The organism is Synechococcus sp. Minos11, assembly GCF_014279855.1.
Lineage (GTDB): Bacteria > Cyanobacteriota > Cyanobacteriia > PCC-6307 > Cyanobiaceae > RCC307.
The window spans coordinates 981,555-1,031,168 of record NZ_CP047953.1 but is presented as its reverse complement, the minus strand read 5'-3'; the positions used below and the strand labels follow the sequence as shown (position 1 = coordinate 1,031,168).

Sequence of the window (49,614 nt, the reverse complement as noted above, 5' to 3'; positions counted from 1 at the left end):
GACCACAATGAGAATGATTCCCGCCGAGAGCTGAGTGCTCCATGGCCCAAACCTGGCTGATCTCCGGGCCTCCGGGTTGCGGCAAAACAACTTGGATGCTCAACACCCTGAAAAACCATCAGGGGCAGCGGGGCTATCTGCGCCTACCGGGCATCTCAACCGCTGGCCTTGAGCAAGCAGATGATGGCGGCATTGATCAGACCTATTTGCAGGATCAGATCACCGATCTGATTGACCTCTCCAACACCGATCCAGCGCCAAACGATCAGGAGCAGCAGCTCAATCTCGTCGAGCTGACCCAATTTGAGCCGCCATCGTCAAGCGCTCTGGAGGGCGTGGACTCGAGCGTGATCCAGCAGCTTGAAGCCCTGGGCCTGCGCCTGGATCGGGCCCTGCATTTCGGGCGAGACGAGGACCTCCCCAAAGACGACGCCTTGGAGTTCAGCCGGCTGGAGGCCTGGAGCATGCCCCTGGAGAGATGCGTTTGGGATCCCAACAGCCTCAGCAGCTTTTGGTTTGAGCTGGTCAATGGCGCCTACGGCGATGTCTACCGCGCCAAAGCCTTAATGAATCTGCCTGATGGCCGCGCGTTTTTCTGCAACTGGATGGTGAGCCAAGGAGGCTCTCAATTCCTGCCGTTGGAATCGGTGGCACCACCCGATGGCAGGCCCAAGCGCTGCTCGAAGCTGAGCGTGCAAGGCAAAGCCCTCGATGGCGGAGGGATTCAAGCCACCATCGCCGACTGCCTACTCAGCGATGAGGTGCTCGAGCTGCATCAAGAGCCCCAGCGCCAACAAGCCGAACTCACCCAAGCCCTCTGATCCGATGAGCCACGCCGTCATCTCCTGCCTGCACGCCAACCTTGCCGCCACCGAAGCGGTGCTGGCCGATATCGATCGCCAGGGGATTGAACACATCACCTGCCTGGGTGATCTGGTGGGGTATGGCCCGCAGCCCAATGAGGTGGTGGAGCTGATCCGCCAACGCCAGATCCCCACCTGCCAAGGCTGCTGGGATGAAGACATCATCGATGGGCTCAATTCCTGCGAGTGCAGCTATCCCTCCCAACTCGCTGAGCGCCGTGGCCACCGTGCCCACCAATGGACTGACGCGCAGCTGAGTGAGGAGAACAAAGCCTTTTTGGCTTCCTTGCCCATGACCGTGCAGCGCGAGCGGCTGCTGTTTGTCCATGGCAGCCCCAACAGCCAGCACGAGTATCTGCTGCCTGACATGGATGCGTTTGCCGCCTTGGAGCGCGTTGAGAGCTCCGGCGCCGACACCTTGTTTTGCGGCCATACCCACATGCCCTATGTGCGTGAACTCAGCGGCGGCTCGATTCGGGTGAAGGTGAAACAGGCTGGCGAGGAAGCGGCCAGCGAACGCAAGCTCGAGCTGCCCATGCGCCGCATCGTGAATGCCGGCTCCGTGGGAGAACCACGCCATGGGAGCACCGAAGCCACCTACGTGATCCACCACGAGGACAGCGATGAGATTGAGATTCGCGAGGTGGCCTACGACATTGAACGCACCTGCCGGGCGATTGTTGACGGTGGACTCCCTGAGGTGTTCGCCTGGCGCTTGAGCCATGGCTTTGAGTACGCCGAACGGGCCGACGATGCCTCCCACGTGTGTGAGCGCTGATGGAACGCTGGGCCCTGATTAGCGGACTCAAGGGAGACCTTGAGCTCTATGAGCAGATTCAACGGGATCTACAAGCCACCCGTGGGGTGAACACCCTGTTTGTGCTCGGTGATGTGATCAGCCCAGATCGCAACTGTGATGCGCTCTTGGACCGGCTGCAAAATCCGAAGCGGGGAGACCTGCGCCCCAACTGCATCTATGGCTGGTGGGAAGAACAGCTGCTGGCGGAGACCGGCTTTCGGGGTGATCGCAAAGCCGATGCCTTGCGCCTCAATCATGGCGAGGAGGTTATTGATGCCCTGCTGCGCGCTGTGGATCCGGCGCACCTGCGCTGGTTGGTGTCGCTGCAGTTTGGATTTGTTGAATTGGACTGCGGCTTGATCCATGGCAGCTCCGCCGACATTGGCGATGAGCTCACACCCGAGACATCCCCGCTGATCTTGATTGATCGGCTCACGCGGCTCGACGTGAACCGCTTGTTCACCGCCCGCAGCGCCCAACAATTCCGCCTGGAGCTCACCGGTGGTGGGATCGACTCCCATGTCAAAGCCCTTGGGGGTGAGCACAAGCAACAGCAGCCGGTGCCCAAACGCAGCGTGATTGGCATCGGTGCCGGTGCCCACTACACCATTTACGACGCGGGCAGTGACCGCGTTGATTTCCTCAAGGCAGGGGCCAAGGCGGTTGCCAACGGCCGCGGTTTTGGCTGAGTCCCCGCAGAGCTGAGTATTGGCTGAGCCGTTCGGTTTCTTCGCCATCACAACCGGTCCCAGAACACGCCAGCGGGGTTAGTTGTTGATGGAACCGATTCAGGACCAGGGAATGGCTGATACAACCTCAACCGGCGCCAACCTCGAAGCCGCCTTTGGCGGCGAGAGCATGGCCAATCGCAAATACCTGTTCTTTGCCGATGTGGCCCATGCACTCGGCCACAACGAGCTCTCCAAGCTGTTCCGCGAAACGGCAGCCCAAGAAACCGAGCACGCCTTCGCCCACTTCCGGCTGCTGCATCCAGAGCTGACGATCGCTGATCCAGCCAGCCTCAGCGAAGAGCAAAAGCAGGCCATCTTGGCCCGTTGCCTGGAGTTGGCGATTGAAGGCGAAACCTACGAATACACAACGATGTATCCCGGTTTTGCGGCCCAAGCCCGCCAAGACCGCGACAGCGGAGCAGAAGCAGAATTTGATGAGCAAACCGCTGAATCGAAAGAGCACGCCGGCATCTTTCGCCGCGCAGCCCGCAACTTCGGGCTGCTAACACCGATTGAGCATCACCACGCCGATCGCTACACCGCCGCCCTGCAGGGTTTGCAGGGCGGCGGCGAGGCTGGCCTGGCTGCAGAGCCAGTGGCTGGGCTGTGGATCTGCAAGGTGTGCTCGATGATCTACGACCCCAAAGACGGTGATCCGGATTCCGGCATCGCGCCTGGTACGCCGTTCGAAGACATCCCCGAGGACTGGGTCTGCACCATCTGCGGAGCTCGCAAATCCAGCTTTGTGCCCTACCGGCCGGTGGATCTCAAGGCAGCCTGACGGCTGGCTACGCGCCCAATGCCAGGGTCGCCGTGAAGGCCGTATCGACGCTAAGGGTGCGCTCACCGAGATGAACACGCTGGGCCACCACAGCGCAGGCCAGCTCAATTTCAAAGGGCACAAACCCGCCCTCCGGTCCCACCATCACCACGGCATGGCCGGCTGGCGCTGAAGCCAGCGCCAAGGGCGCCCCTTGATCGGTGATCCAGCAAGGCCGGCCAGCGCAGAGTGCAGAGAGCTCGTCTTCCACAAAAGGACGAAAGCGCTGGTGGAGATGAACCTGCGGAGCGATCGTGTCGCGCGCGCGCTCCATGCCGGCCTGCAACGCCTCCGCCACCTTGGCCGGCTTCAACAGTGGCGTTTGCCAAAAGCTCTTCTCAACACGCGCACTGTTGATCAAGTGCAACTGGCCAACGCCAAATTCAGCGGCAGTGCGAAAAATGCGGCGCAGCATTTTGGGGCGAGGCAAGGCCAGCACCACGTCGAAACGATGGCGTGGTGCTGGCGGCTGATCCAACGCCACCGACAGCACAACAGCATCGGCATCGAGTGCGGTGATCTCTGCTGTGCCTTGAGGGCCGCCCATCAGGCCAACGCGAACGGTTTGCCCCAGAACGGCTTTGAGCTGCTGGCGAATGTGATCGGCGCGGCGACCAACCAATCGCACCTGATCAGCGCTGATCCAGGCATCGTCAGGCTGCAGCAGGATCAAATTCATGGCGCCAGCCGCAGCGTAAGGATGGAAACGGCTTGATCAGATCTGCCGATGCAGGAGTTCCATTGGGCCTTGCTGATCTTCATCACTGGAGGCCTAGTCACAGCGGCCACGGTGGTGATGATCATCCAAGGTCATCGCCGCTACGCCGCTGAGTTGGGCGAGCGCCATGGCTGAACCGTTCTTGGCCCCCGGCATCGCCTGGATGTTGGTGGTGGTGTTCTCTGTTTTATGGATTGCCTTGGGCATCTGGTGGGGTCGCCAAGGCAAAGGCGACGCCGATGACTTCATGCTCGCCGGCCGCAATATCGGCCTGGCCCTGAGCACAGCAACCTTGATGGCGTCGTGGGTCACCGGCAACACAACCCTGTTGGCGCCGGAATTCGGCTACCGCAACGGCCTTTGGGGCATGTTCAGCTACGCCCTGGCGGGTCTAGGGCTGATCCTGTTTGCCCCTTTGGCCCTGCGCATCAAGGACTTGATGCCATCGGCGCGCACCAGCGGCGACTTCATTCGCCTGCGCTATGGCCGCGCCGCCTGGTGGGTGTTCATGGTGATCACAGCGATTTACACCCTGGGCTTTTTGATCACCCAGGCCATGGGGGCCGGGATCTTGCTGGAGGCCCTCTCCGGTTTTGACTACCGCCTCGGGATGGTGGTGGTGATTGGGGTGTCGACGATCTACACCCTGTTTGGCGGCATGCGCGCGGTGGTGGGCACCGACTTCATCCAGTCGCTGCTGATCATGGTGTTGCTGCTGGTGGTGGCAGCACTGGCCTACATGCGCTTCCCCAGCAGTGAGGTGCACCAGGCCTTGATCGCTAGCCACCCTCAGCGGCTCAACCTGCTGCTGCCAGCGGGCTTGCTCATCGCTTGGAACTCCGCCCTGTTTTCGATGGGAGAGGTGTTTCACAGCAACATCTGGTGGTCGCGTGTGTTTGCCTCGCGCCGCAACGTGGTGTTCCGCTCATTTGTGTTGGGCGGTTTGGGCTGGATGACGATCCCGATCGTCACCGGATCGATTGGCTTATTGGCCCTGGCCAGCAAGCTCGAGGTGCCCCAAGTGAACATGGTGTTCCCCGTGATGACGGCGCAATTGCTAGGGGCCGGCGGCGCTGCCTTGGTATTCATCGTGGTCTTCGCCTCGCTCACTTCAACGCTGGATTCCTTGCTGGCCTCCACCGCTGATCTGTTGGCGGAAGATGTGTTCTTGAAGCTGTTCAAACCAGAAGCCAGCGACCGGGAACTCAAGCTCGCCACCCAGTGGATGGTGGTGCTGCTGGGCGGGCTGACGCTGCTGCTCTCCTGGCCGCGTTTGGATTCGCTCGCCAGCGTGCTGTTCTTCACCGGTGCCTTGGTGGCTTCCACGGTGTGGCCAGTGGCCTGCGGGCTGTATTGGCCAACAGCGAGCCGCAGTGGTGCCATCGCTGCCATGCTCGCCGGAACGGCCTTCGGACTAGCGGCCTACTGGCTGATAGCGCCCTACTGCGCTGCGGTGCTTTCGGCCGCTGTATCAGCTGTGGTGATGATCGTGGCGAGTCGCTTCTGGCCCGCTGAATTCCGCTGGTCCCAATTGCAGGAGGAAGCATGAAGCGCCGTTCCTGGTTGTCGCTGAGTGGGGTTAGCAGCTGTCTCGCCATCGCAGCCCATGCCGCCGAGCAAGACGCGCCCTCAACACCGAGCTTGGAAGTAGGAGCCGAAGGATTCCGCTGGATTGTCTACGGCGGATTGTTTGGGCTTTTACTCGCCACGGTGGTTTTGTTGGCGATCTGGTTTCGGGAATGGCAGAAGGGAAAGCTCTGGTGACATCAGCGAAACCAACCGTCATCAATTAATTCGTATTTTCTGCTGCTCAGGCTGTTGCTGAACGAGCCAAAACACCTCGCGCCAGTAGCTCTTGATACTGAAATCTCAACGCTCTCAATCACGAAGGAAAGCTGAATATCGCAGCCCTGATTCACACCTGGATCACTTTGCTATGACGGGTTGATGGAGTCGATCGATACTTTTCGGCCCATCAAGCACTGCTCAGTTGGATCCACGCTATGGGCCAAGCCGTTAGCCATTTGCAACCTGACCAGTTGGAATTCAAGCAACAGCTGCGGCTCAACCGAGAGAAGGCCGACACCGCAGGGATTGCCTCTCCAACGGATTTGCTGTCGTGGATCCATGAAGACGGCGAAGCGCTGCATGAGCTGATCAATCAGCACGTCATCTCGATCAACGCTTACAGCCCGCGCACCTTGCGTCAGCTGTTTCGTTTGTCGGCGAAATTTGAAAGCAATCCAGCGCGCTACATCCGCTTCAACTCGCCGCTCAAGGGCAAGATCCTCATCAATGCCTTCTATGAGCCCAGCACCCGCACCCGGCTGTCCTTTGACAGCGCCTGGCACCGCTTAGGCGGTGACTCCATCAACATCACCGACCCCTCCACCACAGGGCTTGCCAAAGGGGAATCCCTCAGCGACATCGCTGAGATGTTCAACCACTACGGCGATTGCGTGGTGCTGCGCGACACCAGCGAGACCGCCATCTATGAGATGGCCACCTCGCTGAAGATTCCGATCATCAATGCCGGCAACGGGATCGGTGAGCATCCGACCCAGGCGATGACGGATCTCTACACGATCCTCAAGTGGAGGCCATCGCTGTGCCGCCAAGAAGTGGAGCGCTCCGATCGCATCCGCATCGGAATCATTGGGGTGCCATCACGCATGCGCACCGTTCGCTCGCTGCTGCAGATCCTCGGCAAATTCCCGCAGATCGTTGAGGAGATCGTGATCCTGCACGACCCCAAAACCGATCCCGCCGAGACGATGTTCGATGCGGGCCAACGGGAAGCGCTCGAGCAAAGCGGCTTGAAGCTGCGCTTAGCCACCCGCCTCAACGATGAAGTGGGCCGCTTCGATGTCACCTACATCAACGCGATCGCCTGGGTTGGCGATGGCTTTGAAGTGCATGGCAGCAACTTCCAGCTCAGCTCCGACACCGATTTCAAGGAGGGCTCAATCGTGTTGCACCCCCTGGCACGGGGCCGCGAGCTCTGCTCTTCGCTGGATGAAACCCCCCAAAACTGGTATTTCGCGCAGGCCAGGGGAGCGGTGTTCCTGCGCATGGCGCTGCTCACCTGCATGGTTGAGCGCACCGACCAAGTCATGGATGTGATCTGACATGTGCGGCATCGGAGGCGTTTTCACACACCACGCGGGTGATTCAATCGATCCCCAGCTGCTGGTGAACATGGCCGCGATCCAGGCCCATCGCGGTCCGGATGGCTTTGGCTACCAAATCCACGACAGTGGCGTCGGCATGACCCATGCGCGCCTCTCGATCATTGATCTCGAGGGCAACCGCGCCCGCCAGCCATTCCGATCCAGCTGTGATCGGGTGCTGATGGCCCACAACGGCGAGTTCTACGACTTCCAGAGGATTCGCGCTGAACTGGTGGCGCAAGGCGTGCGCTTCAACAGCAAGAGCGACTCAGAAATCCTGCTGCATCTGTATCTGCGCGAGGGGCTCGAGGCGACCCTGCCGCAACTGCGCGGCGAATTTGGTTTTGCCCTGTTTGATCGCGACGAGGACTGCCTCTATCTGGTGCGCGATCGCTTCGGTATCAAGCCCCTGTACTGGACGATGACCAGCCAGGGACTGGTGTTTGGCTCTGAGCTGAAGGTGTTGTTTGCCCACCCCGCAGTGAAGCGGGATTTCAGCTCCGAAGGCCTGTTCCACCAACTGATGCAAACGATGGTGCCGGGCAGCACCGCCTTTGCCGGCATTTTCCAAGTGCAACCAGGCCATGTAGTGAAAGTGCAGCGCGATGGCGGGCTGTTGCGCACATCCGGCCATAAATATTGGGACCTTGATTTCCCCAAGGACCACGAGCGCGACCAAAGCATCAGCGAAGAGCAGCACATCAACGCCATCCGCCGCTCGCTGTTGGAGGCGATCGAAATGCGGCTGGTGGCTGATGTGCCGGTGGGTTGTTATCTCTCCGGCGGCATCGACAGCTGCTCGATCTTGGGGTTGGCCGCCGCGGTGAATCAAACCCCGGTGAAGGCCTTCACGATCGGCTTTGACGACAGCCGCTACGACGAAACCGATATCGCCAAGGAGATGGCTGAGGCCACAGGTGCCGAACAGGACGTGATGCGCCTCTCAGGCGATGACCTCTACGACCATTTCGAAACGACCCTCTGGCACACCGAGCGCACGATCTACAACACTCTCGGCGTGGCGAAATATCTGATGAGCCGCCATGTGCGGCACGTCAACTACAAGGTGGTGCTGACCGGCGAAGGCTCCGATGAACTGTTTGCCGGCTACCCCGCCTTCCGGCGCGACATGTTCCTGCACGGCAGCGATGGGGGCGACCAAGACCAGAGCCAAAAACGGCTGGATCAAGCCAATGCCCTGGTGACAGGAGCCATGCTCGCCGCCAAGCCCGTGGACGATCCCCACCTCACAGCAACGGTGGGCTTCACCCCTAGCTGCCTGCAGCCGTGGCTGGCCTGCGCCCCGCTGGTGCCAGGACTGCTAGCCAGCGAACGCCGCGAAGCGATGGCTGGCTATGAGCCAGGCAAAGCCATTGCCGCCACCTTGGATCGCTCACAACTCGACGAGCGCCATGTGCTGGACCGGGCCCAGTACGTGTGGATCAAAACGATGCTGGAGGGCCAAATCCTCACCTGGGGCGGAGACCGGGTGGACATGGCCAATTCGATGGAGGCCAGGCCACCGTTCCTGGATCACCATCTCGCCGCCGTGGCGGTGCAGGTTCCCCCCGACCTAAGGATCAAAGACCAGCGCGAAAAGCATGTGCTACGCGAAGCCGTCGCTGGACTGCTGCCTGAGCGGCTCTATCACCGCGAGAAATTTGCGTTCATGGCCCCACCGGCCCATGCCGATGAGGAGAAGCTGCAAAAGCTTGATCAGCTCGTAGCGGCCCATCTCAGCCGCGAGGCGATCGAAACCTGCGGTTTGTTGGATCCAGAGGGTGTTGCGCAGCTGCTCGAGCGCCACCGCAACCCAGAGACACCAGCAGCAGAAAAGGTTCAGCTCGATGCGATGGTGAATCACTTATTGGGAGTGCAAATCCTGCACAAGCTTTTTGTGCAGACCGATGTGCCCGCCCAGGCCCGCCAGGCCGCCGATGCACGGGGCTGGCATGTGAGCGAACCGGCACAAGTTTTTTAACTGGCTCCGCGAAATAGTCGCCTGCGCTACCTCAGTGATTGGCCACAGTGGCCATTGTTACGGGGCGTCTGCTGTGCTGCATGCCTCCATCGGTTGCTCTTTCACTCCAAACACCCAGTTGGACAGCAACAGTTGATGAGGCTCGCCTCAGCGCGAGTTTGGATGCCATGGCCGCCATCGGCCTGCAAGACGATGGCTCAGTCAAGCGTTTGGCCTTCACAGAGGACGACTGCCGCGCCCGCACCCTGTTCAGCGAGTGGTTAATCGCCGCTGGAGCCAGCATTCGCATTGATGCCGCTGGCAATTTGATTGGCCGCATTGAAGGCACAGAACCAGGCCTGCCCGCCCTGGTGACGGGATCCCATCTCGACACCGTGCCCACCGGCGGCCGCTTTGACGGTGCCCTCGGAGTGTTGGCTGGGCTGGAAGTGATCCGCAGCTTTAAGGATCAAGCCATCAGCCTGCGCCACCCCTTGGAAGTGGTGGCCTTTGCCGATGAAGAGTCCACGATGGTGGGTTGCAAGGGAATGACTGGAGTCGCCAGCGACAACCCGGCTGACTACACCTGCAGCAACGGCCAATCGATCAGCGACAACCTGCCCCGCACAGGCGGCAATTGGCAGCAGCTGGCGCAAGCACGGCGTTCTGACGACGCCATCGCCGCTTTTGTTGAGCTCCATGTGGAGCAGGGCGGCATTCTCGAGAGCCGCGGTGATGCCATCGGTTTGGTGGAGGGCGTTGTGGGCCAGCGCCGTTTTTTGGTGCGCATTGAAGGCCAGGCCAACCATGCCGGCACCACACCCATGGATGCCCGTCAGGACGCCTTGGCCACTGCGGCCCAAGTGATCCTGGCGGTGCAAGAGCTGGCCAACAACCACCCCGGTGATCCCGTGGGCACCGTTGGCAAACTCCAGCTCTGGCCAAATGCCGCCAACGTGGTGCCAGGCCAGGTGGAGCTGAGCGTTGATCTGCGCGACCTCAGCCTCGAGGTTCTGAGCGAATTGGTGGAGGACTTGGAAAGCCGGCTCCACAGCATCAGCAGGGCGAGCGGTTGCCCCATCTCTTTGCTGCCTCAATTCAGCGTTGATCCCACCCCCGCCCATCTGAGCGTTACTGAGGCCATTGCTGCCTCCGCCCAAACCCTGGGTTTGAGTTGCAGCGCCCTGCCGAGCCGAGCCAGCCACGACTCGCAGGAAATGGGCCGACGCTGGCCCATGGGAATGATCTTTGTGCCCAGCCGCGGCGGATTGAGCCACTCAGCAGCTGAATTCACCAGCAGCCGTCAGTGCGCCGACGGCACCGCTGTCTTGATGCAAAGCCTGGTGCGCCTGGATCAGCGCTTGAACAAGGTGCCGGGCTGATGACCTTTTCGATCGTTGCCCGAGACCCTGGGAATGGTCGATTTGCTGTCGCTGTGGCGACGTTCCACCTCGCTGTGGGCGCCACCGTTCCTCATCTGCGCAGGAACATTGGAGCTGCTGCCAGCCAAGGCGCCACCAACCCTTATCTGGCCCACCGCGGACTGGAAGCCCTCGGCAATGGACTGAGCGCCAATGAAGCCCTCGAATGGCTGCTCAAAGGCGATGAGCAACGCAACGCCCGGCAGATTCAACTGGTGGACGCCGAGGGGCGCTCATCGGCCTGGACCGGTGGAGAGTGCAATGGCTTTGCCGGCCATCTCTGCGGCGAGAACTTCAGCGTGGCTGGCAATTGGCTCGAGAACCCAGCGGTGCTGGAGGCCATGGCCGAAACCTTCCGCGACAGCAACCCCAGCTGGAAGATTGGCCGGCGGGTGTTGAGCGCGCTGGCGGCCGGTGAAGCCGCTGGTGGTGATCGGCGCTCACCGATGGCCAGCTCAGCAGCGCTGCAGGTCAGCGGCGAGCTGGATTTCCCGCTGCTGGATCTGCGCGTGGATTTCAACGCCACCGCCGTCGGCGAGCTGCAACACCTCTATGAGTACAGCCAGCAGAACTGGGTGCAGCACTGGCGTGATCAATTCGCAGCCCTTCCCGACGGCAGGCCCAGGCCCGCTGATGACGGCGGCTTGAACGCCGGGGTGGCCTAGCCGCCTTCGCTCAACGAGGGCTCAGCAAAGAAATAGGCAATCACGCTGCTGCAGGCGATCGCCAAAAAGATGTGATCCAGCCAGCCAAATTGCACGCCCATCCCCATAAAGGTGATCCAACCGTTCACCACCACCATCACCAGCAAAAACACCGCCAACACCAGGCTGAAAACGAGCAGATCTTGCTTGCGGCGCACCCAGAGCTGCCAGAGCAACGGCAGCAGTGCCAGCGTGGAGAGCCCATGCAGGATCCGCATCGACACTTCGCTATGCAGGTGCGGGGTGATCGCAGCCCAGAGGTTGGCCGGGATCAGCAGTGATGTGGCAACGAGGTAGGCGAGCATCAGGTGTGATCGGCGCGTTCAACGGGTCGCAGGTGCAGGCTGAACACACTGCCTCTGCCGAGCTGGCTGCGCAGGCTGACCTGGCCGCCCATGCCCTCCACCAACAATCGCACCACCGATAAGCCCAAGCCAGAGCCCTCACCAGCAGGGGCATTGGTGGCGCGCTGGAAGCGCTCAAAGATGCGTTCTTGATCCTCAGGCGGCACCCCAATGCCCTGATCACGCACTTCGATCGTCAGCTCGTCGGGGGATGACAGCAGGGCCAGCTCAACCGGCGCTTGGGGCCCGGAATACTTGCAGGCATTTTCAATCAAATTCAGCAGCACCTGCTGCAGGCGATCGGGATCGGCATTGGCGATCAGCTCAGCGGAATCCGGCAGCAGCAAAACGATGCTGCGCTGCTGCGTGCTCTGGGCCAACTCCTGCACCTGCTCCAGCAACGGCAACAACGCCACCGGCTGCTGGCTCACGCTGAGCCGACCTGAATCACCGCGTGATAAATCGAGCAGATCATCGAGCAAATGGCGCATACGCAGGGTTTCCTGCTCAGCGGTTTGCAACCCATTGCGCTGGGAAACCTCGAGGGTGTCTCCGGTGCGGAGGGTGCGTTTGATGTAACCGCCAACAATGGTGAGCGGTGTACGCAGCTCATGGCTCACAGCGCTCACGAACTGGCGTTGATGGCTCCACGACAGCGACAAACGCTGCAACAGCTCCTCATAGTTCTCCGCCAGGCGGCTGATCTCTTCAGGGGCAGCGCTGAACTGCACGTGGGAGTTCTGCAACGTGTCGGCTGTCACCGTTTCGGTGAGCTCGCTGAGTTGCCGCAAGGGCCGAACAATGCGCCGCACCAACACAGTGACCACCAAGAGGGTCAGCACCAAACAGACCGACCAAATCAGGATCATCCAAGAGATGTAGGAGCTGAAGGCCAGCGAGCTAACGCTCACATCACAAGCAGCCCAAACACTGCCCCCACTGGGCAAGCGCTGCACCTCTTTGGTGAGAAAGCGCCGTTGGGCATCGGTGATCACCTGCTGTGAGGGCTGGGCCTGGGCCCGCTCCAGCAGGTAGGCGCTGGGGGGCTGCAGCGGCGATCGCGGAAAGATCAGCGAGCCATCGTTCTGTTGAAACCAAAAAATGGTGCGCTTATCGCTGATGCTCTCGAGTTGCTGCTGCACCCGTAGACGACTGGGCGGATCCGGCAACCGCTCCAGGGCCTGAGCAATCCCAGCTGCCGACTGCTCAACCATCATGCTGTGTTGGCGAAACAGGTTTCGCTCGCTCACCCAGAGCCCCGCGCAGGAGGCTCCGGTGAAGCCCAGAAACACCGTCACATAAGTGGCCAGCTGCAGCTGCCCCTGGAGGGTGCCCAGCAAGCGATCGCGCCAATGTCTCTGGCTTGTCATCTCTCCATGGTCAACAGCCCAGGCGCTGTTGTCAGCTCTGGCTTTCAAGCGCAAACCGCAAAACCTGATCAGGATGAGAGTCAGCCTTCCAGCGGCCATGTCAGCCCTGAGCTTTGCGGAGCTGCAGCAGCGCCTCTCAGCGGATGTCGATGACGTGGATGGATCACCAGCACCGTGGGATGTGCTGGTGGTGCCATCGCTGAATCTCGATGCCCAGCAGATTGCCCTGGTTCAAGGGGTGCACCACTACGAAGAGCGCCAGCTGTTTGAGCTGATTCGGCTACGGCAGCCCAAGGCGCGCATGGTGTTTGTCACCAGCAAATTGCTGCCAGAACTGGTGGTGGATGCGGTGCTGGAGCTCTTGCCCGGCGTGCCGATCTCCCATGCACGCCATCGGCTCAAACTCTTCGACACCGACGACGCCAGCCCCAGGCCCTTGGCGGCCAAATTGCTGGAGCGGCCGCGGCTGCTGCAACGCATCCGCCAAGTGCTCAACCTGGATCGCAGCTACATCAGCTGCTTCAACGTTGGCGAGCTGGAGCGCCAGCTCTCAGAAACCTTGCAAGTGCCGCTGTTGGGCACCGATCCAGCGCTGGCCTACTGGGGCAGCAAAGCCGGCAGCCGCGAGCTGTTCAGCCGCTGCGGGCTCACCCATCCCGCTGGCTCAGAGCTGGTGCACAGCTTCAGCGATCTGGTGGAAGCCTGCGCCGAACTCGTCGAGCGCGAAAGCGAATTGCAGCGTGCTGTGGTGAAGCTCAATGAGGGTTTCAGTGGGGAAGGCAATGCCCCCCTGGAGCTGGCTGGCCTGGAGCGCAGCCATGCGGCTGGCCTGCGGCAGCAACTCAGCGAGCGATTGGAGCAATTGCCCATGCCAGCGGCTGGCTGGCGCGAGCTGCTGGTGAGCCAAGGGGCCTTGGTGGAGGCTTGGCTGAGCGGCGGCGAGGAGCTGAGCTCACCGAGCGTGCAGGGAATGATCCATCCCGGCGGGCATGTGGAAGTGCTCTCCACCCATGAGCAACTGCTGGGTGGCCCCAGCGGGCAGACCTATCTCGGCTGCCAGTTCCCGGCTCGTGATCACTACCGCTGCGAGCTGCAGCGATGGGGCCTGGCTGTGGGCGCTGAATTGGCCAAGCTTGGCGCTCTGGATCATTTCTCCGTGGATGGGCTGGCCCGCCGCTTCGGTGAGCAGTGGGATCTCCAAGCCATTGAGGTGAACCTGCGCAAAGGCGGCACCACCCACCCGATGCAGGCTCTGCGGTATCTGAGCAATGGCCGGCTCTGCCAAGACAGCGGACGTTTTCTCTCCCCCACCGGCAGCGAGCTGCACTACAAGGCCACCGACAACTTCACCAACCCGCGGCTGCGCGGGCTGCTGCCGATGGATCTCATTGATCTGGTGGCTGGAGCCGGGCTGCATTACGACGCCCTGGGTGAAAGCGGCAGCGTCTTTCATCTGCTCGGTTGCCTGTCGGAGCACGGCAAGCTCGGCATGACCTGCATCGGCCGCAGCGCCCAGGAAGCCGAGCAGGTCTATGCGCGCACCAAAGCGCGCCTACTGGGCGATCACTAATACGATCCGTCCATGGGCAGCAGACCTTGGTTGGTGTTGATGGTGTTAATGGCCGTGGCCATTGGCACCCAGCTGGTGCGTGAAAACCGGATGCTCAAGCACCGCTTGCTGCTGCAACAGCAGTTCATCAAGGCCCTGCCGCAACGGGAGTGCCCCAAGGTGCCCAGCGGCAAGCTGATTTGAGGCTGTTTCGAGACGGCCGGTAGGATCCCGGCGCTTCTCGCTCCAACCGATGGCCAATATCGATCACGCGCCCAGCCGCACGATGCTGAACCTGCTGCACGTGCTGCCGGCTTTCGCCGATGCCGACGAGCTGCGTTTGAACGTGATCGTGGAGCTGAACTCCATGACGATCAATAAGTACGAGCTGATCACTGAAACCGGCCACCTGAAGCTGGACCGGGTTGGTTACTCCTCCCTGGCCTATCCCTTTGCCTACGGCTGCCTGCCCCGCACCTGGGATGAGGACGGCGACCCGCTCGATGTGGAGATCGTTGGCATCACCGAACCCCTGGTGCCCGGCTCCTTGGTGGAGGCCCGCATCATCGGCATCATGAAATTCGATGATGGCGGTGAGGTCGACGACAAGGTCATCTGCGTGCTGGCCGATGACAAGCGCATGGATCACATCACCAGCTACGAGCAGCTCGGTGAGCACTGGATCAAAGAGACCACCTACTACTGGGAGCACTACAAGGATCTGAAGAAGCCCGGCACCTGCACCGTGAACGGCTTCTTTGGCAATGACGAAGCCGTGAAGATCATCCGCGACTGCGAAAAGCGCTACGACGAGACCATCGCTCCCAAGCTCGTTAACTGAGCCAAGCCTTTGTGTTGTCTCGGCCCATCACCCTTGCGGTGGTGGGCTTTTTAGCAGCCGTAGTTCAAGTCAGTGCTGCCCCAAAGGGCACGCTTGGCCTGATCGCCCTCGCGGATGAGCAGGCGAGCTTCTTCACGGTTGGTGCAACTGCGGGCCTTCTCTTCGATCCGCATGATGTTGACCAGCTGGAGGACTTGAGAGTGGGCCGATGATTTACGCATACCTCCCTCCCTGTTTGACGCTTGGTTAAAGCCTATTTAACGAAGACCCCCTGCGGGGCACAAGGTGTGAGGGAGTTTCTTAATTTTTGAGCCCCTTTCCTTAACCTTGCTGAGCTCAGCGGTGGCTGAGGAACTCCTCAAAGCTCATCCCGATCTCCTTGGCGATCCGCCGGGCTAGGCCGGGCAACAAATCACTGCCGGGGTGCACAGGAACCACCGTGTGGCGGCCGTTGGCATCGCGAAAGTGCTGATGGGAGCCGTGGTTGCGCACATGTTCAAAGCCAAGGTGTTCCAAGATCCGAACCACCTCCTTGGGCTTGAGCACATCGCTGTGGTGATGGCTCATGGGCTCAGAGCAGCTTCACCTTGGTGACCTTGGCCTCAATCGCCTCCTCACCTGTTTTGATCTGAATCGGCCGGCGCGTGAAAATCTCCACCCGAATCCCAGCGCGGGCAATGCTGATCCCGGCGCGCGTCAACAGCCACACCACGATCACCAACGCCACCGGCCAGCGGAGCGAATCGAGCCAAGAGGTCATGCCCCTTGTTTAGCCAGCTTCAAGCCGGTTGGAGCTCTGAGCGCAGGGCCAGACGGTTGTGCAACACATCAAAAACCGAATCGATGCGATCGGATTCAGGCTTCGCGATCGACAGGATCAGCGCCAGGTGGTCCAGGTGGCGCCGCTCATCGGCCTCGTAGGGGCCATCGGAGCGCATCAACTCGGACGCCATGGCGTAGGCCGTGAGCGATTGCGTGCTGCTGAGGGCTTGTGCGGCCTCAAGCATCAGAGCTGTGTTGCCGATTTCGCGGCGACGGGTCAGCAGGCAATCCATCAACTCCACCATGTCTTGCTCATTGAGGGAGCAGTAGGGCTCGCGGTAGTCGAGGGCATGACGGAACGCGCGACCACCAGCAGGGGTGAGCGAACCATCCCAGGCCACAGCCGTCAGGCCAATGGCGGCAAACGCAGTAAGGGAATCCATCAGGGCACGATCAGGCGTCTGGTTTTGATGTCGGCGTCAACTTCGCGGCGATTGCCGCACTGATGCCGATGATTCCAAGCACAGCAATGATTTCCATCGGCTGTAGGCGTTGTGCTCTATCAATGTGCGCCGCGCTCACACACACCGGTGGTGGCCGTGATCACTCTTTGGCCAACTTGAGCAGTTCCACCCAGTTCACAAACAACACTCGCGCTAGCGCAAAAAATCCAGCCGCTACTGGCTGGCCTGCTGGGCCTGCAGCAAACCGCTGAGATGGCGCGCCACGGCTTCCCCAACGCGTAGTCCATCGATGCCAGCTGAAAGGATGCCGCCGGCAAACCCAGCTCCTTCACCAGCCGGGAAGAGCCCTGGGGTGTTGGTGCTCTGCAGATCAATGCCGCGCGTAATGCGCAGCGGTGAACTGGTGCGGGTTTCAACGCCGGTGAGCACCGCATCGGGGTGATCGAAACCAGGGATCTGTTTGGCAAAGGCGGGCAAGGCCTCGCGGATCGCCTCAATCGCAAACTCCGGCAGGGCTGTTGAGAGATCAGTGGGCGTGACGCCAGGGGCATAGGAAGGACGGCCGCTGCCGAGATCGCTGCTGGGCTTGGCGGCCAAGAAATCAGCCAAGCGCTGGGCTGGTGCTTTGTAGTTGCTGCCTCCCAGCACAAAGGCGCGTGATTCGAGCTCGCGCTGGAAATCAACACCAGCCAAGGGTCCCCCGGGGTAGTCGTCGGGGGTGATCGCCACAACGATGCCGCTATTGGCATTGCGTTCATTGCGGCTGTATTGGCTCATGCCATTGGTGACCACCCGGCCCTCTTCTGAGGTGGCCCCCACCACCAGCCCGCCCGGGCACATGCAGAAGCTGTAGACGCTGCGGCCATTGCTGGCGTGGTGCACCAGCTTGTAATCGGCTGCCCCGAGGATCGGGTGGCCGGCGTGCTCGCCCCAACGGGCCTGATCGATCAAGGGCTGGGGATGCTCGATGCGAAAGCCGATCGAGAAGGGCTTGGGCTCCATCGCCACGCCCTGGCCATGCAACAAGGCAAAGGTGTCGCGCGAGCTGTGGCCCACGGCAAACACAGCCGCATCGGTTTCAATGCGCTCGCCTGTGGCCAAGGTCAACGCCTTGAGTTGGCGTGTGCCCGCTGATAGCTCCACACCAGTGACGTGGTGCTCAAAGCGCACCTCACCACCAAGATCGGTGATGCGCTGACGCAGCTGACGCACCACCCCCACCAGCTTGAAGGTGCCGATGTGGGGCTTGTTGAGCACCAGGATTTCGGGATTGGCGCCCGATTCCACCAGCTCCTCTAAAACCCAACGACCATGGCGCTTGGATTCCTTGACGCCGGAATAGAGCTTGCCGTCGGAGAAGGTGCCCGCTCCGCCTTCACCGAACTGGGCATTGGAGGCCGGATTAAACGGCAGGCGCCCTTTCCAAAAGCCAAAGGTGTCGGCGGTGCGCTGCTTCACCGGCTTGCCGCGCTCTAGCAAAAGCGGCCGGTAGCCCTGCTGGGCCAAAAACAAAGCCGCGAAATAGCCGCAGGGCCCGGCACCCACCACCACCGGCCGGGGCCTCTGCCCATTGGCATAGGCAGCAGGCGCCGGAATCGATGGGCGCACCAAGGGATCGGGGGTGGCCATCACCCGCGAATCACGGCGCAGCTTGCCGAGCACCGCGGCTTCATCGGCAACCGGCACATCGATGCTGTAAACCAGCTCAATGGCGCCCTTGTGGCGGGCATCCACGCTGCGGCGAAACAGCTGCAGCTCGCCGAGGGCCTCGAGCGGCAGCTTCAAGCGCTTGGCCACCGCTTTGGGCAACGCCTCGGGCGGGTGATCCAGCGGCAGGGCGATCTGGTGAACGCGGATCACGGGGGCGCAACCAGCAGCAGCACCCTTCAATTTGGCAGGCGGCAGCCGCTGCGAATCCCTGCTACATCAACACCACCAGCAACGCTGCCATGGGCCTCTCTTGGTTGAAACCCGCGGCTGGACTGCTGGTGGGAGCGGTTTTACTGCGTGCCGTCTTCCCCCAACCCAATGCCGACTGGATGATGGGCACCTGGGTGCTCGTTGATGAAGACAACGTGCCGTTCAACCTGATCCTGCGGCCCGATGGCAGCTCATTGACGGTGACCGGTAAACGCCATCCCAATCTGGGACGGCCCCACCGAATGGCGAGCGACCAGCTCTTGCAGCGCGGCCGTTGGCAGACCTGGGGCAATGGCATCCGCTCCACGTACACCGATGGCTGGATCGACACGATCCAAGTGGGTCCAGCTGGAGCGGTGCAGTGGTCGTGGAAACCAGGCAGCGGGCTCACGACTGAGAGCACAGCCGTGCAGCTCACCAGCCCGGTGATGGGGTGGGTGGGGGCCTACAAACTCGAGCCCACCCAAAGCGAGAAGCCGCCCTATATGGCGGTGCTCACCTCCTCAGGCATGGCCTTTAACAACATCGACAAGGTCTCAGATGGTTCCTGGACGCTGCGGGACAACGGCAGCGTGATGATCAAGTGGACCAGCGGCTGGCGCACCCAGCTCAAACCAACCGCCCATGGCATCCCCAAACCGGACCAAGGCTTTGCGGTGAAGCACTGGCGGCCCGGGGTGCCGATCAACCAACCCGCCAGCGCCAACCGCAGCGGCATCCGGCTCTAATCGCCGATGATGCAAAGGCGGCAGGCCGATACCCAGCAACTCTGTGCCAACCACCACCAGCTTCGCTGAATTCAGCCAACAGGCCGACTACTCATTGATGAAGACGCTGCGGGCCGACCCGCAGGCCAGTAGCGATGGGGATGACCATGAGCCCAGGCAGGTGTATTCCGGCCACTACGTGCCGGTGACGCCAACGGCGATCCCGGAAGCTGAATACCTGGCCCACAGCAGCGAGCTGTTCCAGGAGCTGGGCCTCAGCGACGCCCTGGCCCAAGACGCGCAGTTTCAACGGCTCTTCAGTGGCGACAGCCGCGTGGCCACTGGAGGCATGCGGCCCTACGGCTGGGCCACGGGCTATGCCCTCTCGATCTACGGCACCGAATACATCCAGCAATGCCCCTTTGGCACGGGCAATGGCTATGGCGATGGCCGGGCGATCTCAATTTTTGAAGGCGTCTTCAACGGCAAGCGCTGGGAAATGCAGCTCAAGGGTGGCGGCCCCACCCCCTATTGCCGCGGCGCTGATGGCCGCGCTGTGCTGCGCTCCAGCGTGCGGGAGTTTCTGGCCCAAGAGCTGATGCATGCGTTGGGCGTGCCCACCTCGCGCTCACTGACGCTCTACATGTCGCGCGCCGAAAACGTGCGGCGGCCTTGGTATTCGGAGAACTCACGCTCCTTTGATCCCGACATCTATGTGGACAACCCAGCAGCGATCAGCACCCGGGTGGCCCCATCGTTTTTGCGCGTTGGCCAGCTGGAGCTGTTTGCCCGCCGCGCCCGCAGCAACGCCCACCCCGAAGCCATGAACGAGCTGCGGATGATCGTGGAGCACCTGATTGAGCGCAACTACCAAGGCGAGATCGATCCAACGCTGCCATTCCCTGATCAGGTGGTGGAGCTGGCGCGGTTGTTCCGCGGACGGCTCACGGCCCTGGTCGCCAACTGGCTTCGGGTTGGCTACTGCCAGGGCAACTTCAACAGCGACAACTGCGCCGCTGGCGGCTTCACGCTCGACTATGGCCCCTTTGGCTTCTGCGAGCTATTTGACTTGCGCTTCCAGCCTTGGACTGGCGGCGGCGAGCACTTCTGTTTCTTCAACCAACCATCAGCGGCAGAAGCCAACTACCAGATGTTCTGGAAGGCCCTGCGGCCGCTGCTGGCGGACAACACAACAGCAGAAGCCGAGCTCGATGCCGTGCGCGATGGCTTTGGCGAGGCGATGGCCGATGCCATCAATGGGATGTGGGCCAGCAAGCTGGGCCTGAGCACCCCAGCCCCTGAGCTCGCCCAAGAACTCTTGGGGCTGATGCTGGCCTCCAAACTCGATTACACGATCTTTTTCCGCCAGCTCTCAGAGATCCCAACAACGATCGAACCGCTCAAAGCCAGCTTCTACGACGGCAGCACTGAGGAGCTCGATGGCAAGTGGAGTAGCTGGCTGCAGCGCTGGCGAGCGCTGCTGGAGAGCCAAGGCAATCGCGATGCCGCGTCTGCAGCGATGAAACGCGCCAACCCCGCGATCACCTGGCGGGAATGGCTGGTGGCCCCGGCCTATGAGCAGGCCAGAGAAGGGGACACAACACTGATCAAGGAACTGCAGCAGGTGTTCAGCACGCCGTATGAAGCACCGCCGGCTGAACTGGCCCGCTACGACCAGCTCAAACCGCGCGAGTTCTTCAACGCCGGCGGGGTGTCGCACTACAGCTGCTCGTCGTAAGCGGCAGAGCGATGGGAAGCAAACGAAACCTTGGCGTGGTGCTCTTTAAGGGCTTTGAACTGCTCGATGTGTTTGGTCCGCTGGAGATGTTTGGCCTGGCGGCCGATCATTTCAAGATCCGCTTGATCTCAGAAACAGGTGGCGTGGTGGCCAGCCGCCAAGGCCCCAAAAGTGTCTGCGACGATTCGTTCCAATCGGCTCCAGCGATCGACGTGCTGCTGGTGCCAGGCGGCATTGGCACCAGGAGAGAGGTGAACAACCCCGTGCTGCTGGATTGGCTCAACGAGCGCTCCAAGCAGGCTGAACTGGTGGCTTCGGTGTGCACTGGCAGCGCCCTGCTGGCCAAAGCCGGGGTGCTCGATGGCCTGCGCGCCACCAGCAACAAGCTGGCATTTGCCTGGGCGAGCGCCCAAAGCGAGAAGGTGCAGTGGCAACAGCAAGCGCGCTGGGTGGAAGACGGCAAGGTCTTCAGCTCATCGGGCGTGTCGGCGGGGATCGATATGGCGCTGGCGGTGATTGCCCAGTTGGTGGGCGAGCAGGCAGCTGAAGATGCCGCCAACTTCGCGGAATACACCTGGCAGCGCGATGCCGACTGCGACCCCTTCGCCTCAGTTGTAGGTGTGTCTGAATCTGCCTAAGCCTTGTTCCTAGAGGCGATCACAACAGACTGCCCGGGCTAGCAACAACACGTGCAGACCTGGTTTTCAGCCACGCTTTGCTTGAGCTTGGGCCTTTACGCCTTCATCGTCTACGACCGAGTTGTCATGCCCAACCGCGGCATCGACAACCGGGCGTTCCCCTTGCCGCAGCTGTGGCAACACGAAGCGATCAGCGCCCCAAGGCTGTGATTGCTTAATCCGAATCTCGCTTGGCTTTGCCGCCGCACTTGTGGCGCGGCTCATAGCCCTGGGTTTCAGCCAAATGGCGCAGATACACGATCTGATGGCGGTCGGCCAAACCCACCGCAGCGATCAAACCCAGCGGACCAAAGATCAGCCCCGCCCAGAACCAGTTCTTGCTGCTGCGGGCCTTCTGCCCGGCGATGGTTTTGCTGAAAAAAGCGCTGGCAACATGCGCCACCACAACCATCACCAGCAACTTCAATTCCATGGCCCTGCTTGTATCCATCACGACAGCTAGCCAGCTGGCGCTCTGATGTCAGCGTCAGCCGAGCGGGCGGAATCGATAACTTGTTCGCTTGCGCGCTCTGGGTCCATGCCTGCCAAGCCTCTGCCCAACACCGGTGCGGTGAGCGGCCTGAAGGAAACCCTCGATTTCTTTGGTGATCCGGGCTTTGCCCAGCGGCGCTTTGAAACCTATGGCGATGTCTTCGCCACCAAGCTGCTGGCCCAGCCGATCGTGTTCATCCGAGGTGAACGGGCCATCAATGATCTGTTCAGCCAAAGCGAGTCGCTCGAGGGTTGGTGGCCGGAGAGCGTGAAAAAACTGCTGGGCAGCCGCTCATTGGCCAACCGCAGTGGAGCCGGCCATAAAGCCCGCCGGCGCGTGGTGGGCCAGCTGTTCTCAAGCGCAGCGCTGGCCCGCTACACGCCATCAATCATTGGCCTGGTCGATGAGCTCGCCGATGAGCTGATCAGTGCTGATGGCCCGGTGCCCTTGGCCGGGCGCATGCGCCGCTTTGCCTTTGCCGTGATTGCCACCACGGTGCTGGGCCTTGATGGCGAAAGCAGGGAGGCGCTGTTTGCTGATTTTGAGATCTGGACCAAGGCCCTGTTCTCGATTCCTTTGGCGATTCCCGGCACCCCCTTTGCCAAAGCCATGGGCGCGCGCCAGCGGCTTCTGAATCGGATCAAAGAAGTGCTCAAGGAGGGCAGCAACCAAGGCGGGCTGGATCTGATCAGCGGCGGCCTTGATGAAGCCGGCATCCCGCTGGATGACGACGATCTAGCCGAGCAACTTCTGCTGCTGCTGTTTGCCGGCTACGAAACGACAGCCTCATCGCTGAGCTGCCTTTTCCGCGCTTTGCTGCTGCATCCGGAGGTGATGGAGTGGCTCAGCAGCGATCTGATGGCCTCCCCTTGGCCAGCGGCCACATCACCGCAATCCGAAAAGCTCGATGCCACGGTGCTGGAGGTGATGCGGCAAACACCGCCAGTGGGCGGATTCTTCCGCCGCAGCAAGCAAGCCATTGAGCTGGCTGATGTGGCGGTGCCAGAAAACAGCGTGATCCAGGTGGCGCTGACGCCAACCGCCGCCACCAGCGGCACCGATTTGAGCGAATTCCGCCCGCAGCGCCATCTCGATGGCTCCTTTGAGCAAACCCTGCTGCCCTTTGGCGGTGGCGAGCGGGTGTGCCTGGGCAAAGCGCTGGCCGAACTGGAGATCCGGCTGATGGCCGTGGGCTTGCTGCAGAAGGTGCAGCTCGAGCTGCTGCCGGATCAGGATTTAGCGCTGCAGCTGGTGCCCAGCCCCACACCACGCAGCGGGCTGATGGTTACCGCAACAGGGCGATAGAGCCATGCGCAGCTTTGAACCAGAGGAGCTCGATCGGATCATCGAGATGGCCTGGGAAGACCGCACAACCTTTGAAGCGATCGACTACCAGTTCGGCCTCTCGGAGCAGGAGGTGATCGAGCTGATGCGCCAAGAGATGAAGGCCTCCTCATTCCGGATGTGGCGCAAACGGGTGAGCGGCCGCAAGACCAAACACGGCGCCACCAACCCTTCAAATCGCTTTCGCGCCCAATGCCACAAATGAGCTCAGGGGCAGCGCCTCACGCGAGCCACTGATCGGCATCCATGATCTTTTTGATCAACAGGCCCAGCCGCTTGAACTCAGCGAAGTTCACGTCTTTCACAGCCTGATCCAGGCCGCAATCCACCCATTCCTCACCGCGCTTTTCATAAATGGTGAAGTCCTGCTCGAGGGTCTCACGGCGGATGCAATAGGTGATGCCGTCGTCATGGAGGAACTCAGCGGATTGCAGCTGCAAACCCATCGATACGCCTTTGATCAATGGGCTGATGCTGGCGCACCACTGCCATCAGCGATGATCCCCCCACTGCCGAGCACCCTGTGGCCCTCGATCAACTCAAGGCATTTCTGCGGAAAATGCAGCAAGAGGAGAGCCTCAAGCAGCAGGTGCTGGCCGCTTCCACAGCTGATGACGTAGCCCGTATCGCCTTCGGCCTGGGCTTTGAATTTTCAGGCGATGAGCTGCTGCGCTTCTCGGGGCAAAAGGTGGGCCGGGTGACCGTCTCGAAGCAGGAGCACCCCGGGGAATATCACTGAGACCTTGGGCCCAATCCTTATGGCGGGAACTCACCAAGCCCCCAGCAAACTCACCCCATTGGGGGATGTTTTCTCACCGGAGCTCAGGAGAAACTTGAGAGATCAAACGGATCGCCGTGAGCCAGGAGCAAACGCCAGAAGGGCTTGAGGCACTGCTGCAGGACATCCAGAGCGAGCCTGCAGGGCAGCCAGCCAAGAAGCGAGGGCGGAAGCAAAAAGATGCACCCGCCAAGGACTTCAAGGCAGTGCTCTGGGCATCAGCGGACAAACTCCGTGCCCAGATGGATGCCGCTGAATACAAGCATCTGGTCCTGGGACTGATCTTCCTCAAATACATCTCCGACACCTTCGTTGAGCAGCAGCAGAAGGTGCTGTCGACGGTGAGCAACCCAGAGTCCGACTACTACCTGGGAGATGACCCAGCAGATCACCAGGAAGCACTGGAAGATCGGGACTACTACACCCAGGAGAACGTGTTCTGGGTGCCTGCTGATGCTCGCTGGGAATCGCTGAGGAACCAGGCAAAGCAACCCGACATCGGGCAACTGATCGATAAAGCACTAGTTGCCATCGAGAACGAGAACCCCACGCTTCGGGGGAAGTTGGACAAGCGGTTTGGTGCTGCCCAACTGGAACCAGGGCGGATGGGTGAACTGGTGGACCTCATCTCCACCATCGGTTTTGGGGAAGGGAAGAAGTCAGGGGATGTCCTTGGTGAGGTCTACGAGTATTTCCTTGGTCAGTTCGCCAGTGCTGAGGGCAAGAAGGGCGGTCAGTTCTATACCCCTGCCCATGTGGTGAAGACCCTGGTTGCTGTCCTGGCACCTCATAAGGGTCGTGTTTATGACCCCTGCTGTGGATCGGGCGGCATGTTCGTCCAAAGCGAGCGGTTCGTTGAAAGTCACGGCGGGCGTCGTGACGACATCTCCATCTATGGGCAGGAGAGCAACCCCACCACCTGGCGGTTGGCAGCGATGAACCTGGCGATCCGTGGGTTTGCTGCTGACCTCGGTCAGGAACCTGCTGACACTTTTGCCAGGGACCAGCACCCCGACCAGAAGTTCGACTACATCCTTGCCAACCCTCCCTTCAACATCTCGGACTGGGGCGGCGAGAAATACGACAGCGACCCCCGCTGGACCTTTGGGCGTCCTCCTGCGGGGAATGCCAACTACGCCTGGTTACAGCACATGCTCTGGAAACTTCGCCCTGGTGGTGAAGCAGGTGTGGTGCTCGCCAATGGATCGATGAGTTCCAACACCAGCGGTGAAGGACAGATCCGAGAGGCGATGGTTCGTGGCGATGCCGTGGAAGTGATGGTGGCGTTGCCTGGTCAGTTGTTCCTCAACACTCAGATCCCCGTCTGCCTTTGGTTCCTCACCAACGACAAGACCCTGCGTGGTCGGGACAGGCGAGGAGAGACCTTGTTCATCGATGCCCGTCAAATGGGTTCGATGGTCAGTCGTGTGGAGCGGGTCCTGACCGATGAGGACATCGCCAAGGTTGCTGACGCCGTTCATGCCTGGCGTGGTGATGGCGAGGTCGAGAATGCCTATGAGGATGTTTCTGGGTTCTGTTATTCCGCCAAGTTCGACGAAATCGAAAAGAACAGTTTTGTCCTGACTCCTGGTCGTTATGTAGGAGCAGCAGATCAGGAAGAGGACGTTGAACCCTTTGATCAGAAGATGAAGCGCCTCACTTCTCTGCTCAAGCAGCAGCAAGAAGAAGGGGCAAAGTTAGATCAGCAGATTGCCGAGAACCTGAGGAGAGTGGGATATGAGTTCTGATTTTCAAGTATCTCCCCTTGCTGATGTATGTCTAAAAATAGGTAGCGGAGCAACACCTCGCGGAGGCAAAGAGGCATACAGGGGTGGCGATTTTGCTCTTATAAGAAGTCAAAATGTCTACAATGAAGGATTTACCCCAGGCGGTCTTGCCTTTATCAACAAAGAACAGGCAGACCAACTGTCTAATGTAGAAGTCATGCCTGGCGATGTTTTGCTCAACATCACTGGGGACTCCGTGGCACGCTGCTGCTCTGTTCCAGACAACGCTCTGCCCGCAAGGGTCAATCAGCACGTCTCAATACTAAGAGCGGATGAAAAGCACCTACATGGCGACTATCTTAGGTATTTTTTGATATCTCGAAAATCACAGAATCTTTTGCTCGCTCTCGCCTCAGGTGGTGCTACCAGAAACGCTTTGACGAAGGGAATGCTGGAGTCCTTTCTTATACAACTTCCGCCTTTCTCTCAACAGAAGGCAATCGCCCATATCCTCGGCACCCTCGACGACAAGATCGAACTGAACCGAAGGACCAACGAAACTCTTGAAGGCATAGCGAAGGCGCTTTTCAAGTCCTGGTTTGTCGACTTTGATCCTGTAAGAGCAAAGGTAGAGGGGCGACCAACTGGATTGCCCGATGAGATCAGCGAGTTATTCCCAGATTCATTTGAGGAGTCGGAACTGGGCGGGATTCCGAGTGGTTGGTCTTGTTCTTCTGTCTACGACCTTGCCGATTATGTAAATGGGGCATCTCACTCTTCCAAGACTCTTAACGAAAATCGCCTTGGATACCCCGTTATAAAGATCAACGAACTAAAGAATGGTTTCACAGACCAGACCAAGTATTGGGATGCCGATTTTAAAGATAAGCATTTAGTTGTCAGCGGCGACATCCTCTTCTCATGGTCTGGGAATCCCGACACCTCAATAGGAACTTTCGTCTGGAGCAAGCAAGATGGTCTCCTTAACCAGCATATTTTCAAGGTCGTCCCACAGAACAGTAAATGGCGATCATTCGTCCTTTCGGTGCTCAGAAGCAATCAAGGATCTTTTGCTGATATTGCCAGAGACAAGCAAACAACTGGATTGGGGCATGTGACTGTCAAAGACCTAAAGGAAATGATGTGCCCAATCGCCTCAGTTAACGTGATGTCGTCATTTTCCGCTTTGACAGATGACATCTTTAATAGGTGTCAAAACTTGATTTTACAGATTGATGTTTTAAAGGACCTTCGTGATGCTCTGCTCCCCCGCCTCATCTCAGGCGAACTGAGAGTTCCTGATGTCGAGAAGATGCTTGAGGAGGTTGGCATCTGATGGCGGCATTCATCTCAGAAGACGATCTGGAGCAGATGTCACTGGGTTGGTTCCAGGAGATCGGATACACCTTCATCCACGGTCCAATACTTGCTCCTGATGGGGAGACCCCAGAGCGGGATGACTTCCGCCAGGTGGTTCTCACTGGTCGTCTTCGTTCCGCACTGAAGAAACTCAACCCAGGGGTGCCAGCAGCAACGATTGAGTCGGCAGTGCTTCAACTGGCGAACCCCAATACCCCTGGTCTTCTCCCATCCAACCGTCAGTTCCATCGCTGGATGACGACGGGTCTGCCCATCACCTTCATGGATGGGAACCAAGAGAAGGGCATCCGCCTCAAGGTGATCGGATTCGACGACCCCAAATCCAACGATTGGTTGGTGGTCAACCAGTTGGCGATCCAGGGTCCAAAGCACAACCGCCGCCCTGATGTTGTCGTTTACCTGAACGGTCTCCCGATAGCAGTCCTGGAACTCAAGAACCCTGCTGACGAGAAGGCAGATATCTGGGCAGCGTTCAACCAACTCCAGACCTACAAAAACAACATCCCAGACCTGTTCACCTCCAACGTGCTGATGGTGATCAGTGATGGCACCTATGCCCGTGTGGGATCGCTATCTGCTTCCAAGGAACGCTTCCAGCAGTGGCGGGTGATCGACGCCGAGCAGGACCTGGACCCTTTGGGCAAGTTCCGTGAACTGGAGACGTTGATCCGTGGTCTCTTCGATCAGAAGCGACTACTCGATTTCATTCGCTTCTTCTGCCTGTTTGAGGACGACGGCAAGATCATCAAGAAGATCGCTGCCTACCACCAGTTCCATGCCGTAAGAGCAGCAGTGGAGCGGGTGGCAGAAGCAAGCAAACCAGGCGGTGATCGAAAGGGTGGCGTGGTCTGGCATACCCAAGGTGCTGGCAAGAGCATCGAGATGGCATGCCTGGCGGGCAAGTTGCTCACCGATCAACGCCTCCAGAACCCAACGCTGGTGATGGTCACCGATCGCCAAGACCTTGATGGGCAGTTGTTTGGGGTCTTCGCTGGAGCAGGGGACCTGTTGGGCGAGAACCCTCAACAGGCAGACAGCAGACAGGAACTACGGGACCTGCTCGCCAACCGACCCAGCGGTGGAATCATCTTCACCACGATCCAGAAGTTCGGCACCGAAGAGGGTGAGGACAAGTTCCCCACCTTGAGCCACCGCCACAACGTCGTGGTCATCTGTGATGAGGCACACAGGACCCAATACGGGTTTAAAGGTCGCCTCGACAGCAAAACAGGCGAGATCAAATACGGACTGGCAAAGGCGCTACGGGATGCCCTGCCTGAAGCAACCTTCCTTGCCTTCACGGGAACACCCATCTCCCAAGACGACCGTGACACCCAGGCGGTCTTTGGGCATTACGTCTCTGTTTACGACATCCAGCAGGCAGTGGAAGACGGTGCCACGGTGCCGATCTACTACGAGTCCCGACTGGCGAAGTTGGGGTTGAAGGAGAGCGTCCTTGCTGGCGTGGACGACAAGGTGGATGACCTCTTCACAGACGAGGACGACATTCCTGCTGCCGAGCGAGCGAAGAGTCGTTGGGCAGCACTGGAGGCACTGGTGGGTGCTGAACCTCGCTTGAAGCAGGTGGCAGCAGATCTGGTCTCCCACATCGAGCAGAGATCCAAGACCCAACCAGGCAAGGCAATGGTTGTGGCGATGAGTCGGGACATCTGTGCCCGCCTTTATGACGCCATCAAGGCACTCCGTCCTGATTGGCACGACACCGACACCAGCAAAGGTGCCATCAAGGTCGTGATGACGGCATCGGCATCAGACGACCAGCACCTCCAACCTCACCACACCAGCAAGCAGCAGAAGAAGGACCTGGAGAAGCGGTTCAAGGATCCTGCCGATCCCTTGAAGATCGTGATCGTCAGGGACATGTGGTTAACAGGTTTCGATGCCCCGTGTATGGCGACCATGTATGTCGACAAACCGATGAAGGGGGCGAACCTTGCTCAGGCAATCGCCCGTGTGAACAGGGTCTTCAAGGACAAACCAGGTGGTCTGATCGTCGATTACATCGGCATCGCACCTCAACTCAAAGAAGCACTGGCGACCTACACCGCAGCAAACGGCAAGGGCAAACCAACCCTCGACACCAGTGAGGCGGTTCGGATCCTCAAGGAGCAACTTCAGATCGCCAAGGACATCCTTCACCCCGTGGATTGGAGCGGGTTCAGGGAGAAGGGCAAAGCACTCGAACTGATCTCAAACTGCCTCGACCACATCCTTGGCATTGCTGATGGCAAGCAAAGGTTCTGTGACACCGTTCTGAAGGTCACCAAGGCATTCGCCCTTTGTGGCACCACTGAAGAGGCGATGGCAGTCACCGAAGAGGTGGCGTTCCTTCAGGCGGTAAGAGCACCCCTGATCAAGGGGGACGGCAGCGGGTCAGGTGACCCAATCGATGTGAACTACAAACTCCAGCAACTGCTGTCTGAGTCGCTGGTGGCAGAGGGCGTCATGGATGTCTTCAAGGTTGCTGGTCTGAAGAACCCCGACATCAGCATCATGTCGGACCAGTTCCTAGCAGAGGTTGCCAAGATCCCCCAGAAAAACCTGGCGGTCGAACTGCTCCAGCGCCTGATCAAGGACGAACTGAAAACCAAGTTCAAGACCAACGTCGTCAAGCAGAAGCGGTTCAGTGAACTGCTGACGGCATCTCTCAACAAATACTCCAACCGTGCTGTTGAAGCAGCACAGGTGATCGCTGAACTGATCGAGATGGCGAAGAAGTTCCGAGAGGAACTGGAGCGAGGTGTTGCCCTTGGGCTGACTAATGCCGAACAGTCCTTCTATGACGCCCTCGCAGACAACCCATCAGCACAGGAACTGATGAAGGAAGACGTGCTGGCAACCATGGCAAGGGAACTGGCGGAGATGCTCAGACGTGACGCCACCATCGATTGGCAGTTCAAGGAGAACGTCAGGGCAAAACTCCGCCTCAAGATCAAGACGCTGCTCAAGCGATACAAATACCCGCCTGATCAGCAGGTCACTGCCATTGATTTGGTGCTCCAGCAGGCAGAAACACTTGGAGACGAATTTTCAGCAAACAATTAAAAAGCCAAGACGAGTATGCATATGAATCGATTAACCAGGTCGAGAGCACCAAAGCGTTGCCCAAATTGCAAACACACTCCTATGGCAACGATTATCTGGGGCTTACCTAGCAATCCACTGATATGGGAGAAGGTCGAAGAAGGAAAGGCAATCCTGGGAGGCTGTTCTAGAGACTTTGATCATCCAACTTGGGAATGCAGCAAATGTCATTTGCAAATCTGGCGAAAAGATCCCAACAAACAAATGTTTTTAAAACACATTCCCCAATGCAATGAAGATGGAAAGTAATTCAATTATCGAAAACAACCAGCTCACAGCAGCACAGATCCCAGATCCCGATGGCAACCTCAGAGGCTGGGTGCACTTTGCGCACAGCTTCAACGGCTATGAATTCGCCGGCTCGTTTGAGGCCTGCGCCGCCATCGCCAACAGCGGCAAGGCCAGCAGCCTCAGCGAGCTGCGTTGCGCCCTCTTCTTTGAAGCCAGGCGTGATCGCCATTCAGGCGGCTACACCGATGTGACACCAACCGTGCGGGAACTGCTGCGCCAGATCAAAGCCAAGCTCAGCTGAACGTCAGTCACGATCACGCTGCTGCTTCGGCTCTCCAGTGAGAGGGCATCTTGGTGACGATCAGTTCAGGCATCTCCGCAATGAGGCGCTGAACTTTGTGCAGTCCCCTGACCACGTGGCAAACGCCTTCTGGATCGCAGACCCGGTAGTACTCAAAGCCTTCTGGTGGGCTGGTGCGCTTGATCGGTCGTCTCATCCGATTCCTCCAGAGAGGACAACAATGCGCTGGCCAAAGGAAATTTCTCGGCCTCCCAAACATTTGTTCATGCAGCTGAACCCCTTGTTTATGGCTCCAGCTGCGCAAAGGTGAACTTGCAGGCTTGAGAGCTCTCTGGTGACCGTATCGATAACGCCTGAAGACCTCGCGGACTATCTCCGGCGCCATGAGGATGAATACGGCGCCTTTGATCCGACCGAAGACGGCGTGATCGAAGACCAACCCCACCACGGACACGCCAGCTCAGACACCAGCGAAGACTGAGCCACCCATTCACCCAAACGGGGGAGGCGGGGAACCATCGGCAGCCGCGACGCTGGAAACAGCCGAGAAAGATCGATGTTCATCTTTGGATTCACCGCTGGTGTGGCTTTCGCCTTTGGCGCCACGGCTTACGCCTATCGACTGCTCAAGCAGATCCCTGGGGACACAACCCAGCACTGAGCCGTGACACAGATCAAACCCCAGCGCATCGCCGCACTGGTGCAGCTGCTCGTTCTCCTTGCCATCGCACCACCGGCCCAGCACGTTCAGGCGCACTGCACGATCTCTTGCCAGCCAGCCATCAACAGCTGATCCGCCTGGCTCGAAACAACGCCAGGGCGCAGAACCACCGCGGAATTGATCAGCTACTCAGAGCGCTGGGCGGCAAGGATCGCAACGGGAGCCATGCCGATGAAAACGCCGAGGAAAGGCCCGGTCCAACTCAGCACAAGCAACACCAAATTGATGCCGCTGAGCAGGTTGCGCTTGCGGGCGATGGTGGTTGCCAAGACACCACAAAGAACAATGGCTGAGATCGCCCCAAAGGCTGTCATCGCTTTGTTGACCGCCATCGCTACATCACCAAACACCAGGCCAGCCACGGTGCCGACCACAGCACCCAAGATGGCCAAAACGATCACCAGTCCAAAGCTGTAGGCGAGATAGAACCCCAGGGCTTGCAACGGAGTGCGGCGCATCGCCAGATCGGTCAAACCGCTGAACATCGGCGCTCATCTCCCAGGCACTTTTGAAGCGTAGGGAGAAAAACCGGTGGCGCCACGCTGGCCGCCAGGCCCCTCAACAAGGCAAAAAAAACGCCCTGGAAGCCCCCAGAGCGTCAGATGTCCGATCAGTCGTGTGGATCGGCTGCTTGCTTCCGATCCACCTCTCCGGTCTACGGCTGCTCAGCAGCCTTTTGGCAATGGCCTGGTGATTGATCGGTAAAGATCCCGCTAAGTCCTCCAAACCGGAGAAGCAGGACACCATGAGCCGGCGAAAAGGCAGTGGTGCCTCATCCATTGCGTTGGGGATTGATCGGGGGCCAACACGTCAAACACCCCCGGCGCTGGCCTGGCCTCGCAGATACCAAGACGGCGCTGCCAATCGTCCTAAGCGGTCCAGACCGGACTGCCCTGTCTCGAGGGGCACATGGGTGATTAAGGAAACCGAGGCTTATGCGGCTGAGGCGATGTCAACTGGGTGGGGTGGCTCGAGCTTTCTCCAGCTGAAGCCAGTCGCTGTTCAATGTCGGCAAGAACTCTTCAAAAGAAGCCACCGCGAGAATCACCATCACCACCCCTGCAAGCCAAACCAATGAGCAGAGGGAAATGGCTGTCGGTGAAAGCTGAATCGAGCTTCCATCAGCCGTTGTGCAGTAACTAGCAATCACTTGATCGATTCCCGTCTCAATGATCGAAAACATTGAGGCCAGAAACATCAACGTGCTCGCCAGTTTGGACCGTGCTGCAATCAGCTGGTCTTTCGCAAACCTGGCGACATTCAGCTGGTAGTTGGCGAGGAAGAACAGCAGGGTGAACACCGCCACATGGGTGAGTTGCCGCAACTTCAGATATTCCTTGCCCTCGGCAATCAAAAAAGAGAACGCCAAGAGCCAAATCAGCACGCGAACCACCCGCAACATGAGCTTGCTTGGCGGCAGCTGCATCGGGAGCTTGGGCAAGGGCGCATCGCTGGAAACCAATCAGAAGGTATCCAGACCCGTCAGCCGAGCTAGCTGCGCTTCAGACAAGCTTCCATTCACACGAGATGCTCTGTGCCTCAGGCTCAAGCCAATTTGGTTTTGCGGTCTTCCCAGAGGCGCAGCTGATGGCGGGCCATCCGGCCTAACTCGCTGGCTGGGCCATGCAACACCAAACGCGCCTTCCAGCGTTCAATCACCTGCTCGGTGACCTCAGCTGATTCAGTGATGCTCTTTTTGGTGGGTGGCTCCACTGGCTAGCGATCACGGAGGAACATTCAACGTAGGGAGTTAAGGCCGTCCCTGCAGCCTATGGATCGTTTTGGGGTGGTTATCCGAACGTCTTGCAGGCAATTGGAGAGACAAGGACTCGCCGATGTCGATCGGCCAGAGCCAAGTCATTAAGCCTGGGCCTGGACGATCAAACCAAGAATCAGCTTGAGCGAAAACGCACTCCAGGCCAAAAGCGAAAACATCACCATCACAGAACTGATGGTTTTCAGAAGCGCCTGTTTGGCCGAGAGGATCAGCAAGGCCTGAAGGCGTCTGTCTTCACTGTGGTAGCCAGCGCTGATCAGGGCTTTAGATCACAGAAAGTCAGCTGATCCAGCTCGGGACCCTGGCTTGGTTGAGCTGACATCATCAATCGCCCCAAGCCAAGCCAGGCCAATGTTCTGGTCACGCTGAGCAGACCGAGGCCAATGCAGATGGGGCAGTGAAGAGGTCCCATGTCTCAAGGATCACCACATGTATTGGGCGGGGTCTGGAACACCAGCTTTGATGCGTGCTTGCTTCAGCAACTGGTCTTCCAGCTTCAAGGTGGCGGCACGTTCGGCTGCCCTTTCTTGCTGATAGGCCTTACTGCCAACGCGTGGAAGCTTGGTGGTGGTGTAGTCCATGCCTTTGGTCTAGCCACGCAATCTGCTGAAAGCCGGTTGGAAATATGGAGAGCGTTGGTGGTCGTGGCTATTGCTCTCAAGCAGCTGTGCATGAGTGGCTGCAACCTCACACACCCACAGGGCTCCGCAATTCGACGGGGCTTTTTTTGTCAGTGATGAGTTGATGGCTGCTGATTCAGCGCTCACCCAAGATTTCTTCCCAGGTCGGCGATAGGCATCGCTGCTCCATCGCGTGAATGGAGGCGAGGATTTTGTCGGCTTTACGAATGAGATGCAGACCATCTTTTCTGCCGCCAGCAGCATCGATCTCCAGCAGCAAATCTGCATAGGAACTCTTCAGTTGTTTCAGGGTCATACGTGTCTTGGACTGGTGTTTGAAAACGAGTGAATGGACGTCGGTCGAGTGTCGCTGAGGTATTAGGCGGTCAGAAGCTGGTCAGTTCTTATTCCTGGATTACCAAACCGAAATGATCTTAGAGCAGTTGCTGCCGCATTGCTTCAGCGCTGTGCTGATCTGGCATCAGCAACGGCTGCATCCCATCAAGGTTTGAGCACGCCGTTCCCACTCAAGGTTTTTTCTCCTCAAAAGGCAATGCGCGTTTTCACCGATGCGAAAAAACCTGAGCCGTCGGAAAGTAGTGCCATCGAGATCGGAGGAACGCATGACAGCCGACACTCCACCCCAGCGAATCCAGGAAGCAGCCTGACTGAATTGGCCCCTGCTCCAACAGTTTCCCTTTATTCGTGAGGTTGGTTCTCTTCAAAACTCCTGGCTGATGCCATGGGTTGAGAACACTCCATCTGCACCGTGTGGTGCCCTCAGGAGTCACATCAACTGCACACCTGGATGTCATGGCCCCAGGGAGCCATAGCCAAGTCGCTTCTGCCTAGGTCGTCTCTTCTGCTGGAGGGGCGGCCTTCTTATTTTTTAGAGGTGCCAGCCCATGACCAAGAAGCAGATCCAAAACCTTGTGATCAGGCTGGCTTTGACAGCCATCTGCCTGAAGTTCCCCTATCTGCTTTTGGTCCCTGCGCTCTGGTTCATTTGGTTTGCCAGGGATGGCCAAGGCATCTGGATTGATCGCAAGGCCAAGGCTTTGCCGTTTGATGAGGACGTCCTCAGCCAGGGCTAACTCCCATGACTGACCCAACAGCGCCATCAAAGTCCTTAACGGCATTTCTTCCCATAGATCTGCGGGATTGACCTCTCTAGACAACGCCTAGGCCCAAACAGGTCATGCGGGTTTTGCTCTATGGCCCATGACCTCGGGGTGAGGGGGAGAACCGCTCCCCCTAATCAATCGAGAAGAACTGGGGCTATTTTTCTCATGACAGCAACCCGTCTCGGGATCAAGCTGCCACCAGTGGATGACTCGGCGAGGGTCTTCTTCCTCGCCCTAAGGGAAGCGCGCTGACTGCGTGGGCTGTGCTCTCGGTTCTCCCTTGGTCATCAATGAAAAAAATCAAGCTCAAAGGCGATGGCATGGATGCATGCCAGTGGATTCATCGCGGCTACACCGTGACGCTGAACCCCGAGCCGCGCGTGATCAGCATTGATGGCATCACCACCAACCAATACGAGATTTGGGGGCCTGACGCTGATGGCACCACCTTCATTGCCCAAGCTCATTCGCTGTTGGGAGCAAGGGAAGTCATTGATGCCGACCTCACGCGTTTAGCCAGCAGGGATCTCGGCGGCGGTCTTTGGACATAACTCGCCCTAACACCAAAGCCGAGCTGCCCTGAGCATCACCCCAATGGGGACAGCTCACAGAGCTCTCTGGGCTGACTCATCAGCGCTGAACGGCCCATCGTTCCGCTCGTTGCAAGCTTCGCTTTGAGCCAATTCAGGATCCACCGCGCACAAACGCTCCATCAAGGCCTGATGGTCGTACTCAGACAACGACCCATCAGCAGACCACTGCAACGAGGTGTTTCCAACCCGAATGTCCTGGATGGCCGAAGGTGCCATGGTCGCCTCCCTCCTTCACCGGTCCAATCTCCCAACTGACAGAGACAAATCGATACCCCCGTATGGGGGCCAAGCAGAAGCCATAAAAAATCCCCCAGTAACAGCTCTGGGGGGTCGTGACGTCGATCCGCTCTCCTGCCGGAGGGCTTCTTTTGATCATCTAACCGGGTGCCTCAAAAGGACTACCCCCAGATGGGGACCCCCCGCCTGAGAGATCAGTCGGGGGGAGATCACACCGCTCCCAGAGGACGGCTAGGAGCGTCGCCCGGATGCTGGTTGGGGTGCTGGCTCGTGTGCCAGAGGAAGGGCCACTCAGAACTTCCGGGGGTATGGGGGAGTGCCAGCCAGTTCCAGGTTGATTTCGCGGCAGATATTCATCCAGGCGCCCAGCCCGAAATTCACCCCGTTAGGGCCGTCGATGAACTCCTGAAAATGCTCAGCACTGATGCCCTCACGCACTTCCCAGATGCAGTAGGCCGGCCCCTCAGGAGAGATCGGGCAAAAGCAATGGTTGTAGAAGCCAGCGTCCAGGTTCTTGGCAACAGCCTCGTCCCAGCCGCCACCAGGAGCCATGGCGGCTTGAGCGCTCTGCCACCAAAGCTGAGCTTTGCCAGCTCGAAACTCGTGGTGAACAACGAAGAACTTGGAAGCCATCAACAGCGCCAGAAACCGGTGGAGTGTCCCACCAACCAAGCAGCAGCAATGTTCAAAAAGCGGTGCTGCCCATCACACCAGCAAAGGTGAGCCAGAACACTGCGGCGATCAGCGTTGCGGCCATAGGGTCCCGCCACCTGCTTTTTTGCCATGCAGCTCTACTGCGTAATCGGAACCTTCCCCGACATCGATTGCCAGCTCGCCGGCTACCGCGAATTCATCAACTACTTCGATGGCGGCTGCCTCAACGATTGCTTTGAAGGTTTTGAACTGCTGCATCGCGTTCACCTGCCCGGCCAAGGCCAAGTGGTTGCCCTGATGAAAGCCAACGGAACTGCCGAGCTGTTCAAGCACCTGGCTCCTTGGCGTGCTCAATTCGGCGTTGAGATGGACATCACCCCCGCCATCAGCGATGCCGACGTGGTGGCCAACCACAAGGTGCTGTTTGCCCAGATGGACGCCTGATCAACACATGCCGCAACGGCGCTTCTGCTCAGGCGCACAACAGCTCTAGGTGCTTAGAACCGACTCAAGCGTTCCCTGTTTCTCCTGCCAGGGATAAGGGAGTGCCTGACGGGGAGGAAGTTCAAGTCCCGTCGCGTTAAGGGGCACCTGCTTTGTGATGAAGCAGGTGCTTTTTTTTGCCGTTATCAGCGTCACAAGAGCCTTAAGGCCTCCCCGAACGAGCAGGCCCTTTGAGAGCTCAGCTGTCGCTATACGCGCTGATCACCGTGCTTTCGATCACGTGGCCGGCACCGCGGATCATCTCTTTGTTGTCTTCAAACAGCTTTTGCGCCACGCCAACGGGGCCTTGTTGCACCGCGCAAACCTTGCTGGGGTCCTCTTTGCTGACACCGCGATAGAGGCTCTTGATGCCAACTGCTGCATGCATCTTGGCCACATCGTCGCTGTCGTAGATCGCGGCCCACTGCGCAAAAGGAACGCTGAGGCTGAAGGTCCAGACGGTGGTTTCCATGCAATCAAAACACTGCCCGCGGAGTGAAGCACCTAGGCCGCTGCAGGGGTGGTGATGGCTGTGACAGCGTTCCTGCCGCGCCCGCACCCCAGGCCCATGCAGTGGAGCGCCGAGCAAGGAGAGGGCGCCGTCTTATGGATGGAGCTTGCGCCGATGGGGAGTGCCAAGCCGCACCAATTGGCCATTCACCCACAACGGTGGGGTGGGGTGGCTGTGCAACGCAAAAACCGCTGAGCGGCTTCGCCAATGGAAGAGGAGCGGACCGCGTTGCTGACGCCGACGAAGCCGCAAGTAGGGACGCGCTGTCACCAATCAACAGTGCCAAGGCTGTGCAAATAAAACGGATCGGCAAGGTCTTTGATATCAACCCTGACCCGATCACCACTGGCGACGTACTCAATAAAAAAAGCGCATTCGCCGCTGTCGTCGATGGTTTCCTCCTTGATCACGAAGCGGCGCTGGGATTGGCTACTCATGGGAAATACGAGCTATGGGGAGGGGATGTGGGAGTTGCTTCGTTCCTAAATCCAGCTCGGGCCGACCATTTGCAGCGACGGCTGCATAAGAGCCAACAACTGACACCCCAGCCTTGGGCCGCAGATCTACCCACCAAGAACCGGTGCTTTGGTGCCAACGGCGACGAGATGGAATGGTGTGACCGCATAAGCGGAATGAACCAGGTGCCCGCCGCTACCAACCAGGCTCATGGGCCATGCCTGCTGGCACAGCACCGCTGTGTAGGCAATCGTTCATGGAGTGGCTTGAAGTCCACAGCAAAACAAACGGTTTGAGCTGCACAGCGTTCAAGAAGCTGCGAGCATCCACAGGTGGTTGCTTCAGCGCCAATGGCCAAACGCGTGCTCGTGCTGCTGATCCCGTTTGCTCTCGTGCTGGGAGTCGTGACCACGGCACTGCTGTTGGGCGCCAAGACGGGCACCTCAAAGGGCAATTACTGGATCTACTTCTGCCGTATTGGCGTTGGTGCGGCGGCAGGACGCGATGGCGTCAAAACAGTGGGTCCTGTTGAGCCGGGTTATGTCTCCAACATGCTGGGGAAGATCGCCGGCTGCTGGTGAGCTCAATCCGATGAGCGCTTGCCGCTAGCGAAAGCGGGGCTCGGCTCCCACAGAAAACGTGCGGGTCACGGCGTAGCTCGTTTTAACTTCCGAGGCGGGCAGGTCGAGCACCTGAGCTGCGATCTCCACCGGATCACGACTGAAGCGTTTGATCCGAGCCGCCATCGAGCCCTGCGAATCGCTGGAACGTAAAAACCCTGAACGGGAATAGGCGCGTTTGCGCTTCAGCTGGCAGAGCATGGCTTTCCCGTCACTGATCTCGGTGTACCAGCAGGCTTGTGTTGGTCGGTCGCATACCACGAATTCAATTGGGATCTCACCAAAGAACGACCTGCACCGCTTAAGAGCGGACAAGCCGATTGAGCAGCACTGGAAGGCTCTCTGCGACGTGGATCAGGGAGCCTGGAGCGAGCTCACAAGAGCTAGACACACTTGGTGATGCAGAAGACAAGCTGAGACCCCTTGCACCGGCTCTGATCATCTGCTCCTACTGGGGATGAGCATGAGTTCGTGAGGGCGGGTGGTTCTGCCCTCTTTTTATGGGCGACAAGCCGTTGGAATGGCGCGCCACGACCAGCCAAAAACCTAGTTTACAATCCGTCACATCCCTGGGGTGATAGCCGGGGATGCATTCCAGACGTTCTTCGAGGGTGGCCGTGGGAAGCCACCCTTTTTTATGTCTGCGGGCGAGCCAATAAAAAACGCCCTAGGGGCCGCCCAGAGCGTCACTTCGACGTTTCGTCAGCTGGTTACTGCCGACAGGAGCAGTTTTAAGAGCCTGTCCTCTTGGCTGTGGAGGGCGCGGCCAAAGCGTTGCAGTCATTCACCAAAGCTCACAGCCAACTCGTTCACTCGATTTTCACCAGAACTGCTGCGATGGCTGACCACAGCCTGACCAGTCGCTCAAAAACTCAATGGAGATGGTGCTGGTGTCAGGGAGACATCCCACCACCAACCCACTGCCATGACCCGCTATCAAAAACTGTTTTCGGTACAGCGATCGGCATCTCCGCCGCACTGTGGTCGCTAGCTGGTTTCGTCGCTCCAGCGATAGCCAGCTCTGATTGCGCTCAGGTACCTGGCATCGGCCCCTTCCCAGGAGCCACTTGCTTTCAAGACGAGTTCGCACCCTTGATGCGTCAGGGGCTCTCCGGAAAAAATTCCTGACCGAAATCCAGGCCGTGGCTTCCAGCGAACCGCCGAGGGCACGGGCAAACGTGCAGACTGCCCACATGAAACAGCCGAACCAGCAGCAGCTCCGAGCGCTTCGGCTTACGGCACTGGCCAGGGACAGCCAAGTGGTGGCCGACCTCAACGCCTCGATTGCAGACACCCCCGACTCGCTGGTCAAAGAGCTGATGGACACCCATGGCTGGCCAGCCCATGAAGCCTTATCAGCCGTTCAACAGCTGCAAGAAAAAGCGCTTCGAGACACCTATGAACAAGCCGCAGCCTGAGCTGCTCAAGGGCTTGCAGGGATGAGACCAGCATCACAACCTTCTCCTGATGCACTCAGCTGAGTGCGCCCCGTGGCATGGTTGGTGATCAAACAGGCCTTTTCTTTTGACCATTTACATCGGCAATCTGTCTTGGGATTGCGAACAAGAAGATCTCCATAGCCTTTTCGCCGAATATGGCGCGGTCAAGAAATGCAGCCTGCCGCTGGATCGCGAGACCGGACGCAAGCGCGGCTTTGGCTTTGTCGACATGGCCAGCGAAGCCGACGAGCAAAAGGCCATTGATGATCTCCAAGACGTCGAGTGGATGGGCCGCTACATCCGCGTCAACAAAGCCGAGCCCCGTCAACCCCGCCGTTAATCGCTGCGGTATCGGCTGAGCCCCTGCTCGATCGGGCGCTCAGCAGGCTCAACTTGGATTGGTCTCAGCCTCTGGCTTGGACCAACTGCAGACCCACTGGAGATGGTCGGCGTCATCAGGCAGCAGCACGTCCTTCCAGGTCCAGACCGAATCAATCTCAGTCCAGTGCAGCTCTTCGTTCAGATAGCGCTGGTGGACAAGATATTTCTTGGTTTTGCAGTTGAACTTTTTGATGTAGGTGGTGTTGCGCCCATTGAGACGATCGGGGAAGACATCCGATCGGATCACAACGATCCCGCTTGGCTCTGTGCGCAAAAACCAATCGCGAGCCACCGGTTCGCCTTGGCCCCAAGGCTTGTAAACGGTGAAGTGATCAGGCTGGGCTCGCGTGGCCGGTGCAGCACTCAGCAGAGCAAGGGCAGTGATCAACAGCAGCTTCATCCAGCCACCAGGCCTTGGCTCATCCTCTCCCATGGCTGGCACCAAGCCTGATCAGCCAGCCATGGCAGAGCCAAGGGAGTCATTGGCCACAGCCCCGCTTCTCATCCAGTACAGGCCAATCGCGACGCCTGAACCAAGGTTGTCGCGTTCGGCAGAAACGGTCGTCACTGCCAACACCCTGCCGCCTGGCCTCTGGTGGCAGGCAAGTCCCAGGGGTGAGGGTTCGGAGCCCCTGGGCACCACTTCTTTTTCAGTACGCATGTACTAACGTGAAAACCTCTGGAGTCAGCGCATGCGGCCGATCTTTCTCGATGTCCAGGTGGGTGATGTTGTCGCGGTTAACCCGCCGCGTGAGAAGGCCTATTTGGCGCAAGTGCTCTACGTCGAAGGCGGGGCGAGAACCAGCGATCCCAACTTTGTGCAGGTCTGCCGCGAGCTCGACTGCCACGTGATGAATATCTGCCCAAGCTGGATCATCGAGCGCTTGCCTTACCGCCCTGAACCAGAACCACCACAACACCTCGCACGGCGTTGAGAAGGGTTGTTCGAATGAATGAGGGAAAGCACCCGCCCACCTCGACGGGTGCCAGACCCATGTCCACCTCCAATCGACGCTTCGGAGCCAGACCACTCGGTCATAAGTTCATACCGATACAAAACACCTGAGCACAACTACTCAGCGCTCACCAAGAAGTAAATGTTGGCTGCGAGAACTTGGCTGTTGCCAAGGTCCAACCCTGAGCGGTGAGTTGGCGCAAACCATCCATGAGCGCTTGGGTGTTTCCAGTGCGCAGCCAGGCCTGCTTCAGCTGCGGCAATGTTTCGAGAAAACAGTCCATCGGCAGCTCAAGCAACAGCAGGCTTTGCAGTCCCTGCGCGCGCTGAATGGCTCCGTCGTCGCTCTGCTGCCACAGCCTCAGCAACAGATCGAGGGCGAGCGCATGCCCATCGGCTCCTGGATCGCTACCGGCAGGGATGGATTGCTGGAGACCTTTGCCGCCAAGAGGTAAACGCCGTTGACCGTTTTGCTCGATCAGCGCCAGACAAACCAAATAAGGGTTATCGGCCATATCTGCGTGATCACAGCAAAGAGGAGCCGAACCTAATGCCCTGCAGATGAAGACCTAACGGCTTAGTAGTCGTCGCCGTAGGGCACATCAGAACCAGAGTCCATCCAGGCCACGGTTGTTCTGTAGCCCTGGGCTTCGGTGGCCTGCCGCTGCAGCGCAATGTCGCGAACTCCCTCAGGATCAAACCTGGGCGCGGTGATCCAGCTAAAGCCCTTGCCAAAGGTGTTGTCGGGATCAACCACATACCAGTGACAGGCGGTGTCAGGCACGTTCACCGAACACTGTTTCCAATCGACATCCCACTGGGGCACCTGAACGAAGTTGAGCACTGCGAACAATGCCCCAAAGATGCTCAACAGCACTGGATTTCAGTTCAGGGGGGCGGAAGCTAGCACCGATGAATCGTCTGCCGTTGGAATGCTGAAAGCAGGCAGTAAAAAACCCCTCAGCATCCAGTGATGCCAAGGGGACATTCAAGATCCAGCCGAAGCCAGTTATTTCAGGGCTTCCTTACGGGCCTCCAGGATCGGAAGCATCTCAGCGGCTTTGCGGCCAGCAGGGCTTTCAACGCCATGGACGTCTTGCCGGGAGTTCCAGCGGTGGATCAGCCGATCCAGCAGATCTCGTTCAGTCATGAGGCCAGAGCGTCACTGATCAGACCGTACGGGCAGCCAACCCAGCAATCGATGCTTCGCAGGAATCTCTCCATACGCCTGGCCAGCGAAATTACAGGCCGGGGCGGTTATCCCTCCTGAGCCAGGCGGCTGCAGCAAGGAAGCGGTTCATACCGTTTGAGCAGAGATTTTTGATTTGATGTCTGAAGACACCAGCAATAAAAAAGACTGCGGCGGAAAGAAAAAAGCGATGCTGGCCTATGGCGTGATTCAGATCTCAGCCACCGTTGTCTCCGCCATCTCGCTCGCCGCCATTGCTCTGGGGCTCTGCTCGATCAAGCAGGAGAGCAAAGCCTTCAACAACTGCGTCGATGAGGTGATCGCCGAGGGAAAAACCACTGCTGCGGCTGTGCGCTTCTGCAATGGCGGCGCGATCTAGGCCTCCCCAAGATTTTCCTAAAGGGGCCATTCATTTCAGGGAAGGAAATGCAGGGTGGGGGCAGCTCTTGAGCTCCTCTCTGAGATGACCAAACTTTTTGCCATCGCTGCGCTAGCCGGCCTTGGCCTCACGGCCACAGCCACCCCAGCTCAGGCCAACACCGTTTGCTACTGGGAAAACGGCCGTCAGGTCTGCGCCAGCCGCAATGTGCATGTGGCCCCACGCCGCAACGTTGATGTGCGCGTCAACGGCAACACCGGTGGTGCTGCCGTACGCGTGCAAGGTCCGGCAGGCACCCGGGTGCGCGTCTACCGCTGAAGCTCACAGCCCCCGCCACCGCGGGGGCTTTTTTTTGTGCGGTTAGGGCTGCAAGGTCGTGATCTGTTGGCTCTGATTCAGTGGCATCACCTTGATCTCGCCTCCAGCGAGCGGCAGATCGGCAAAACGGAGTTGGCGCAGATCGGGATTCTCAAAGGTTGTGATCGAGTAGGTGCCGTTCTTTTGATCTGCAACAACGCTCCACTCGGTGATCTCGTAGCTGGCTTTGGAGCTGCCGCCACCAAACGCACCACCCGGGGGGATGCCAATGCTTCCAGGGGGCAAATCAAATTGGCCGAGCAGATGAAACGCCGTTCCCACCTGCTGTTCTGAGCTCAGGTTTGTGGGTGCATTACGGCTGATGATCAGCGCGCGGATGAAACGCGACGTGGCCAGGAAGTCTCCAGGCAAGCCATGCAAACCAGCGCCTGAGCTGGCTGGCGGCAAGCTCAACCCATTGATGCGCATCTCTGCAGGAGGCATGGCACTGAGATTGGCGTAGTTGCCAGCAGCAGCCAGGTGATACGGGAGCGGTGGATCGTTGGTGTAGACCCCAGTGGGGTTATCGAGCATGTTGAGCTCACCTTTGATGTATTCGACCGAGAGGCTCTGACCTGAGCGGTCGTGCAGGGTCATGTGGATTGGCACCGGGCCGCCAAACGCTTGCAGTACTGAGCCATTCACAAAGATGTCGGGGAGCGCCTGCTTGACCTCAGCAATGGATTCAAAGTTGCTCAAGACATAGATGAGCAACTGCCAACTGGCGATTGAGCGATCCGCCTCACCAGCGGGAACATCTTGAAACTGGGCATACCCGTCGAAATACAGCAGGCCCCCGGCCATGCCGCGTTCATTCATGCCATCGACGACCATGTCATCGACACCAACAGCATTCATGCCAACCACGGCATAGCGGCTGGTCCAAGCCAAACCGGTACCGCTTTGCCCTGATGGTCCGGCCCCTTGCAGTGATGTGCCGCGTTGAATCAAAACGGCATCACTATTGAGTGGCTTGGCAAATTCCATCGTGCGGCCATAGACCCTGCCGCCGTCGTTGCCTTGCAGCATGAAGCTGGTGCAGGCCTGCGCAGCGTTGAAGCCTGAGCCCATGAAGCCGATCCCCAAGCCAATGGCCAAGCTGCGTCGCAACAGTGATGCCATGCCGTGGTCGCTCAAAACTGATCAACCCTTGCTCTGTCACCAGATCAGGGTTCCGGGGTTCCACTTTTTTTTGGGCTTCCAAGCAGGTGAGGTGTTCCTACTCACAGGGGATCCACACCAATCAAGCCCTCTTAGCAGCAGTAGCGTCAAAGCAGCCAGAGGAGGGTCATATGACGTTCCTAATTGCTCTCAACCTGGTTTTGCTGGCCTTACTGGCAGGACATGAGCTTTTTCAACGCGCTTCTGATCGTTTGCTCGAGTGGATGCGCGTCAGAGCGCTGCGTCAAAGCCATCCCGAGATGGAGGGTGTCACTGAGGAAGAAGAGCTTCTTGGCTTCCAAATTGATGAAGCCCTCGGCGCAGTGATTCTGAACAACGAGCACCCAGGTAAAGACGAACCGTTCCTTTTAGACCCTGCCTTCTTTGAAGACGATGGAGAGTGATCAAAAGTTAAGGCCTCTCTCCCCATAGCGACAAGAAACACACCGCCATCGACCTGCAACCGAGCCTCAATTGGCCATCTGGATTGGAGACCAGATGGTGTCCCCAAGGCGAGGCGGAGATCACCACTCCCCCGAGTTCATGACTCCAGTCAAGGCTCGAAGACCAGCGTTGTCATCAGACAATGCATCCCTTCAATCGACTTGTCTTCCACGTGACTGTCTTCATCGCAGTAGAGATCGATGTAGAAGAACGCATCCTCAGAGCAATAACAACACGCAACCTCTTCGTACTGGCCATCAAGTGAAGCCGAAGCATCCATGACGACCCATCGCTCTTTGGTCAAAGTCATTGATCACCTCCCTATTCCCTTGACCGTAGAGAAAAGTGCTTTTGCTCTAACGAGGAAAAATTTCAATGCAACATCCTGTATTTAGGAGCTTCTGCTCATCTCTGTGTATTGCAATGAACATCATTCTCAGCGATGTGGCGATCTGAATCGGCCTCCTCTCAGCCTCTCCAAGTGGGTTTACCGTCAGGGAACAGGTGCCCCCGTTGGGTCCAAAGCTGAGCTGGCGTGACTTCCAGGCCGTTGGCTCGGCAAAAGCGCACAGCTTCGTGGGTGGTGCTCAGTTGATGAAGCCCATCGGCGAAGTTTTGATCGTTGCTGATCCTGCGCTTCAGCAGAGCAACAGTACTTGAAGTGGACATATCGAACCTCCTGGTCGCTATACCTCCAGTGTGAACCTGACCAGGAGGAAAGGTATGAGCACAAAGCCTTACTACGACAAGTATTTCCCCGACGGCTTGGTGGATGGCAGCTTCTCTGTTGTGTATCTACTCTGCATCTGGCTTAACCAAGATGTCACCAGTGACATGCTCGATGGTGTGGGCTTGGTTCTTGATGATGAGGATGGTGAAGTCCTCGGCGATTACGTACTCGATGGTGATCAAATTGTTGTCCAACTCTTTCTGCCGACCAGTGCAGGAGATATCGACGGCAAAGACGATGAACTACCCCACGGCTGGGAGAAGGACATACCGGCCATGATCGGCCTCAAACCAGAATGGGTTGACGACGTGGAGTGGATGACAGGCGAGTGAGTTGAGTTATTGGCCTCCATAAAAAGCCCAGGGAATCCCAAACGACACCAGGTCGTAGGGATTACCAGGGAGCAGAGCAACGATGGCGAGCTCTTGATCATCAAACGCCTCTTTCGACTTCACCACAAAACCGGCGGCATCCGATGCTGACCACAGCGGTGAACCGAGGCGACGCTCCTCTTTGTAGGTCTCAAAGAGTTGGGCGAATTCATCGCCGTTCTGCTCATCGTTGAGCATGTGCTCAAGAGCAGCATCCGAGCCTTGCTGTTCATAGAGCTCAAAGAGCTGCTGCATCAACGGGTTATCGGCCGTGGTTGACACCCGCAAAATATTGCCGATGGTGCCCACCGCTGAGATGTGAAAGCGATGGGGCGTCTTGCGCGCATCGATCACAGCCACTGGAAGGTTCATGTCCCAGCGGCCATGGCTGCAGACGTCGAGCGCCAAACCCTTCAATTGCTGACTGTGCTCGCTGCACAGCTGCTGCACCCTCTCAGCTTTATCCATGCCAACCAGCCGGCCCTGGCCTCACAGGGCTGTTCATGCTGGTTTAAAGCTGATCACCAGGGACCGATCTAAAACGGGCCTGGGGCTTAACCGACTTGTCTTCAATGTGGCTGTCCTCATCGCAGTGGATGTCGATGTAGTGAAAGGCATCGTCAGACGAGTAACAGCAAGCGACCTCCTGATAGCTGCCATCAATCGAAGCCGAGGCATCCATCACAACCCATCGCTCAGCACGACTTGGCATGGGTGGTCTTGCGACTCCATCAACACTAGGAGTCTTTTTTTTGGGCTTAAGAAGAGATAACGACACCCAGGCACCTAAGCGTTTCTGCTCATGTCGATGGAGTGCCGTGCACATAGACCGTGCTCAGGCACTCCTTGGGTCTATGTGAGTGTCGGCCGAGGCTGGTGCGGAACACCACCCGGTGGTGAGGGAGCACCTGCCTGATGGGGCAGGTGCTTTTTCATTGTTTGCCGTTAATCAGCTGCTGCAGCCTCAACCGCAGGCCACATGGCCGCAAATTCAGCATCACTAACGACCGCCGTGACCTCGAACTGAATCCCAAACCCCTTGATCCAAGGACCCAAGTGCGCCCACACCTTGCCGATGTCGCTGGCGACGGCGATGGCAACACCACTACCGCTGACCGGCTCACAAACGCGGTATTTCAGTTCAAAGCCATCAAAACGATCTCCAGGCGCTCCGGCATTGATGTACTCAGCAAACCCCGGGCAGGACTCCCAAGCCCCATCCACGGTGGGGAACGACCAAACAATCAGATAGTGCTGCATCAAGACCGAGGCAATAAGGGCTTACTAGCTCGCCCAGAGCCGCTGGGGAACTGGGCGAGCAGTCCCTATCAGGACGACAACTCAATCGGAGCGTCGAACTCGGATTCCCACTGACGCCGATTCAGCACCGATGGAGCAGGTGGCCAAACCGGGCGCTTGAGCGGAGCTGCTGGTTTGGGTTTCACCGACTCCGCACCTGCCAAAACCTTGCTTGTGAACGCAGCGGTAGCCATGGGCAACCTCGGCAGTGCAAGAAAACGTCTTGCTTCTGGGCCGACCATGACGGACTCGAACTAACCCAGGAGTTACGAAAAAATCAAAACGACGAGATTCAAAAACAGATGCTCCCGAAAAAAAACGCTCCGGGAGCAACCCGAAGCGTTTGACCCTCATGAAAGCTCGGTGTCTCGTTGCCGAACTGTTGTCAGTCTCCAAGAGCTGAGCTGGTTTGTGCAGGGGGCGAACCGAACAGCTGCGTGCGGCTTGCCGCTAGGCAAACGGCACCCCAATCTGATCAAGGCCGGCGGCTAAGTCCATCGGCATTAAGGCGCATTGCCTTTGACCACCGGCAGGGCAAAAGTATGGGCATCGAACACGGAGGCGCCCAATGGACGACACGCCACCTGAGACATCAACCGCAGCACTCTGAGCGAGGCGCCTGCTCCAACAGTCTCCACAAAGCGTGGGCGAGGAGCTGAGTTGACCACCGACTGGACGTCGATTCAGCGCCACTCCTCTGCATCGTTGAGGTGCCCCATAGGAGTCCGCCCGATACACCTGGACCCTTGGCCCCAGGTTCGCCTTTGACCAGACGCTGCCCAATCAGCCATCACGAAAGCCGCTCCTCCCTTGAGGGGCGGCTTTCTGCTATCAGCCAGATCCATGGGCTGTGGTTGGGTCATGGGTACGGGTATTTCCCGCACAGCGAACTCAGCAGGTTGGCGATGGTGTTGCCATCCATTGCTTGTTGACCATGACCACCGAAATTCGCAATTGGGGTGTTGTTGCCGCCGCGATGGAGGCCCAAGGCGCAACCAACAGCTTCATGTACAAACGCGCCAAGGCCATTGCTGAAGGCCAGCCTGATCCAATGCCCACGAGCTTCCCTGCCGCACCACTGAGCATTTCAGCGGCTTGATAGCCGGCAGCCAAGATCACTCACCGCCCCCCTGAACGGGGGGTTTTCTGTTGGAACAAGCCAAGCTTGTTTGGAGGGCGATTGAGGCAGACCAAAAAGCCGACGACGCCGATACCAAGGCATGAAGATGCCAACTAGGGCAGCTGCTTAACGGCCTTCTAATTGCTTGAGGCGCTGCTGATGGTGCAGCAAATAGCCCTCCCACAGCTCAAGGCCTTCCTCCGTGAGACTGGGCGACTTCAATCGCTCGAGGCAGGCCTCAATCTGAGCGCGGTGCCACTCAGGACTCTCGGCTTCGGATTTGGCTTTGACCATTGAGCAGCAGATGCCCTTCAGTTCTAGTGACGCCGACACCACTGCTGCCGTTCAAACCATGAGGAAACCAATGCGGTCAGTGCTGATGAGTGTCGCGGGAATCCTCCTGGTAGCCCCCATGCCTGGACTGGCTCAAAAAGAGATCCCCAAGGCGGCAGGGCACGACCAGTGTCCACTGGGCTACGTCAACACCCTGGGGACGACATGCGTGTCACCGGTGGACTACGAAGTGGCTCCAACCCATGGCCAAGCTTGCAAGCCAGGCTGGATGAACATTGGAGCCGGCTACTGCAAAAAGAAAAAGGGACCTCTAGGAATTTTCTAAACGCTCTGTGTGATGGAGAGGGGGAAACCCGAACCACAGAGCCCTGAGTCGCCGCGCCATCGTTTCATCAGCTTTCAACGTTGGTGATGACGATCGAGCAATTGCAACGCCGCTACCACTGGCTGAAATATGAAGCCGACTTCATCGCTGATGCACAGCAAGCCCATGTGATCAGCGAGCAAGCCAATCAAGTCATGGCTGAGATCAAACAACGACTCGCTGCAGGCGACGTCAACAGCTGATCAATCAACAACAAAACCAAGGAATAACTCAACAATCGTGAGCCCGATCAAAAAGGTTGCGGCAAAAAACGAGGCTTCTTGAAAGCGTCTACCCAAAATAATGGCCCCCGTCACGCAACACATTTCAATTGCCACTCTGGGCCACTCGACGGCGAAATCAAACACGCTTACGAGTTCTTTGAATAGATCAACATTAAAAAATATCCCGCCAAGGG

General features: G+C 58.6%; 75 protein-coding genes (1 of these 75 cut by a window edge). 41 read left to right on the top strand and 34 right to left on the bottom strand.

Features of this window, described 5'->3' with window-relative positions; all coding sequences use genetic code 11:
* Positions 1–41 precede the first annotated feature (41 nt).
* The 4 genes from SynMINOS11_RS05765 to SynMINOS11_RS13075 all read left to right on the top strand — a co-directional run bounded on the left by SynMINOS11_RS05765 (position 42) and on the right by SynMINOS11_RS13075 (position 3,174).
* A complete protein-coding gene (locus tag SynMINOS11_RS05765; protein ID WP_186550441.1) occupies positions 42–821 on the top strand; it encodes an ATPase in 780 nt (259 codons plus the stop codon).
* Positions 822–825: 4 nt separating this feature from the next.
* Positions 826–1,641, top strand: a complete 816-nt coding sequence (locus tag SynMINOS11_RS05760) for a metallophosphoesterase family protein (RefSeq protein WP_186550439.1) — start codon at positions 826–828, stop codon at positions 1,639–1,641.
* Positions 1,641–2,351: a phosphoesterase gene (locus tag SynMINOS11_RS05755; protein WP_186550437.1), complete on the top strand. Its 711-nt coding sequence runs from the start codon at positions 1,641–1,643 to the stop codon at positions 2,349–2,351. The genes SynMINOS11_RS05760 and SynMINOS11_RS05755 overlap by 1 nt, the downstream gene beginning before the upstream one ends.
* 112 nt (positions 2,352–2,463) lie before the next feature.
* Positions 2,464–3,174 carry a rubrerythrin family protein gene (locus SynMINOS11_RS13075; RefSeq protein WP_304623017.1) on the top strand — a complete coding sequence of 237 codons (711 nt, stop codon included), beginning with the start codon at positions 2,464–2,466 and terminating at the stop codon, positions 3,172–3,174.
* A 7-nt stretch (positions 3,175–3,181) separates the two neighbouring features.
* Here the strand turns inward: SynMINOS11_RS13075 and SynMINOS11_RS05745 are convergent, their stop codons facing one another.
* Entirely contained in the window at positions 3,182–3,892 is a 711-nt protein-coding gene (locus SynMINOS11_RS05745; protein ID WP_186550433.1) for a 16S rRNA (uracil(1498)-N(3))-methyltransferase, read from the bottom strand.
* 48 nt (positions 3,893–3,940) lie between these two features.
* On the opposite strand from SynMINOS11_RS05745, the gene SynMINOS11_RS12925 reads away from it, so the two are divergent.
* The 7 genes from SynMINOS11_RS12925 to SynMINOS11_RS05715 all read left to right on the top strand — a co-directional run bounded on the left by SynMINOS11_RS12925 (position 3,941) and on the right by SynMINOS11_RS05715 (position 11,147).
* A complete protein-coding gene (locus SynMINOS11_RS12925; protein WP_255445514.1) occupies positions 3,941–4,066 on the top strand; it encodes a hypothetical protein in 126 nt (41 codons plus the stop codon).
* Complete coding sequence (locus SynMINOS11_RS05740; protein WP_186550431.1) at positions 4,059–5,480, top strand: sodium:solute symporter family transporter; 1,422 nt, start codon at positions 4,059–4,061, stop codon at positions 5,478–5,480. The genes SynMINOS11_RS12925 and SynMINOS11_RS05740 overlap by 8 nt, the downstream gene beginning before the upstream one ends.
* A complete protein-coding gene (locus SynMINOS11_RS05735) occupies positions 5,477–5,695 on the top strand; it encodes a hypothetical protein (RefSeq protein ID WP_186550913.1) in 219 nt (72 codons plus the stop codon). The genes SynMINOS11_RS05740 and SynMINOS11_RS05735 overlap by 4 nt, the downstream gene beginning before the upstream one ends.
* Positions 5,696–5,934: 239 nt before the next feature.
* Positions 5,935–7,059: an aspartate/ornithine carbamoyltransferase family protein gene (locus SynMINOS11_RS05730; protein WP_011935542.1), complete on the top strand. Its 1,125-nt coding sequence runs from the start codon at positions 5,935–5,937 to the stop codon at positions 7,057–7,059.
* Between the two features lies 1 nt (position 7,060).
* Positions 7,061–9,082 carry an asparagine synthase (glutamine-hydrolyzing) gene (asnB, locus tag SynMINOS11_RS05725; protein ID WP_186550429.1) on the top strand — a complete coding sequence of 674 codons (2,022 nt, stop codon included), beginning with the start codon at positions 7,061–7,063 and terminating at the stop codon, positions 9,080–9,082.
* Positions 9,083–9,162: 80 nt separating this feature from the next.
* Positions 9,163–10,443 (top strand): Zn-dependent hydrolase, encoded by a 1,281-nt coding sequence (locus tag SynMINOS11_RS05720; RefSeq protein WP_186550427.1) that lies wholly within the window; start codon positions 9,163–9,165, stop codon positions 10,441–10,443.
* Positions 10,443–11,147: a DUF1028 domain-containing protein gene (locus SynMINOS11_RS05715; protein ID WP_186550425.1), complete on the top strand. Its 705-nt coding sequence runs from the start codon at positions 10,443–10,445 to the stop codon at positions 11,145–11,147. Before SynMINOS11_RS05720 ends, SynMINOS11_RS05715 begins: the two co-directional genes overlap by 1 nt.
* Here the strand turns inward: SynMINOS11_RS05715 and SynMINOS11_RS05710 are convergent.
* On the bottom strand, positions 11,144–11,491 hold the full coding sequence (locus SynMINOS11_RS05710; RefSeq protein WP_011935538.1) for a hypothetical protein: 348 nt from the start codon (positions 11,489–11,491) through the stop codon (positions 11,144–11,146). The genes SynMINOS11_RS05715 and SynMINOS11_RS05710 overlap by 4 nt on opposite strands.
* The gene (locus SynMINOS11_RS05705) at positions 11,491–12,900 is read right to left on the bottom strand and encodes a sensor histidine kinase (RefSeq protein ID WP_186550423.1); all 1,410 of its coding nucleotides are present in this window, start codon (positions 12,898–12,900) and stop codon (positions 11,491–11,493) included. The genes SynMINOS11_RS05710 and SynMINOS11_RS05705 overlap by 1 nt, the downstream gene beginning before the upstream one ends.
* Positions 12,901–12,997: 97 nt before the next feature.
* Here SynMINOS11_RS05705 and SynMINOS11_RS05700 point away from each other — a divergent pair, with 97 nt between their 5' ends.
* The 3 genes from SynMINOS11_RS05700 to SynMINOS11_RS05690 are packed head-to-tail and all read left to right on the top strand — an operon-like array spanning position 12,998 to position 15,290.
* Complete coding sequence (locus SynMINOS11_RS05700) at positions 12,998–14,470, top strand: peptide ligase PGM1-related protein (protein WP_186550421.1); 1,473 nt, start codon at positions 12,998–13,000, stop codon at positions 14,468–14,470.
* 12 nt (positions 14,471–14,482) lie between these two features.
* Positions 14,483–14,653: a hypothetical protein gene (locus SynMINOS11_RS05695; RefSeq protein WP_011935535.1), complete on the top strand. Its 171-nt coding sequence runs from the start codon at positions 14,483–14,485 to the stop codon at positions 14,651–14,653.
* Positions 14,654–14,702: 49 nt separating this feature from the next.
* Entirely contained in the window at positions 14,703–15,290 is a 588-nt protein-coding gene (locus SynMINOS11_RS05690; RefSeq protein WP_186550419.1) for an inorganic diphosphatase, read from the top strand.
* A 50-nt stretch (positions 15,291–15,340) separates the two neighbouring features.
* Here the strand turns inward: SynMINOS11_RS05690 and SynMINOS11_RS12920 are convergent, their stop codons facing one another.
* The 5 genes from SynMINOS11_RS12920 to SynMINOS11_RS05670 form a co-directional block, all read right to left on the bottom strand.
* A complete protein-coding gene (locus tag SynMINOS11_RS12920) occupies positions 15,341–15,463 on the bottom strand; it encodes a hypothetical protein (RefSeq protein ID WP_255445512.1) in 123 nt (40 codons plus the stop codon).
* 163 nt (positions 15,464–15,626) lie between these two features.
* Positions 15,627–15,857, bottom strand: a complete 231-nt coding sequence (locus tag SynMINOS11_RS05685) for a type II toxin-antitoxin system HicA family toxin (RefSeq protein WP_011935532.1) — start codon at positions 15,855–15,857, stop codon at positions 15,627–15,629.
* Positions 15,858–15,861: 4 nt separating this feature from the next.
* A complete protein-coding gene (locus SynMINOS11_RS05680; protein ID WP_186550417.1) occupies positions 15,862–16,050 on the bottom strand; it encodes a hypothetical protein in 189 nt (62 codons plus the stop codon).
* 19 nt (positions 16,051–16,069) lie between these two features.
* Complete coding sequence (locus tag SynMINOS11_RS05675; protein WP_011935530.1) at positions 16,070–16,495, bottom strand: tellurite resistance TerB family protein; 426 nt, start codon at positions 16,493–16,495, stop codon at positions 16,070–16,072.
* Positions 16,496–16,729: 234 nt separating this feature from the next.
* Positions 16,730–18,376 carry an NAD(P)/FAD-dependent oxidoreductase gene (locus tag SynMINOS11_RS05670; RefSeq protein WP_186550415.1) on the bottom strand — a complete coding sequence of 549 codons (1,647 nt, stop codon included), beginning with the start codon at positions 18,374–18,376 and terminating at the stop codon, positions 16,730–16,732.
* 89 nt (positions 18,377–18,465) lie between these two features.
* Between SynMINOS11_RS05670 and SynMINOS11_RS05665 the strand changes: the two genes are divergently transcribed.
* The 4 genes from SynMINOS11_RS05665 (at position 18,466) to SynMINOS11_RS05650 (ending at position 21,729) form a co-directional block, all read left to right on the top strand.
* Positions 18,466–19,164 (top strand): hypothetical protein, encoded by a 699-nt coding sequence (locus tag SynMINOS11_RS05665; protein ID WP_186550413.1) that lies wholly within the window; start codon positions 18,466–18,468, stop codon positions 19,162–19,164.
* 97 nt (positions 19,165–19,261) lie between these two features.
* Complete coding sequence (locus SynMINOS11_RS05660) at positions 19,262–20,881, top strand: protein adenylyltransferase SelO (RefSeq protein WP_255445540.1); 1,620 nt, start codon at positions 19,262–19,264, stop codon at positions 20,879–20,881.
* 11 nt (positions 20,882–20,892) lie between these two features.
* Entirely contained in the window at positions 20,893–21,519 is a 627-nt protein-coding gene (locus tag SynMINOS11_RS05655) for a DJ-1/PfpI family protein (RefSeq protein WP_186550409.1), read from the top strand.
* 51 nt (positions 21,520–21,570) lie between these two features.
* Entirely contained in the window at positions 21,571–21,729 is a 159-nt protein-coding gene (locus tag SynMINOS11_RS05650) for a hypothetical protein (protein ID WP_186550407.1), read from the top strand.
* A gap of 4 nt (positions 21,730–21,733) precedes the next feature.
* Here the strand turns inward: SynMINOS11_RS05650 and SynMINOS11_RS05645 are convergent, their stop codons facing one another.
* Positions 21,734–22,009 carry a hypothetical protein gene (locus SynMINOS11_RS05645; protein WP_255445508.1) on the bottom strand — a complete coding sequence of 92 codons (276 nt, stop codon included), beginning with the start codon at positions 22,007–22,009 and terminating at the stop codon, positions 21,734–21,736.
* A gap of 87 nt (positions 22,010–22,096) precedes the next feature.
* Between SynMINOS11_RS05645 and SynMINOS11_RS05640 the strand changes: the two genes are divergently transcribed.
* Positions 22,097–23,356 (top strand): cytochrome P450, encoded by a 1,260-nt coding sequence (locus SynMINOS11_RS05640; protein WP_186550403.1) that lies wholly within the window; start codon positions 22,097–22,099, stop codon positions 23,354–23,356.
* Between the two features lie 4 nt (positions 23,357–23,360).
* Positions 23,361–23,600, top strand: a complete 240-nt coding sequence (locus SynMINOS11_RS05635) for a TIGR03643 family protein (RefSeq protein ID WP_186550401.1) — start codon at positions 23,361–23,363, stop codon at positions 23,598–23,600.
* A 16-nt stretch (positions 23,601–23,616) separates the two neighbouring features.
* Here SynMINOS11_RS05635 and SynMINOS11_RS05630 read toward each other — a convergent pair whose 3' ends face one another.
* The gene (locus SynMINOS11_RS05630) at positions 23,617–23,841 is read right to left on the bottom strand and encodes a hypothetical protein (RefSeq protein WP_043737994.1); all 225 of its coding nucleotides are present in this window, start codon (positions 23,839–23,841) and stop codon (positions 23,617–23,619) included.
* Positions 23,842–23,918: 77 nt separating this feature from the next.
* On the opposite strand from SynMINOS11_RS05630, the gene SynMINOS11_RS05625 reads away from it, so the two are divergent.
* The 5 genes from SynMINOS11_RS05625 to SynMINOS11_RS05605 all read left to right on the top strand — a co-directional run bounded on the left by SynMINOS11_RS05625 (position 23,919) and on the right by SynMINOS11_RS05605 (position 30,917).
* Positions 23,919–24,134 carry a Nif11-like leader peptide family natural product precursor gene (locus tag SynMINOS11_RS05625; RefSeq protein ID WP_011935520.1) on the top strand — a complete coding sequence of 72 codons (216 nt, stop codon included), beginning with the start codon at positions 23,919–23,921 and terminating at the stop codon, positions 24,132–24,134.
* A gap of 116 nt (positions 24,135–24,250) precedes the next feature.
* Positions 24,251–25,921, top strand: coding sequence for a type I restriction-modification system subunit M (locus tag SynMINOS11_RS05620; RefSeq protein WP_255445507.1), 1,671 nt, complete (start codon positions 24,251–24,253; stop codon positions 25,919–25,921).
* Positions 25,911–27,236, top strand: coding sequence for a restriction endonuclease subunit S (locus tag SynMINOS11_RS05615; RefSeq protein WP_186550399.1), 1,326 nt, complete (start codon positions 25,911–25,913; stop codon positions 27,234–27,236). Before SynMINOS11_RS05620 ends, SynMINOS11_RS05615 begins: the two co-directional genes overlap by 11 nt.
* Complete coding sequence (locus SynMINOS11_RS05610) at positions 27,236–30,346, top strand: type I restriction endonuclease subunit R (protein ID WP_222929715.1); 3,111 nt, start codon at positions 27,236–27,238, stop codon at positions 30,344–30,346. The genes SynMINOS11_RS05615 and SynMINOS11_RS05610 overlap by 1 nt, the downstream gene beginning before the upstream one ends.
* Positions 30,347–30,617: 271 nt before the next feature.
* A complete protein-coding gene (locus SynMINOS11_RS05605) occupies positions 30,618–30,917 on the top strand; it encodes a hypothetical protein (RefSeq protein ID WP_255445506.1) in 300 nt (99 codons plus the stop codon).
* Positions 30,918–30,930: 13 nt separating this feature from the next.
* On the opposite strand, the gene SynMINOS11_RS05600 is transcribed toward SynMINOS11_RS05605, so the two are convergent.
* A complete protein-coding gene (locus SynMINOS11_RS05600; RefSeq protein ID WP_186550397.1) occupies positions 30,931–31,113 on the bottom strand; it encodes a hypothetical protein in 183 nt (60 codons plus the stop codon).
* 138 nt (positions 31,114–31,251) lie between these two features.
* Here SynMINOS11_RS05600 and SynMINOS11_RS05595 point away from each other — a divergent pair, with 138 nt between their 5' ends.
* Entirely contained in the window at positions 31,252–31,398 is a 147-nt protein-coding gene (locus SynMINOS11_RS05595; RefSeq protein ID WP_186550395.1) for a hypothetical protein, read from the top strand.
* Positions 31,399–31,763: 365 nt separating this feature from the next.
* Here the strand turns inward: SynMINOS11_RS05595 and SynMINOS11_RS05590 are convergent, their stop codons facing one another.
* From SynMINOS11_RS05590 to SynMINOS11_RS05570, 5 genes are all read right to left on the bottom strand, one after another.
* Entirely contained in the window at positions 31,764–32,123 is a 360-nt protein-coding gene (locus SynMINOS11_RS05590) for a hypothetical protein (RefSeq protein ID WP_011935517.1), read from the bottom strand.
* 467 nt (positions 32,124–32,590) lie between these two features.
* Positions 32,591–33,100 carry a hypothetical protein gene (locus tag SynMINOS11_RS05585; protein WP_011935515.1) on the bottom strand — a complete coding sequence of 170 codons (510 nt, stop codon included), beginning with the start codon at positions 33,098–33,100 and terminating at the stop codon, positions 32,591–32,593.
* A gap of 83 nt (positions 33,101–33,183) precedes the next feature.
* Positions 33,184–33,351, bottom strand: coding sequence for a hypothetical protein (locus SynMINOS11_RS05580; RefSeq protein ID WP_011935514.1), 168 nt, complete (start codon positions 33,349–33,351; stop codon positions 33,184–33,186).
* Between the two features lie 486 nt (positions 33,352–33,837).
* Entirely contained in the window at positions 33,838–33,996 is a 159-nt protein-coding gene (locus SynMINOS11_RS05575) for a hypothetical protein (RefSeq protein ID WP_011935512.1), read from the bottom strand.
* Positions 33,997–34,171: 175 nt separating this feature from the next.
* Positions 34,172–34,351: a hypothetical protein gene (locus SynMINOS11_RS05570; RefSeq protein ID WP_186550393.1), complete on the bottom strand. Its 180-nt coding sequence runs from the start codon at positions 34,349–34,351 to the stop codon at positions 34,172–34,174.
* A 192-nt stretch (positions 34,352–34,543) separates the two neighbouring features.
* Here SynMINOS11_RS05570 and SynMINOS11_RS05565 point away from each other — a divergent pair, with 192 nt between their 5' ends.
* The gene (locus SynMINOS11_RS05565; protein WP_186550391.1) at positions 34,544–34,744 is read left to right on the top strand and encodes a hypothetical protein; all 201 of its coding nucleotides are present in this window, start codon (positions 34,544–34,546) and stop codon (positions 34,742–34,744) included.
* Between the two features lie 139 nt (positions 34,745–34,883).
* On the opposite strand, the gene SynMINOS11_RS05560 is transcribed toward SynMINOS11_RS05565, so the two are convergent.
* Positions 34,884–35,156, bottom strand: coding sequence for a hypothetical protein (locus SynMINOS11_RS05560; protein WP_186550389.1), 273 nt, complete (start codon positions 35,154–35,156; stop codon positions 34,884–34,886).
* 293 nt (positions 35,157–35,449) lie between these two features.
* Between SynMINOS11_RS05560 and SynMINOS11_RS05555 the strand changes: the two genes are divergently transcribed.
* Positions 35,450–35,710 (top strand): hypothetical protein, encoded by a 261-nt coding sequence (locus SynMINOS11_RS05555; RefSeq protein WP_011935508.1) that lies wholly within the window; start codon positions 35,450–35,452, stop codon positions 35,708–35,710.
* Between the two features lie 54 nt (positions 35,711–35,764).
* On the opposite strand, the gene SynMINOS11_RS05550 is transcribed toward SynMINOS11_RS05555, so the two are convergent.
* The 3 genes from SynMINOS11_RS05550 to SynMINOS11_RS05540 all read right to left on the bottom strand — a co-directional run bounded on the left by SynMINOS11_RS05550 (position 35,765) and on the right by SynMINOS11_RS05540 (position 36,774).
* Positions 35,765–35,968 (bottom strand): hypothetical protein, encoded by a 204-nt coding sequence (locus SynMINOS11_RS05550; RefSeq protein ID WP_186550387.1) that lies wholly within the window; start codon positions 35,966–35,968, stop codon positions 35,765–35,767.
* A gap of 312 nt (positions 35,969–36,280) precedes the next feature.
* Positions 36,281–36,622 carry a hypothetical protein gene (locus SynMINOS11_RS05545; protein ID WP_186550385.1) on the bottom strand — a complete coding sequence of 114 codons (342 nt, stop codon included), beginning with the start codon at positions 36,620–36,622 and terminating at the stop codon, positions 36,281–36,283.
* A complete protein-coding gene (locus SynMINOS11_RS05540; RefSeq protein ID WP_186550383.1) occupies positions 36,622–36,774 on the bottom strand; it encodes a hypothetical protein in 153 nt (50 codons plus the stop codon). The genes SynMINOS11_RS05545 and SynMINOS11_RS05540 overlap by 1 nt, the downstream gene beginning before the upstream one ends.
* Between SynMINOS11_RS05540 and SynMINOS11_RS05535 the strand changes: the two genes are divergently transcribed.
* Entirely contained in the window at positions 36,773–37,087 is a 315-nt protein-coding gene (locus SynMINOS11_RS05535; RefSeq protein ID WP_011935505.1) for a DUF3303 domain-containing protein, read from the top strand. The two genes, SynMINOS11_RS05540 and SynMINOS11_RS05535, sit on opposite strands and share 2 nt — an antisense overlap.
* Positions 37,088–37,325: 238 nt before the next feature.
* Here SynMINOS11_RS05535 and SynMINOS11_RS05530 read toward each other — a convergent pair whose 3' ends face one another.
* Positions 37,326–37,598: a DUF3764 family protein gene (locus SynMINOS11_RS05530; protein ID WP_186550381.1), complete on the bottom strand. Its 273-nt coding sequence runs from the start codon at positions 37,596–37,598 to the stop codon at positions 37,326–37,328.
* Positions 37,599–37,652: 54 nt separating this feature from the next.
* Between SynMINOS11_RS05530 and SynMINOS11_RS05525 the strand changes: the two genes are divergently transcribed.
* Positions 37,653–37,832 (top strand): hypothetical protein, encoded by a 180-nt coding sequence (locus SynMINOS11_RS05525; protein WP_186550379.1) that lies wholly within the window; start codon positions 37,653–37,655, stop codon positions 37,830–37,832.
* 71 nt (positions 37,833–37,903) lie between these two features.
* Here SynMINOS11_RS05525 and SynMINOS11_RS05520 read toward each other — a convergent pair whose 3' ends face one another.
* The gene (locus tag SynMINOS11_RS05520) at positions 37,904–38,074 is read right to left on the bottom strand and encodes a hypothetical protein (protein ID WP_186550377.1); all 171 of its coding nucleotides are present in this window, start codon (positions 38,072–38,074) and stop codon (positions 37,904–37,906) included.
* Between the two features lie 369 nt (positions 38,075–38,443).
* Between SynMINOS11_RS05520 and SynMINOS11_RS05515 the strand changes: the two genes are divergently transcribed.
* Positions 38,444–38,674, top strand: coding sequence for a hypothetical protein (locus SynMINOS11_RS05515; RefSeq protein WP_043736816.1), 231 nt, complete (start codon positions 38,444–38,446; stop codon positions 38,672–38,674).
* Between the two features lie 24 nt (positions 38,675–38,698).
* On the opposite strand, the gene SynMINOS11_RS05510 is transcribed toward SynMINOS11_RS05515, so the two are convergent.
* The gene (locus tag SynMINOS11_RS05510) at positions 38,699–38,839 is read right to left on the bottom strand and encodes a hypothetical protein (RefSeq protein ID WP_186550375.1); all 141 of its coding nucleotides are present in this window, start codon (positions 38,837–38,839) and stop codon (positions 38,699–38,701) included.
* A gap of 1,067 nt (positions 38,840–39,906) precedes the next feature.
* On the opposite strand from SynMINOS11_RS05510, the gene SynMINOS11_RS05505 reads away from it, so the two are divergent.
* Both SynMINOS11_RS05505 and SynMINOS11_RS05500 read left to right on the top strand, forming a co-directional pair.
* A complete protein-coding gene (locus tag SynMINOS11_RS05505) occupies positions 39,907–40,131 on the top strand; it encodes a hypothetical protein (protein WP_255445504.1) in 225 nt (74 codons plus the stop codon).
* A 106-nt stretch (positions 40,132–40,237) separates the two neighbouring features.
* The gene (locus SynMINOS11_RS05500) at positions 40,238–40,492 is read left to right on the top strand and encodes an RNA recognition motif domain-containing protein (RefSeq protein WP_011935496.1); all 255 of its coding nucleotides are present in this window, start codon (positions 40,238–40,240) and stop codon (positions 40,490–40,492) included.
* 48 nt (positions 40,493–40,540) lie between these two features.
* Here the strand turns inward: SynMINOS11_RS05500 and SynMINOS11_RS05495 are convergent, their stop codons facing one another.
* On the bottom strand, positions 40,541–40,933 hold the full coding sequence (locus tag SynMINOS11_RS05495; RefSeq protein WP_186550371.1) for a hypothetical protein: 393 nt from the start codon (positions 40,931–40,933) through the stop codon (positions 40,541–40,543).
* A gap of 292 nt (positions 40,934–41,225) precedes the next feature.
* Here SynMINOS11_RS05495 and SynMINOS11_RS05490 point away from each other — a divergent pair, with 292 nt between their 5' ends.
* Complete coding sequence (locus SynMINOS11_RS05490; protein ID WP_186550369.1) at positions 41,226–41,468, top strand: hypothetical protein; 243 nt, start codon at positions 41,226–41,228, stop codon at positions 41,466–41,468.
* Between the two features lie 148 nt (positions 41,469–41,616).
* Here SynMINOS11_RS05490 and SynMINOS11_RS05485 read toward each other — a convergent pair whose 3' ends face one another.
* The 3 genes from SynMINOS11_RS05485 to SynMINOS11_RS05475 form a co-directional block, all read right to left on the bottom strand.
* Positions 41,617–42,003, bottom strand: coding sequence for a hypothetical protein (locus tag SynMINOS11_RS05485; RefSeq protein ID WP_011935492.1), 387 nt, complete (start codon positions 42,001–42,003; stop codon positions 41,617–41,619).
* Between the two features lie 62 nt (positions 42,004–42,065).
* Complete coding sequence (locus SynMINOS11_RS05480) at positions 42,066–42,365, bottom strand: hypothetical protein (protein ID WP_011935491.1); 300 nt, start codon at positions 42,363–42,365, stop codon at positions 42,066–42,068.
* A gap of 132 nt (positions 42,366–42,497) precedes the next feature.
* A complete protein-coding gene (locus SynMINOS11_RS05475) occupies positions 42,498–42,638 on the bottom strand; it encodes a hypothetical protein (RefSeq protein WP_186550367.1) in 141 nt (46 codons plus the stop codon).
* Positions 42,639–42,816: 178 nt separating this feature from the next.
* Between SynMINOS11_RS05475 and SynMINOS11_RS05470 the strand changes: the two genes are divergently transcribed.
* Both SynMINOS11_RS05470 and SynMINOS11_RS05465 read left to right on the top strand, forming a co-directional pair.
* Complete coding sequence (locus SynMINOS11_RS05470; protein ID WP_011935490.1) at positions 42,817–43,056, top strand: hypothetical protein; 240 nt, start codon at positions 42,817–42,819, stop codon at positions 43,054–43,056.
* An 84-nt stretch (positions 43,057–43,140) separates the two neighbouring features.
* Complete coding sequence (locus tag SynMINOS11_RS05465; RefSeq protein WP_186550365.1) at positions 43,141–43,374, top strand: hypothetical protein; 234 nt, start codon at positions 43,141–43,143, stop codon at positions 43,372–43,374.
* Between the two features lie 42 nt (positions 43,375–43,416).
* On the opposite strand, the gene SynMINOS11_RS05460 is transcribed toward SynMINOS11_RS05465, so the two are convergent.
* Entirely contained in the window at positions 43,417–44,535 is a 1,119-nt protein-coding gene (locus tag SynMINOS11_RS05460; protein ID WP_186550363.1) for a choloylglycine hydrolase family protein, read from the bottom strand.
* Positions 44,536–44,735: 200 nt separating this feature from the next.
* Here SynMINOS11_RS05460 and SynMINOS11_RS05455 point away from each other — a divergent pair, with 200 nt between their 5' ends.
* Positions 44,736–44,978, top strand: a complete 243-nt coding sequence (locus SynMINOS11_RS05455) for a hypothetical protein (protein ID WP_186550361.1) — start codon at positions 44,736–44,738, stop codon at positions 44,976–44,978.
* Between the two features lie 149 nt (positions 44,979–45,127).
* Here the strand turns inward: SynMINOS11_RS05455 and SynMINOS11_RS05450 are convergent, their stop codons facing one another.
* The gene (locus SynMINOS11_RS05450) at positions 45,128–45,328 is read right to left on the bottom strand and encodes a hypothetical protein (RefSeq protein WP_186550359.1); all 201 of its coding nucleotides are present in this window, start codon (positions 45,326–45,328) and stop codon (positions 45,128–45,130) included.
* 413 nt (positions 45,329–45,741) lie between these two features.
* On the opposite strand from SynMINOS11_RS05450, the gene SynMINOS11_RS05445 reads away from it, so the two are divergent.
* Entirely contained in the window at positions 45,742–46,080 is a 339-nt protein-coding gene (locus SynMINOS11_RS05445; RefSeq protein ID WP_186550357.1) for a hypothetical protein, read from the top strand.
* A gap of 6 nt (positions 46,081–46,086) precedes the next feature.
* On the opposite strand, the gene SynMINOS11_RS05440 is transcribed toward SynMINOS11_RS05445, so the two are convergent.
* From SynMINOS11_RS05440 to SynMINOS11_RS05430, 3 genes are all read right to left on the bottom strand, one after another.
* The gene (locus tag SynMINOS11_RS05440) at positions 46,087–46,587 is read right to left on the bottom strand and encodes a hypothetical protein (protein ID WP_186550355.1); all 501 of its coding nucleotides are present in this window, start codon (positions 46,585–46,587) and stop codon (positions 46,087–46,089) included.
* 43 nt (positions 46,588–46,630) lie between these two features.
* Positions 46,631–46,801, bottom strand: coding sequence for a hypothetical protein (locus tag SynMINOS11_RS05435; RefSeq protein ID WP_186550353.1), 171 nt, complete (start codon positions 46,799–46,801; stop codon positions 46,631–46,633).
* A 263-nt stretch (positions 46,802–47,064) separates the two neighbouring features.
* Entirely contained in the window at positions 47,065–47,379 is a 315-nt protein-coding gene (locus SynMINOS11_RS05430) for a DUF3303 domain-containing protein (RefSeq protein WP_011935486.1), read from the bottom strand.
* A gap of 973 nt (positions 47,380–48,352) precedes the next feature.
* On the opposite strand from SynMINOS11_RS05430, the gene SynMINOS11_RS05425 reads away from it, so the two are divergent.
* Complete coding sequence (locus SynMINOS11_RS05425) at positions 48,353–48,517, top strand: hypothetical protein (RefSeq protein ID WP_186550351.1); 165 nt, start codon at positions 48,353–48,355, stop codon at positions 48,515–48,517.
* Positions 48,518–48,664: 147 nt separating this feature from the next.
* Here SynMINOS11_RS05425 and SynMINOS11_RS05420 read toward each other — a convergent pair whose 3' ends face one another.
* Positions 48,665–48,871, bottom strand: coding sequence for a hypothetical protein (locus SynMINOS11_RS05420; protein ID WP_011935484.1), 207 nt, complete (start codon positions 48,869–48,871; stop codon positions 48,665–48,667).
* Between the two features lie 46 nt (positions 48,872–48,917).
* Here SynMINOS11_RS05420 and SynMINOS11_RS12915 point away from each other — a divergent pair, with 46 nt between their 5' ends.
* Together SynMINOS11_RS12915 and SynMINOS11_RS05415 are read left to right on the top strand one after the other, a co-directional pair.
* Positions 48,918–49,157 carry a hypothetical protein gene (locus tag SynMINOS11_RS12915; protein WP_370586189.1) on the top strand — a complete coding sequence of 80 codons (240 nt, stop codon included), beginning with the start codon at positions 48,918–48,920 and terminating at the stop codon, positions 49,155–49,157.
* An 86-nt stretch (positions 49,158–49,243) separates the two neighbouring features.
* Complete coding sequence (locus tag SynMINOS11_RS05415) at positions 49,244–49,399, top strand: hypothetical protein (protein ID WP_186550349.1); 156 nt, start codon at positions 49,244–49,246, stop codon at positions 49,397–49,399.
* Here SynMINOS11_RS05415 and SynMINOS11_RS05410 read toward each other — a convergent pair whose 3' ends face one another.
* On the bottom strand, positions 49,400–49,614 hold the 3' portion of the coding sequence (locus tag SynMINOS11_RS05410) for a hypothetical protein (protein WP_011935481.1). 10 nt of this gene lie beyond the right edge of the window; the window shows 215 of its 225 coding nt (coding positions 11–225); its start codon lies beyond the right edge, outside the window — the gene reads right to left on this strand; it ends in the stop codon at positions 49,400–49,402.

Bases quoted from the DNA above. Each gene is read 5' to 3' on its own strand.
- SynMINOS11_RS05525 (WP_186550379.1), top strand. From the start codon at position 37,653: ATGGCTGTGACAGCGTTCCTGCCGCGCCCGCACCCCAGGCCCATGCAG.
- asnB (WP_186550429.1), top strand. From the start codon at position 7,061: ATGTGCGGCATCGGAGGCGTTTTCACACACCACGCGGGTGATTCAATC.
- SynMINOS11_RS05465 (WP_186550365.1), top strand. From the start codon at position 43,141: ATGACCAAACTTTTTGCCATCGCTGCGCTAGCCGGCCTTGGCCTCACG.
- SynMINOS11_RS05600 (WP_186550397.1), bottom strand. From the start codon at position 31,113: ATGAGACGACCGATCAAGCGCACCAGCCCACCAGAAGGCTTTGAGTAC.
- SynMINOS11_RS05755 (WP_186550437.1), top strand. From the start codon at position 1,641: ATGGAACGCTGGGCCCTGATTAGCGGACTCAAGGGAGACCTTGAGCTC.
- SynMINOS11_RS05760 (WP_186550439.1), top strand. From the start codon at position 826: ATGAGCCACGCCGTCATCTCCTGCCTGCACGCCAACCTTGCCGCCACC.
- SynMINOS11_RS05425 (WP_186550351.1), top strand. From the start codon at position 48,353: ATGACCACCGAAATTCGCAATTGGGGTGTTGTTGCCGCCGCGATGGAG.
- SynMINOS11_RS05715 (WP_186550425.1), top strand. From the start codon at position 10,443: ATGACCTTTTCGATCGTTGCCCGAGACCCTGGGAATGGTCGATTTGCT.
- SynMINOS11_RS05680 (WP_186550417.1), bottom strand. From the start codon at position 16,050: ATGACCTCTTGGCTCGATTCGCTCCGCTGGCCGGTGGCGTTGGTGATC.
- SynMINOS11_RS05640 (WP_186550403.1), top strand. From the start codon at position 22,097: ATGCCTGCCAAGCCTCTGCCCAACACCGGTGCGGTGAGCGGCCTGAAG.
- SynMINOS11_RS05475 (WP_186550367.1), bottom strand. From the start codon at position 42,638: ATGACTGAACGAGATCTGCTGGATCGGCTGATCCACCGCTGGAACTCC.
- SynMINOS11_RS05555 (WP_011935508.1), top strand. From the start codon at position 35,450: ATGAAAAAAATCAAGCTCAAAGGCGATGGCATGGATGCATGCCAGTGG.
- SynMINOS11_RS05665 (WP_186550413.1), top strand. From the start codon at position 18,466: ATGGGCCTCTCTTGGTTGAAACCCGCGGCTGGACTGCTGGTGGGAGCG.
- SynMINOS11_RS05675 (WP_011935530.1), bottom strand. From the start codon at position 16,495: ATGGATTCCCTTACTGCGTTTGCCGCCATTGGCCTGACGGCTGTGGCC.
- SynMINOS11_RS05735 (WP_186550913.1), top strand. From the start codon at position 5,477: ATGAAGCGCCGTTCCTGGTTGTCGCTGAGTGGGGTTAGCAGCTGTCTC.
- SynMINOS11_RS13075 (WP_304623017.1), top strand. From the start codon at position 2,464: ATGGCTGATACAACCTCAACCGGCGCCAACCTCGAAGCCGCCTTTGGC.
- SynMINOS11_RS05655 (WP_186550409.1), top strand. From the start codon at position 20,893: ATGGGAAGCAAACGAAACCTTGGCGTGGTGCTCTTTAAGGGCTTTGAA.
- SynMINOS11_RS05605 (WP_255445506.1), top strand. From the start codon at position 30,618: ATGAAGATGGAAAGTAATTCAATTATCGAAAACAACCAGCTCACAGCA.
- SynMINOS11_RS05635 (WP_186550401.1), top strand. From the start codon at position 23,361: ATGCGCAGCTTTGAACCAGAGGAGCTCGATCGGATCATCGAGATGGCC.
- SynMINOS11_RS05720 (WP_186550427.1), top strand. From the start codon at position 9,163: ATGCCTCCATCGGTTGCTCTTTCACTCCAAACACCCAGTTGGACAGCA.
- SynMINOS11_RS05545 (WP_186550385.1), bottom strand. From the start codon at position 36,622: ATGGCTTCCAAGTTCTTCGTTGTTCACCACGAGTTTCGAGCTGGCAAA.
- SynMINOS11_RS05685 (WP_011935532.1), bottom strand. From the start codon at position 15,857: ATGAGCCATCACCACAGCGATGTGCTCAAGCCCAAGGAGGTGGTTCGG.
- SynMINOS11_RS05470 (WP_011935490.1), top strand. From the start codon at position 42,817: ATGTCTGAAGACACCAGCAATAAAAAAGACTGCGGCGGAAAGAAAAAA.
- SynMINOS11_RS05695 (WP_011935535.1), top strand. From the start codon at position 14,483: ATGGGCAGCAGACCTTGGTTGGTGTTGATGGTGTTAATGGCCGTGGCC.
- SynMINOS11_RS05550 (WP_186550387.1), bottom strand. From the start codon at position 35,968: ATGGCACCTTCGGCCATCCAGGACATTCGGGTTGGAAACACCTCGTTG.
- SynMINOS11_RS05575 (WP_011935512.1), bottom strand. From the start codon at position 33,996: ATGGACTACACCACCACCAAGCTTCCACGCGTTGGCAGTAAGGCCTAT.
- SynMINOS11_RS05690 (WP_186550419.1), top strand. From the start codon at position 14,703: ATGGCCAATATCGATCACGCGCCCAGCCGCACGATGCTGAACCTGCTG.
- SynMINOS11_RS05495 (WP_186550371.1), bottom strand. From the start codon at position 40,933: ATGAAGCTGCTGTTGATCACTGCCCTTGCTCTGCTGAGTGCTGCACCG.
- SynMINOS11_RS05570 (WP_186550393.1), bottom strand. From the start codon at position 34,351: ATGACCCTGAAACAACTGAAGAGTTCCTATGCAGATTTGCTGCTGGAG.
- SynMINOS11_RS05430 (WP_011935486.1), bottom strand. From the start codon at position 47,379: ATGCAGCACTATCTGATTGTTTGGTCGTTCCCCACCGTGGATGGGGCT.
- SynMINOS11_RS05435 (WP_186550353.1), bottom strand. From the start codon at position 46,801: ATGGATGCCTCGGCTTCGATTGATGGCAGCTATCAGGAGGTCGCTTGC.
- SynMINOS11_RS05710 (WP_011935538.1), bottom strand. From the start codon at position 11,491: ATGCTCGCCTACCTCGTTGCCACATCACTGCTGATCCCGGCCAACCTC.
- SynMINOS11_RS05730 (WP_011935542.1), top strand. From the start codon at position 5,935: ATGGGCCAAGCCGTTAGCCATTTGCAACCTGACCAGTTGGAATTCAAG.
- SynMINOS11_RS05705 (WP_186550423.1), bottom strand. From the start codon at position 12,900: ATGACAAGCCAGAGACATTGGCGCGATCGCTTGCTGGGCACCCTCCAG.
- SynMINOS11_RS05450 (WP_186550359.1), bottom strand. From the start codon at position 45,328: ATGACTTTGACCAAAGAGCGATGGGTCGTCATGGATGCTTCGGCTTCA.
- SynMINOS11_RS05615 (WP_186550399.1), top strand. From the start codon at position 25,911: ATGAGTTCTGATTTTCAAGTATCTCCCCTTGCTGATGTATGTCTAAAA.
- SynMINOS11_RS05630 (WP_043737994.1), bottom strand. From the start codon at position 23,841: ATGGGTTTGCAGCTGCAATCCGCTGAGTTCCTCCATGACGACGGCATC.
- SynMINOS11_RS12925 (WP_255445514.1), top strand. From the start codon at position 3,941: ATGCAGGAGTTCCATTGGGCCTTGCTGATCTTCATCACTGGAGGCCTA.
- SynMINOS11_RS05610 (WP_222929715.1), top strand. From the start codon at position 27,236: ATGGCGGCATTCATCTCAGAAGACGATCTGGAGCAGATGTCACTGGGT.
- SynMINOS11_RS05745 (WP_186550433.1), bottom strand. From the start codon at position 3,892: ATGAATTTGATCCTGCTGCAGCCTGACGATGCCTGGATCAGCGCTGAT.
- SynMINOS11_RS05515 (WP_043736816.1), top strand. From the start codon at position 38,444: ATGGCCAAACGCGTGCTCGTGCTGCTGATCCCGTTTGCTCTCGTGCTG.
- SynMINOS11_RS05485 (WP_011935492.1), bottom strand. From the start codon at position 42,003: ATGGCCGATAACCCTTATTTGGTTTGTCTGGCGCTGATCGAGCAAAAC.
- SynMINOS11_RS05490 (WP_186550369.1), top strand. From the start codon at position 41,226: ATGCGGCCGATCTTTCTCGATGTCCAGGTGGGTGATGTTGTCGCGGTT.
- SynMINOS11_RS05765 (WP_186550441.1), top strand. From the start codon at position 42: ATGGCCCAAACCTGGCTGATCTCCGGGCCTCCGGGTTGCGGCAAAACA.
- SynMINOS11_RS05530 (WP_186550381.1), bottom strand. From the start codon at position 37,598: ATGGAAACCACCGTCTGGACCTTCAGCCTCAGCGTTCCTTTTGCGCAG.
- SynMINOS11_RS05415 (WP_186550349.1), top strand. From the start codon at position 49,244: ATGACGATCGAGCAATTGCAACGCCGCTACCACTGGCTGAAATATGAA.
- SynMINOS11_RS05740 (WP_186550431.1), top strand. From the start codon at position 4,059: ATGGCTGAACCGTTCTTGGCCCCCGGCATCGCCTGGATGTTGGTGGTG.
- SynMINOS11_RS05645 (WP_255445508.1), bottom strand. From the start codon at position 22,009: ATGGATACAAGCAGGGCCATGGAATTGAAGTTGCTGGTGATGGTTGTG.
- SynMINOS11_RS05700 (WP_186550421.1), top strand. From the start codon at position 12,998: ATGTCAGCCCTGAGCTTTGCGGAGCTGCAGCAGCGCCTCTCAGCGGAT.
- SynMINOS11_RS05660 (WP_255445540.1), top strand. From the start codon at position 19,262: ATGAAGACGCTGCGGGCCGACCCGCAGGCCAGTAGCGATGGGGATGAC.
- SynMINOS11_RS05440 (WP_186550355.1), bottom strand. From the start codon at position 46,587: ATGGATAAAGCTGAGAGGGTGCAGCAGCTGTGCAGCGAGCACAGTCAG.
- SynMINOS11_RS05535 (WP_011935505.1), top strand. From the start codon at position 36,773: ATGCAGCTCTACTGCGTAATCGGAACCTTCCCCGACATCGATTGCCAG.
- SynMINOS11_RS05445 (WP_186550357.1), top strand. From the start codon at position 45,742: ATGAGCACAAAGCCTTACTACGACAAGTATTTCCCCGACGGCTTGGTG.
- SynMINOS11_RS05510 (WP_186550375.1), bottom strand. From the start codon at position 38,839: ATGGCGGCTCGGATCAAACGCTTCAGTCGTGATCCGGTGGAGATCGCA.
- SynMINOS11_RS05560 (WP_186550389.1), bottom strand. From the start codon at position 35,156: ATGGCGCTGTTGGGTCAGTCATGGGAGTTAGCCCTGGCTGAGGACGTC.
- SynMINOS11_RS05520 (WP_186550377.1), bottom strand. From the start codon at position 38,074: ATGAGTAGCCAATCCCAGCGCCGCTTCGTGATCAAGGAGGAAACCATC.
- SynMINOS11_RS05540 (WP_186550383.1), bottom strand. From the start codon at position 36,774: ATGGCAAAAAAGCAGGTGGCGGGACCCTATGGCCGCAACGCTGATCGC.
- SynMINOS11_RS12915 (WP_370586189.1), top strand. From the start codon at position 48,918: ATGAGTGTCGCGGGAATCCTCCTGGTAGCCCCCATGCCTGGACTGGCT.
- SynMINOS11_RS12920 (WP_255445512.1), bottom strand. From the start codon at position 15,463: ATGCGGATCGAAGAGAAGGCCCGCAGTTGCACCAACCGTGAAGAAGCT.
- SynMINOS11_RS05590 (WP_011935517.1), bottom strand. From the start codon at position 32,123: ATGTTCAGCGGTTTGACCGATCTGGCGATGCGCCGCACTCCGTTGCAA.
- SynMINOS11_RS05460 (WP_186550363.1), bottom strand. From the start codon at position 44,535: ATGGCATCACTGTTGCGACGCAGCTTGGCCATTGGCTTGGGGATCGGC.
- SynMINOS11_RS05505 (WP_255445504.1), top strand. From the start codon at position 39,907: ATGAAACAGCCGAACCAGCAGCAGCTCCGAGCGCTTCGGCTTACGGCA.